The sequence below is a fragment of the Arsenicicoccus sp. UBA7492 genome (assembly GCF_002479615.1).
In the GTDB taxonomy this organism is placed as follows: Bacteria; Actinomycetota; Actinomycetes; order Actinomycetales; family Dermatophilaceae; genus Arsenicicoccus; species Arsenicicoccus bolidensis.
In genome coordinates this window covers 1-51,644 of record NZ_DLOE01000054.1, presented here as the reverse complement: position 1 = coordinate 51,644, position 51,644 = coordinate 1, and the positions used below count along the sequence as shown (strand labels likewise).

The window sequence follows — 51,644 nt, the reverse complement described above, 5'->3', positions numbered from 1 at the left end:
CACACTCAGGTCGGAAGAGCCCTGAAAGCAGTGTTCGACGAAGTGCCCGCACGTCGCCGTAGGACGCTTCTGCAAGCGGCGCAACGGGTTGCCGAGCATGGCTGGTTGAAGCAGCGGCCTGTTCAGGTCCCGACACGTGACGTGGAGTTGGACCAGTTGAACAAGCTCCGAGACGATGCCCCGATTTCGACTCGGAACGCGGACGCGCAACAGCAGCGCGACACGTCGGCCCAAGTGCCATCACTTCTGAAGGTCACTCGGGAGAAGACGTGGCTGAAAGTGGATTCCATCGCGGCATACCGCTAGGTGGCCGCGCGCCCGGCGCGGGCAAGACCATGCTGGCCGAGCGGTTGCCGGGTCTGCTCCCTCCTCTGCCGGACGACCAGGCTCTCGAGGTCACCTCCATCGCCTCGGTCATGAGCAGCGAGGCGGCGCCCCTGGGTCTGCTGCGGCGACCCCCGTACGTCGCCATGCACCACGGCGTGACGATGGCGGCCATGGTGGGTGGCGGGTCCGGCCGTCCGTCGCCCGGTGCGGTCACGGCTCCGCACCGTGGTGTGCTCTTCCTCGACGAGGGCGCGAAATGACAACCACACACCACTGGCGTGGGCGTCCGTGCGGTGCCACGTGAGGCAACGACCGCTAAACCGTTTCAGATTGGACACCTCAGTGGCGCGAACTTGCATACATTGGACGCAGTGAAACGCACACTTGCTTCTCACCCCGCGCTCGCCTCGATCAAACTCAGGCTCCAGCGCGCTCGCGCCAGCACCTCGTCATAGGTCAATATCTCCGGGTAAGAGAGGTGACGGCGAAACAGCTCGAACGACCGCACCTTGTCGGAATGTAATCGGTCGTCCCGCATCAAGGACGACAACCGCCCGATGATCACGTACGAACGAGGGGCGCCTGCGTAGACCTGCTCACCCGTGTCATAGCCGTCTTCGTCGCGAGCGGAGAGCCAACTTCCGAGGTCGTCCCGTGCCCGGTCGGCAGTAATGTGGGCCTGCGCAACGCCGCCCGATACTTCGCGGGAGGGGGCCCAGCATCCCGACCTGTAGGGGTCCTTCTCGAGCAGTGGATCGTCGTGCAGCTTGATCTCAGCCAGGACGAGCGATCGGACAGCACCGCTTGTTGTTAGCATCGCGTCAACGCGCTTTCCGACGTCGGCAACGGTCGCTCCGCCAACCACCCGCTCCAGCTTGGTTTCATCCCACGACGTGAAGAGATGACCCGACAAACCCACGCCGAGGATCCACGGGTTCTCCTCGAAGAAGCGCTGCCAGACGGCCTCCTTGCCGCCCCCTTCTCGAGCGCGCCCGAACTCGTCGGGGTCGTCTAGAAGGATTTCGAACCGCTTGACAGCTTCCTTTCGGGCGGCAATGGCAATGACGTCCGTGGCGGTCACGTCGGACTTGATTATCTCCGCAAAGCCCTCTGGGTCGCGGTCATAGGCGGCGGTCAGGGCCTTCGGATCGGCCATGACAGCGGCGAGAAGGTCGTCATCGAGTTTCAAGGTATCCTCACCCGTAGGATCGATGCCCTTGAGGGCATAGCACAACTTGATCAGCCGCCCCGCAGCCTCTGCGTCGAGACTCAAGAGGGTTTCGAGTTTCGCGTCGTCGTTGGCCCGCCCAGTGACTTTCTCGAAGCGCAGTTCGGCGACACGGCCGCGGTCGCGGATGACCCTCGCCTTAACCTGAACACGACCCTTCGGGCTCTGGTGGAGAGTCACTTCTTCCTCTTCTCCGCGCCCGTTGGGGGCGCAGTCCGCGTCTTCGCTGATTATCTGCCATATGGTCCTAGTCGGCGCGCCAATGTCGCTCCGCGATCCGAACTGCAGCGGGAACGACTTACCGATGGTCGTCCGGCCGAGAGTCCGTAGCGCTGCGAAGTCGGCCTCGGTCTTCGGGCTGGGCAACACCAGCCTGCCCCAATCGACCACCGAGCCTCCTTTGCCGGAAGGTGCTTGACGTTGTCCAGTTTGCCCGCCACGGCCGATGGATCTGGGAGGTCTGAGGGTGTGTCCCAAGCGCAGGCCTGATCCCACGATCGCGGCGTTGCCAGGTCGGCGCATGATTGCTCTGCCGCTCTTGGGACACGCGGGCCAGCCTCCACGGCAATGCTATCCGCTCGCGTCCTTTCGCGACCATGGCCCGGCATCTGTCCCGGGCTGAAGTACGCACTATCGATGCGCGACACCGGATCCACACCAAACAACACCAGGAGTACCTGCTCATAACCCTTCCATTCCTGCGGAGCCAACTCTGAAAGCAGCGACGGGACGAGACACGACCCGCGGCATGAGCGCGCGCAAATATCCTGGGGTGCTCAGCGAGGCCTCACCTCGACTGCGCGCGGACACCAACACCCCGGTTGCCCTCCACCACCGACATCCTCCCGCAGGACAGACTTGCCTCATGGGCACGATGATCTCCCTGAGCCTCAATGAGGTCAGCATCGACTACGGCAAGAACCACTACTGGACCGGCCACGCATGGCTGTTCCCACCAGGCAGCGAGAAGGTCGTGCCCTACACGTATGCCGCCTCATGGGACTCGAGCGACCGCAACACCACCGTCACCGAGGAGCATCTCGCTCTGTCGGCGCCGCTGGACCAGGTGCGCCGCCGGATGGACTTGCTCGGGCACACGTTGGAAGAGACTCGCGATGCTTATGATGATCTGCTGAGGCGCTGGAACCGAACTTATGCTCTGCGTCTACCGTTCGACCGGTACCTGGACGTGGTCGCCAGCATCGACTTCGCGAACATCACTAGGGCTGATCAGGAGTCTTTTAGCTACGACATTCACGAGTTGCTCGTGGCTCGGTTCGCGGTGAGCGACCCTCAGAACGAAGATGAGGACGGCTATTGGGACCGCCTCATCAAGGACGAAAACAACGGCGAGAACCGGCTAGGAGGGCTCGAGGACTTCATCCGTGAACGCGTGCCTCTGGCGATCATGCTGCGCTGCATGGCCGAGCGCGGGAGCAACCTGCCTCTCCCACTCTCGTGGGAGTACCACGACCTTGTCGATAACGGCTGGGAAGACAAAGCCACCCTGATGGAGATCGACCGCACCCGCGAGACCCTAAACTTGGTCCGGCTGTACGGACGACTACAGGAGCACTCAGGGAAGCCCTCGATAAGGAGCTTCGATAACTGGCTGGCCAGACGCGGATGCCCGCAGACGACGAACTACCAGAAGGTAGCGTCGACGGCGACAAAGAACGAGGTTCTGACGCTACCCAGCGCGGTCCGGAACATGATTCACCACCCCGAGAACCGTCTCCAAACCTACACCAACACTGACCTCCAGCAAGCGATGGAAGAACTGATCGCCATCTCCCTCGCAGAAGGCCTCGCATGAGCGAGACACGAGTCACCTCGGACGCGGCATGAGAGGATGTCTTCCTCCCGCTGGATCGACGTGTCTTTGAACGCCTTCCGTCGCTCGCGTCCCGCGAAGAGCTGAGAGGTGACGTAAGGCGTTCAAAGTGCCCTAGTACCCCATTCGCGACCGCCTATCGCCATTACCGGGCGCATACGAACCCACGTGGCTGGGCGAAACTTGCCGCGTCGGGACGTTCGTAGCTCCGTTAGGATGGACCCGTCCGTAGGGGTGTGCTTTCTATCTGGCGACGAGGCCCCCGAGTTCGCCTCCCACGTCCTCAACTCCCTGCGCCAGCCGCTCGAGTCGGGGACGGTGACGATCGGTCGGACCGATCGGATGCTGACCTTCCCCGCCCGCTTCCAGCTGGTCCTCGCCGCCAACCCGTGCCCGTGCGGCCGGGCCGTGGGCAAGGGCCTCGGCTGCACCTGCACCGTCAACCAGCGTCGTGGCTACCTCGGTCGGCTGGCGGGCCCGTTGCTCGACCGCATCGACCTGCAGCTGTCGGTGCCGGCGGTCTCCCGGCTCGAGCTCGTCGAGGCCGACCCGGAGCCCACGGCGGTGGTGGCCGCACGCGTGGCGCAGGCGCGCGCCGTCGCGGCGGAACGCTATGCGGGCGAACGCTGGTCGCTCAACGGCGAGGTGCCCCCCGGCCGGTTGCGCCGTGGCCCGCTGCGCCCGTCCCGCCGAGCCACGCAGCTGCTCGACCGCACGCTGGACCGGGGCGGGGTCACACTGCGCGGATACGACCGGGTGACCCGGGTGGCGTGGACGCTGGCGGATCTGGCGGGGCACGCGAGCCCGACGAAGGACGACATCGACCAGGCGCTGACGCTGCGCGGTGCTGCGGAGGTCGCGGCATGAGGCCCGACGAGCTGCCCCGCGACGAGCGATCGGCTCGCGCCCTGTGGAGCCGCATCGCGGAGCCCGCGGACGCGCGCGTGGCGGGGCTGCTCCAGCTGCACGATCCCGTGGCGGCCCTGCACCTGCTGCCCGGCGACGGCATCGCGCGGCACGACGCCCTGCGTGACCGACTCGCGGCGGCAGAGCCGGGCCGCGACCTGGCGCTGGCCCAGCGCTGCGGCGCACGCCTGCTCGTCCCGGCGGACGAGGAGTGGCCTCCCGGTCTGGAGGATCTCGACCCCGCCAAGCGCCCCTACTGCCTGTGGGTGCGTGGACCCGCCCGGCTGGCCGAGGCGATGGAGCGCAGCGTCTCGGTCGTGGGCTCCCGAGCGGCGACGGAGTACGGCCAGCGGGTGGCCGCCGACCTCGGCGCCGGTCTGGCGCAGCGCGGGTTCGCCGTCGTGTCGGGAGCGGCGTTCGGGATCGACGCGGCGGCTCACCGGGGTGCGCTGGCCGAGGACGGGGAGACCGTGGCCGTGCTCGCCGGGGGCGTCGAACGCCCTTATCCCGCGGCGCACGAGCGCCTCATCGCCCGCATCGCCGAGACGGGAGCCGTGGTGAGCGAGGTGGCCCCCGGTTGCGCCCCCACGCGCTCCCGGTTCCTGCTGCGCAACCGTCTCATCGCCGCCCTGAGCCAGGGGACGGTGATCGTCGAGGCCGGCTACCGCAGCGGGGCGCTGAGCACCATGCGGGCCGCAGCCGAGCTCGTCCGGCCGGTCGCGGTGGTGCCTGGACCCGTGACCAGCATGACCAGTGCCGGGTGCCACCAGGCGGTGCGCGACGGCGTGGCCGAGCTCGTGACGGACGCGGCCGAGGTGGCCGAGCTCTGCGGTCGCATGGGGACCCACCTGGCCCCAGAGCGTCGTGCACAGGTCCAGGAGCTCGACCTCCTGGGCGACGCGGACGCCAAGGTCCGGTCTGCCCTCCCGGTCCGCAACCTGGCCAGGTTGGAGTCGATCGCCCTGGCCGCCTCGCTGACGGTGCCCGAGACGCGGGCCGCCCTGGGCCGGCTCGTGACGCTGGGGCTGGCCGAGTCGCGTGACGGCGGCTACCGCCTCGGCCCCGAGGCGCGCCGGCGCCCGGCGCGTCCGTCCGGCGGTCCTTGCTCCTGACCTCGGCGTTTGGGACCGTGACCGGGTGGCCGAGGACTTGATCGAGCAGTTCGCGCAGCACCTGCGGGTGGAGCGCGGACGGTCCGAGCACACGGTCCGGGCCTATGTCGGCGACCTTCGCGCGCTGCGTTCGTACGCGAGCGAGCAGGGCGCCGAGGACCTGACCGACCTCGAGCTGACGGACCTGCGCTCCTGGCTGGCCAGGCAGGGCACCCAGGGTGCGGCCCGCGCGACCGTGGCCCGCAGGTCCGCGGCGGTGCGCTCGTTCTATGCCTGGGCCACCCGACGCGGTCACCTGCCCCGCGACCCGGCGGCCAGGCTCGCGTCTCCGCGGCGCTCCCGGACGCTGCCGGGAGTCCTCGACCACGCTCAGGCGGACGCGCTCCTCCGGGCCGCGGCCGACGGGACCCACCGGACGAGCGGAGGACGGCCCACGAGCGCCGGACGGGCCACGAGCGCCGCCGACGACGAGGCTCGGGGCGAGGTCGATCCGCTGACGTTGCGGGACGCCGCCATGGTGGAGCTGCTCTATGCCAGCGGCATCCGCGTGAGCGAGCTGGTCGGTCTGGACCTCGACGACGTCGACGCATCCACCAGGACGCTGCGGGTGCTTGGCAAGGGCGACAAGGAGCGGACGGTGCCCTACGGCGTGCCGGCGCAGCGGGCCCTCGACACCTGGCTGACGCGCGGACGACCGCAGCTCGTCACGCCGGCGAGCGGACCGGCCCTGCTGCTCGGTCGACGCGGCAGGCGGGTCGACCCCCGCCAGGTGCGCGAGGTCGTCCACCGCCTGCTGGCGCAGGTGCCCGACGCGCCGGACCTCGGACCGCACGGCCTGCGGCACAGCGCCGCGACGCACCTGCTCGACGGGGGCGCGGACCTGCGCGTGGTGCAGGAGCTGCTCGGGCACTCGAGCCTGGCAACGACGCAGATCTACACGCACGTGTCGGTGGACCGCCTGCGCACGGCCTACCGCCAGGCACACCCGCGCGCCTGACGCAGGTCGCCTGGCCTGTCGTGCGGGACTGATGGCTCTCGTGGACGCGGTCAGCGCAGCGGAAGCAGGACGAGCGGGGGACGGTCGATCAGCGAGAGCGGGTCGACATAGACCTGGCCGCGACGGGCTCCCCAGTGCAGGCAGGATGACGAGCAGTGGCCGGGCCCGTCGGCCACCACCGCGATCACCTGCCCCTGCGTGACCTGGTCGCCGACGGACACGCGCGCCACGACGGGTTCGTAGGTGCTGCGCAGGCCGCCCTCATGGTCGACGGACAGGACAGGCCTGCCGGCCACCATGCCGGCGAAGGCGACCACCCCGTCGGCCGGAGCGACGATCGCGGCGCCGGGTCCAGCTGCCAGGTCCACCCCGCGATGACCCCGGGCCCACGGTTGCGGGGGAGCGGTGAACCGCGTGACCACGCGCAGCGGCCGCACGGGTGCGGTCCACCGTCCCGGCGCGCGCGGCGCCGCAGACCGGGGGAGGGCCTGACCCCGTGACGGTGCGGGTGGCGGTGCCGCCGAGGGCGTCGACGTCCTCCCGGCGAGGTGCGCCGTTGGTGCGACGGGCGCGGGTCTGGAGCGCGCGGCGGCCGGCGCCGAGACGTGGGCACGTCCGGTGGTGCGGTTGTCGGGGACGGGAGCGGCAACGAGGGTCGCGGCGGCCACCGAGGCGGTGGACAGCGCCACCAGGGCGGTCGGGAGGGGGCGGGCGATCGGCATACGGCCGAGGCTGGGGTGCGGGTCAGGCGCGGGGCAAGGACCGGCCGTGCACCTGTGGACGAGCACGCGGATCCTCGCGCCGCCGCGCGTGGCTGTGGACGACGGGGAGGCCGGAGCCCCCGACCGGTCAGGGACGGTCGACGGGGGCTCGCCTGGTCAGGCGCCGAGCGGCCTCGCGGAGCACGTCCTCCTGCTTGCAGAACGCGAAGCGCACGAGGGACCGAGCGGCCTCGGTGTCGTCGTGGAACGCGGCGACGGGCACACCGGCGACGCCCAGCTCCTCGGGCATCCGGCGGCAGAACGCCATGGCGTCGGTTCCCCCGAGCGGAGCGACGTCCGCCACGGCGAAGTAGGCGCCGGCCGGGACGCTCACGTCCAGCCCGGCCGAGCGCAGCCCGTCGACGAGCAGGTCGCGCCGGATCTGCAGGGTGGACGCCAGCTCGGCATACCGCTCGGTGGGCAGGGCCAGGGCGGTCGCCACACCGACCTGGAACGGTCCGGAGTGGGCGAAGGTCGTGAACTGCTTGAGCTGCCGCACGGCGGCGACGGCGTGCGCGGGGCCGGTGAGCCAGCCGACCTTCCACCCGGTGGCGGAGAAGGTCTTGCCGGCCGACGAGATCGTGACGGTGCGATCGCGCATCCCCGGGAGGGTGGCCATGGGCACGTGCTCGATCCCGTCGAAGGTCAGGTGCTCGTAGACCTCGTCGCACACGACCCACGCGTCGTGCTCCCGGGCGAGCTCGGCCACGAGCTCCAGGTCGGCCCGCGAGAGGACTCGCCCGGTGGGGTTGTGGGGGCTGTTGAGCAGGACAACGCTGGTACGCTCGGAGAACGCGGCCCGCAGGGAGGCCTCGTCGACGGCGAAGTCGGGGAAGCGCAGGATGCTCGTGCGACGGACCCCGCCCGCCAGCGCGATCGTGGCGGCATAGCTGTCGTAGTAGGGCTCCAGCACGACCACCTCGTCGCAGGGACGCACCAGGGCCAGGATGGTCGACGCGATGGCCTCGGTGGCACCGACCGTGACCTGCACCTCGGAGCCCGGGTCGACCGTCAGCCCGTAGAAGCGGGACTGGTGCTCGGCGATCGCCTCGCGAAGCACCGGCATGCCGGGACCCGGGGGGTACTGGTTGAGGCCGTCGTGGATCGCGCGGCAGGCGGCCTCGAGCATCTCGGGCGGACCGTCCGAGTCCGGGAAGCCCTGCCCGAGGTTGACCGCGTCGTGCTGCTGGGCGAGCGCGGTCATCTCGGCGAAGACGGTGGTGCCGAACGGCGTCAGCGCGGGGTGGCCGGGGGTGCGAGGCATGGGGCGACGGTAGCCGACCCCCCGTGCCGCCGTGACGCCGTGCTGGCGCCCCGGCGGGGCGTGCCGGGTGGGAATTAGGTCGCGGTGAAGCCCTCCACGTAAGATGGCAGGACGGGTGACGTGTGCCTGGCCTCGGCCGGGAGCACCTATCCCGAATTCGCGCGCCTTCTCGCCGGACGAGTCGATCTCGATGCAGTCCGGGGCGCACCACGGCAGTCCGACCCCTGGTCGGCGGGGTGCGTACGCAGGCGCCAGGCACGGCCGTGGCACCCGCCGCGCGACCGTGGGTAACTGACAACGACAGAGAGAAGGACCTCGGCATGGCCGTCGTCACCATGCGCCAGCTCCTCGAGAGCGGCGTCCACTTCGGGCACCAGACCCGTCGCTGGAACCCCAAGATGAAGCGCTTCATCCTCACCGAGCGCAACGGCATCTACATCATCGACCTGCAGCAGTCGCTGACCTACATCAACGACGCCTTCGAGTTCGTCAAGGCCACCGTCGCCCACGGCGGCAGCGTGCTGTTCGTCGGCACCAAGAAGCAGGCGCAGGAGCCCGTCGCCGAGCAGGCGACCCGCGTGGGCATGCCCTACGTCAACCACCGCTGGCTCGGTGGCATGCTCACCAACTTCAACACCGTCTCCAAGCGCCTCTCGCGCCTCAAGGAGCTCGAGGAGATCGACTTCGACGACGTGGCCGGCTCCGGTCGCACCAAGAAGGAGCTCCTCGTCCTCAAGCGCGAGAAGGACAAGCTCGAGAAGACCCTCGGCGGCATCCGCAACATGGCCAAGGTCCCCTCGGCCGTGTGGATCGTCGACACCAAGAAGGAGCACCTCGCGGTGGACGAGGCCCGCAAGCTGGGTCTGCCCGTCATCGCGATCCTCGACACCAACTGCGACCCCGACGAGGTCGACTACAAGATCCCGGGCAACGACGACGCCATCCGCTCGGTCACCCTGCTGACCCGCGTGATCGCCGACGCCGTGGCCGAGGGCCTCGTGTCCCGCTCGTCCGGTCGCTCCACCGAGGGCGCCACCGAGGCCGAGCCGCTGGCCGAGTGGGAGCGCGAGCTCTACGCCGAGGCCGCCAAGTCCGACGCTCCTGCCGAGGCGACCGAGCAGGCCGAGACCCCCGCCGCCGAGGGCACCCAGCCCGCCGACGTCACCGAGCAGGTCGCCTCCGCGCCGGAGGGCGTCGAGCAGGCTGCCCCTGCCGTCGAGGCGACCGAGCCGGCCACGCCCGCCGCCGAGCAGGCCTGAGCCTCCTCAGCGATCGCGTCAACCACCACTTCGAACCCGCGTAGAAAGTAGCTACGACACATGGCTAACTACACCGCAGCCGACATCAAGGCGCTCCGCGAGAAGACCGGCGCCGGCATGCTCGACGTCAAGAAGGCACTCGACGAGGCCGACGGCGACCAGGCCAAGGCCACCGAGATCCTGCGCGTCAAGGGTCTCAAGGGCGTCACCAAGCGCGAGGGCCGCTCCACCTCCAACGGTCTGGTCCGCGCCAAGGTCGACGGTGGCGTCGGCACCCTGGTCGAGGTCCTGTGCGAGACCGACTTCGTCGCCAAGGGGGACAAGTTCGGTCAGCTGGCCGACACCGTGCTCCAGGCCGCGGTCGACTCCCAGGCCGGCGACGCCGAGACGCTCCTCGCCCACGAGGTCGACGGCAAGTCCGTCAAGGAGCTGCTCGACGAGGCCAACGCCACCATCGGCGAGAAGATCGAGGTCAAGCGCGTGGCCCGCCTCGAGGGCGACAAGGTCACGTCCTACCTGCACAAGACCAGCCCCGACCTGCCCGCGCAGATCGGTGTCCTGATCGCCACCGAGGGCGGCGACGAGCAGGTCGCGCACGACGTCGCGCTGCACATCGCGGCGTTCGCGCCGAGCGTCCTCACCCGTGACGACATCGACGAGCAGACGGTCGCCAACGAGCGTCGCATCGCCGAGGAGACGGCCAAGGAGGAGGGCAAGCCCGAGGCTGCGCTCCCCCGGATCGTCGAGGGTCGCGTCAACGGCTTCTTCAAGGAGCAGGTCCTGCTCGAGCAGCCGTTCGCGAAGGACGCCAAGAAGACCGTCGGCAAGGTCCTGGAGGAGGGCGGCGCCAAGGCCACCGCCTTCGCCCGCTTCCGCGTCGGCAGCTGATCCCCGCGCCCCTGGGCGCACCGCACCGGGCCCGGTCCACCTCACGGTGGACCGGGCCCGGTGCGGTGCGCCCACCTCACGGTGGCCTGGGCTCGGTCGTGTCCCAGCCTCCGGACGACGTGGCCGACCGACGGCTGCCGGGTCGCCAGGAGGGTGCCGCCGTGTGACAGACTGTGCGGCGGTCGGCCGACCGATCACCCGCCCACCTGACAAGGAGCCGCACGATGACCGAGACCCCCGACAACCGTGGCTACCAGCGGGTGCTGCTCAAGCTGTCCGGCGAGGTCTTCGGAGGGGGCAAGGTGGGGCTGGACCCGGAGGTCGTGCGGGGGATCGCCCGGCAGATCGCCGAGGCCGTGAAGAGCCAGGTCCAGGTCTGCGTGGTCATCGGCGGCGGCAACTTCTTCCGCGGGGCCCAGCTGCAGGACAAGGGCATGGACCGGGCCCGCGCCGACTACATCGGCATGCTCGGCACCGTGATGAACTGCCTGGCGCTGCAGGACTTCCTGGAGAAGGAAGGGGTTGAGACGCGCGTGCAGTCCGCGATCGAGATGACCCAGGTGGCCGAGCCCTACATCCCGCGCCGCGCCATGCGCCACATGGACAAGGGTCGCGTGGTCATCTTCGGCGCCGGCGCCGGCATGCCCTACTTCTCGACGGACACCGTCAGCGCCCAGCGTGCCCTCGAGACCAAGTGCGACGCCGTGCTGATCGCCAAGAACGGCGTCGACGGGGTCTACGACGCCGACCCCAAGACCAACCCGGCCGCCAAGCGCTACGACAGCCTGACCTACGCCGAGGCCCTCGCGCGGGGGCTCAAGGTCGTCGACGCCGCCGCGTTCAGCCTATGCATGGACAACAAGCTCCCGATGATCGTCTTCGGCATGGAGGGCGACGGCAACGTCGCCGCCGCCGTGCGTGGTGAGAAGATCGGGACGGTGGTCACCGCCTGAGCAGCTCGCCTGCCGACCGCCGCGAGCCCCGGTCGTGCCCTGCAGCACCGGGCTCGTAGCGTCAGACCCCGACGATTTTCGCCATACGGACGATGGAGGCACCCCATGATCGACGACATCCTGCTCGAGGCCGAGGACAAGATGGACAAGGCCGTCGAGGTGGCCAAGGAGGACTTCGCGTCCATCCGCACCGGGCGGGCCAACCCCGCGCTGTTCCACAAGATCATGGTCGACTACTACGGCGCCGCGACGCCGCTGCAGCAGCTCGCGTCCTTCCAGGTGCCCGAGGCGCGGATGATCCTGATCACGCCGTTCGACAAGGGCGCGACCCACGAGATCGAGAAGGCGCTGCGCTCCTCCAACCTGGGAGTCAACCCCAACAACGACGGCGGCGTGCTGCGCATCAACCTGCCGGAGCTGACGCAGGAGCGCCGCAAGGAGTACATCAAGCTGGCCCGGGAGAAGGGCGAGCACGGCAAGGTCTCGATCCGCAACGTCCGACGCAGCGCCAAGGACCAGATCGACAAGCTCGTCAAGGACGGCGACGTCGGCGAGGACGAGGGCACCCGCGCCGAGAAGGAGCTGGACACCCTGACCAAGAAGCTGACCGACCAGATCGACACCCTGCTCAAGGGCAAGGAAGCCGAGCTGCTCGACGTCTGAGCGACCGACGCGAAGGACACCGTGCCCACACCTGACATGCCGCCGGCCCTCGAGGGCTCGCGGGTCCACCGACGGATCCAGCGGGCCCTCGACGTGGCCCGTCGGTCCAAGAGCCCCGGCAAGGCCGGGCGCAACCTCCCCGCCGCCATCGGGGTCGGCGTGGGTCTGGGTGCCCTCATCATCGGGTCGTTGGCGTGGCGGCCGGAGGCCTTCCTGGCGCTCGTGACGGCGGCGATCGTCATCGGGATGTGGGAGGTCGTGCAGGCGGTCCGCCACGGCCGGGTGCAGGTGCCGCTGGTGCCGACGATGGTGGGTGGCGTCGCGATGCTCGCCAGCGCCTACTGGGGTGGACCCCGGCCGCTCACCCTCGCCTTCACGCTGGCGGTCCTGGCCCTGCTCGTATGGCGTTCCCTGCAGGGCGTGGCCGACGCGATGCGGGACGTCTCCGGGGGAGTCCTGACCCTGGCCTACGTGCCGCTGCTCGCCAGCTTCTGCATCCTGCTGCTCGCCCAGACCGACGGCGAGCTGCGGGTGGTGACCTTCATCGCGGTCACGGTGTTCTCCGACATCGGCGGCTACGCGGTCGGCGTGCTCAAGGGCAAGCACCCCATGGCGCCGTCCATCTCGCCCAAGAAGTCCTGGGAGGGGTTCGCCGGCTCGATGGTCACCTGCATGCTGGTGGGGGCCATCTGCACGACCTGGCTGCTCCGCGCCCCCTGGTGGACCGGTGTGCTGCTGGGCGCGGCGGCCTGCGTCACCGCGACGGTCGGGGACCTGTGCGAGTCCGTGATCAAGCGCGACCTCGGCATCAAGGACATGGGCCACATCCTCCCGGGGCACGGCGGCATCATGGACCGGCTGGACTCGTTGCTGCTCACCGCGCCGATGGCCTGGCTGGTCATCACCTATCTCGTGCCCGCGGCGGTCTGAGCTGCCGGCACGGCCGCGCGAAGGGCGTCACCACGCGTGGGGGCCGGCGGGGCGTCATACCTGAGACAATGGTGAGCGATGAGTGCCTCCCAGCCGCAGGACCTGCCCACGCCGACGACCCGTCCGGTGCCGGGCCAGCTGACCTTCTCCGCGCCGCGCCGCGGCAAGCCGCCGGCCCACCTGGCCGACTTCGCGCTCGACGAGCGCAAGGCGTTCGTGACCGAGCTCGGGCAGCAGGGCTTCCGGGCCAAGCAGCTCAGCGTGCACTACTTCGACCGGCTGGTGACGGACCCCGAGGACATGCCGGACCTGCCCAAGGCCCAGCGCGCCGAGCTGGTCGCGCAGGCGTTGCCGCAGCTGCTCACCCCCATCACGACGCGGGTCGCCGACGGGGGAGCGACGCACAAGAAGGTGTGGCGGCTGCACGACGGCGCCCTCGTCGAGTCGGTCGTCATGCGCTATCCCGGCCGGGCGACGATCTGCATCTCGAGCCAGGCCGGCTGCGGCATGAACTGCCCGTTCTGCGCCACCGGCCAGGGTGGGCTGCAGCGCAACATGAGCACCGCCGAGATCGTGGAGCAGGTCGTGAGCGCTGCCCGTGCGCTGCGGGCCAGCGAGCTCGGCCCGATGCCCGAGGGCGACCAGGGGCCGCTGCGCGTGTCCAACGTGGTGTTCATGGGGATGGGCGAGGCACTGGCCAACTACAAGGCCTCGATCGGCGCGATCCGGCGTCTCGTGGAGCCCGCCCCGGCAGGTCTCGGGATGAGCGCGCGCGGGATCACGATGAGCACCGTCGGGCTGGTGCCCGGCATCGACAAGCTCGCGGGCGAGGGCATCCCGGTCACCCTGGCATTGTCGCTGCACGCCCCCGACGACGAGCTGCGGGACGAGCTGGTCCCCATCAACACCCGGTGGAAGGTCGACGAGGCGCTGGACGCCGCGCGCCGCTACTTCGACACCACCGGGCGACGCGTGTCGATCGAGTACGCCCTGATCAAGGACATCAACGACCAGGCCTGGCGCGCCGAGCTGCTCGCCGACAAGCTCAACGCGCGAGGGAACGGGTGGGTGCACGTCAACCCCATCCCGCTCAACCCCACGCCGGGCAGCCGGTGGACGGCCAGCCGCAAGGGCGTCGAGCAGCAGTTCGTGGAGCGGCTGCGCGGTCGCGGCATCTCCACGACCGTGCGTGACACGCGGGGGCAGGACATCGACGGGGCGTGCGGCCAGCTGGCGGCGGCCACGGCCTGACGGTCAGGGGGTCCGGCGCCCCTTGAGCTTCTGCCGCACCCACCGCGCGATCAGGATGACGAAGAACGCGATCACGGCGTACTGGAACCAGCCGGCCCACTCCTCGATGCGCGCCCACTGCGACCCGAGGGCGTAGCCGCCGAGGATGAGGGCCGAGTTCCAGCAGAGCGAGCCGAGCGTCGTGAGCAGGCAGAAGGTCGCCAGCGGCATCCGCTCGACGCCGGCGGGGATGGACACCATCGAGCGCACCATCGGCACCATGCGGCCGAAGAACGTGACGGTGCGCCCGTGCCGGTCGAACCACTCGAAGCCCTTGTCGATGTCGTGCACGTCGACCAGGGGGACCTTGCGGGCGATGGAGTTGACGCGCTCGCGGCCGAGGACGGCGCCGGCCCAGTAGAGGATGAGCGCGCCGATCAGGGATCCGACGGTGCTCCAGATGATCGCGCCCGCCAGCGTCATGCCGCCGCGGTAGGCGGTGAAGCCCGCCAGCGGCAGGATGAGCTCGCTGGGGATCGGCGGGAAGACGCTGTCGAGGATCGTCGCCACCATGGCGCCGGGTCCGCCGAGGGTCTCCATGAGGCTGACGGCCCACCCGGTGATCCCGCTACTGTCGGGGGCCGCCGAGGGGAGCTGGGCGAGGAGCGCGAGGGGGGTCAGGGCGGTGTCCTTTGCAGGGGGCGGCGGTCAGGTCCAGGTCGTCCAACGTCGTTCGTACCCCGAGGAGTTCCGTCCCAGCCCTCCCGAGCGGGCGATGGGTCGCCGCGCAGAGTGGTCACAGATCCCGCACCAGCGACGCGCAGACGTCGAGGATGTGACCACTCTGTCGACGGGCGGGGGTTCTCAGCGCAGGGGGGGTGCTGGATTCGCGGAGCAGCTCGGGGACGTCGGCGATGTCGTCGACCAGGTGGATCCGGTCGCCCATCTCGCGGCCGTGGCCGAGGGCCTGGAGCAACGGCCACACCGGCAGGGTCTGGGTCCAGTGCTCGCGCCCGACCAGCACCAGCGGCACGGTCTCGCCCTCGGCGGCGTAGTAGAGCCGCGTCGTCAGCTGGAACACCTCCTGCACCGTGCCCGCGGCGCCGGGGAGGACGACGACCCCCGCCGTGCAGCGGGCGAGCAGCAGGTCCTCGCGCAGGGCGTTGGAGAAGAACTTGGCGATGGCCTGCGCGAACGCGTTGGGCGGCTCGTGGCCGTAGAACCACGTCGGGATGCCGATGCTCGTCACCGCATCGGGGGCGCCGAACCCGTCGCGTACCTCCAGGGCCACCCGGGCCCAGGGGCTCACCTCCGGCCGGAAGGACGGCACCGTGGCCAGCCGCCGCAGCGCAGCCTCCAGCGTCGCGTCGTCCGGGCACGCGGCGCCGAGGTTGGCGGCCTCCATCGCGCCCGGCCCGCCCCCGGTGGCGACGACCAGGCCGTATGCCGCCAGCGCCCGCCCCAGGCGCGCGGCCTCGGCATAGCGCGCGGTCCCGCGCTCGACGCCGTGCCCGCCCATGATCCCGACGACGCGCCGGTCCGCCAGCAGGTCGTCGAGGGCGTCCTCCATGGAGTCGTCGTGCAGGGAGCGCAGCACGGCGACATAAGGGTCACCGACGAGGCTCGCGTCCTGCGACCAGGCGTAGGCCAGCGCGTCCGGGGTGTCGTCGTAGCCCCGGGCGATCCCGGCATACAGCTCCTCCGGGGAGTAGAGACGCGAGCGGTAGACGTCGACGGGGGAGTCGTGGACGGTGGGGAAGACGACCGCCCCGGCACCGACCAGGTGACGCACGAGCGGCGGTGCCATGGCGCCGCCGAGGACGACGAGCCCGTGCAGGTCCGAGCGGGCCAGGAGCCGCTCGGCGCACGCGTCGAGGTCGACGCCCTGGACGCGCACGCCGTGCAGGCTGTGGCCGTCGTCGAGCAGGGCCGTGAGGGTGGGCAGGTCCTCGATCTCCATGCCGTCATCATGCGTGACGCGTCTGCGATGAACTCTCGGGGACACGGGCCAACCATCCGGCGCCCTGCGGCGTCTGCATGATGTCGTTGGCGCACCGCGCCAGAGCACTCTCGTCAGAAGGACCCCCGCAGCCATGTCCCGCCGTTCCCTCATCGCCACCACCGCCACCGCCGCCCTCACCCTGACGCTCAGCCTGTCGGCACCCGCCCTGGCTGCGCCCACCTCTGCCCCGGCGGCCAAGCCGGTCGCGGCGACGCACCAGGTCTCGGCGACCCGGGCCCGCTCGGCGGTCGTCACGCGGGCCACCGTGCACCAGATCTACGTCGCCATCGCCAACGACAAGCAGCTGCGGGGCTGGAAGCGCGCCGACTGGCGCGTCCAGCGCATCAGCCTCGCCCCCGGCGCCCCGACCTGGGCGCGGGCGACGGTCCACCCCACGCGCGGCCAGACCGACGACGCCACCGTGCTGCTGCGCAAGGTGGCCGGCCGCTGGCGCGTCGCTGACCTCGGCACCGCGCAGGTCGGGTGCGGCGTCGCCCCGGTCAAGGTCCTGCGCGGCCTGCGCCTCGGCGGCTGCTGACCCGCCGGCCGAGTCCCGCTCGTCCGGCCTAGCCCGGCCAGCCCGGCCTAGCCCGGCCAGCCGGGCTAGCCCGGCCTAGCCCGGCCGCCCGTCATACGGCCCGAGTGGTCGGTCCCTCGCCTCGCGACCGGGACCGACCACTCGCCGCGCTCGACCTACCTGTCGTCCAGGCCACACCGTGTCCCGCTGGCCGTCGCCCGGCCCGGCGGGTTGGATGGAGGCATGAGCAAGGGTGCTTACGCCAGGGCGTACGAGACGAGCAGGCAGGACCCCGAGGCCTTCTGGGCCGAGGCGGCCAAGGACATCGACTGGATCACGAAGCCGAGGCAGGTCCTCGACGAGAGCCGGGCCCCGTTCTACACGTGGTTCCCCGACGGCTGGCTCAACGTCTGCTACAACGCGCTGGACCGCCACGTGGTCCACGGCCGCGCCGACCAGGCCGCCCTGCACTACGACAGCCCGGTCACCGGTGCCCGCGCGAGCTACACCTACGCCGAGCTGCTCGAGCTGGTGTCCCGCTTCGCCGGCGTGCTGCGCGACCTCGGCGTGACCAAGGGCGACCGGGTCGTCATCTACATGCCGATGGTCCCCGAGGCCGTCGTCGCGATGCTGGCGTGCGCCCGCATCGGCGCCATCCACTCGGTCGTGTTCGGTGGCTTCGCCCCCCAGGAGCTGGCCGCCCGCATCGACGACGCAGCCCCCAAGGTCGTCGTCAGCGCGAGCTGCGGCATCGAGCCCAAGCGGGTCGTGGCCTACAAGCCCTACCTCGACGAGGCGATCCGCCGCGCGGAGCACAAGCCCGACCGCTGCGTCATCCTGCAGCGCGAGCAGCAGCCCGCCGAGATGGGGGAGCGTGACCTGGACTGGGCCGAGGTCATGCGCCCCGGGGTCGTGCAGCCCGCCGAGTGCGTGCCGGTCGAGTCGTCCCACCCGCTCTACATCCTCTACACCTCCGGCACGACGGGGAAGCCCAAGGGGATCGTGCGCGACAGCGGCGGCTACGCCGTGGCCCTGCGCTGGTCGATGCCCAACCTCTACGGCATCGAGGCGGGCGACACGATGTTCACCGCCTCCGACGTCGGCTGGGTGGTCGGGCACTCCTACATCGTCTACGCCCCGCTCCTGGTGGGCGCGACCACGATCGTCTACGAGGGCAAGCCGATCGGCACCCCCGACGCCGGCGCCTTCTGGCGGGTCGTGCAGGACTACGGCGTCGCCTCGCTGTTCACGGCGCCCACGGCCTTCCGGGCGATCAAGAAGGAGGACCCGGAGGCGAAGCTCTTCGCCGACTACGACACGTCCAGCCTGCGCACGATCTATCTCGCGGGCGAGCGGCTCGACCCCGACACCTACCACTGGGCGACCGAGCGCACCGGCAAGCCCGTCGTCGACAACTGGTGGCAGACCGAGACCGGCTGGCCGATCGCGTCCAACCCGCGGGGGATCGAGGAGCTGCCGATCAAGCCCGGCTCGCCGTCGACCGCGGTCTGCGGGTATGACGTGCGCGTCCTCGACGACCAGGGCAACGAGGTCCCCGCCAGCACCGAGGGCGCCATCGTCATCAAGCTGCCCATGCCCCCCGGCACCCTGCCGACGCTGTGGCAGGACGACGACCGCTATGTCTCGAGCTACCTGTCGGCCTACCACGGCTACTACCTGACCGGCGACGGTGGCTACATCGACGAGGACGGCTACCTCTATGTCATGGGCCGCACCGACGACGTGCTCAACGTCGCCGGCCACCGCCTGTCGACCGGGTCGATCGAGGCCGCGCTCGCCGGTCACCCCGCCGTGGCGGAGTGCGCGGTCATCGGGGTGGCCGACTCGTTCAAGGGCCAGGTGCCCCGCGCGCTGGTCATGCTCAAGTCCGGCATCGACGCGTCGACCCCGCAGGCCCAGGAGACGCTCCGCAAGGAGCTGGTCCAGCGCGTCCGCGAGGAGGTCGGCGCCGTCGCCGCCCTCAACCAGGTCGACATCGTCGACGGTCTGCCCAAGACGCGCTCCGGCAAGATCCTGCGCAAGACCATGCGCCAGATCGCGGACGGGCAGGAGGCGCAGGTGCCGTCGACGATCGAGGACCGCAGCGTGCTCGACAGTCTGACGGCCGTGCTCCGGCCCCAGGGCTGAGCCTGCACCACGCCCGCCGTATGTCGTGAGGGCCGGTCGCCGCAGGGCGACCGGCCCTCTCACGTCCGTCGTCCGCGCGCCGGGCCCCGGCATACCGCTGGTAGCGTTGCCCAGGTTTGTCTCCGCCCACCTGGGCCGCCCCCGGAGGTCCGTGCCTGATGCCCGACCGCGCGCTGTCGCGCCGCAGCCTGCTCGGCTCGGCTGCGGCTGCCGGCCTGCTCGCGGCCTGCGCCCCGCCGGAGCCCCCCGCGGCCGCGCGGACGACCAGGGCGCTGCCGGTGGACCGTTCGGCCACCGACCGCCGGGTCGCGTTCGCGAGCTGGACGCAGTACCTCGACCAGGACGAGTCCACCAAGCGGTTCCCGACCCTCGACGCCTTCGTCCGGGCCACCGGGATCCAGGCGAGCTACTCCGAGGAGATCGACGACAACGACCTCTACGTCAACAAGATCGCCCCGCAGCTGCGCGCCGGCCAGGACATCGGGCGTGACCTGGTCGTCCTGTCGGACTGGATGGTCAACCGGGTCATCGACCAGGAGCTGGTCCAGCCGCTCGAGCTGATCCGGATGCCGCACGCCGGCAACGTGCTGCCCGAGCTGATGGACGCGCCGTTCGACCCGGGACGCCAGTACTCGCTGCCGTGGCAGTCCGGCCTGACGGGGATCGGCTACGACGCGAGCAAGGTCAAGGAGATCCGTTCCGTCGAGGACCTGTGGCGTCCCGACCTCGAGGGCCGGGTCGTGGGGCTGAGCGAGTGGCGCGACACGCTCGGCGTGATCCTGCGCAGCCAGGGCGTCGACCCGGCGAGGCCCTTCACCCGCGACCAGCTGGCCGCCGCCGTCGAGGTCGTCGACCGCCGGCTGCGCGACGGCCAGATCCGGCGGATCCGCGGCAACTCCTACGTCCAGGACCTGCAGAGCGGCAACGCGCTGGCCGGCCTGGTGTGGAGCGGCGACATCGCGACGCTGCGCGCCGAGACCGGCAACGAGCGGTGGACCTTCGTCGTCCCCGAGTCCGGCGGGATGCTGTGGAGCGACAACGCCGTCGTTCCGGTCACCTCGCCGCGCCGGCGCAACGCCCAGCGGCTGCTCGACTGGTACTACCAGCCCGAGATCGCCGCGCAGGTCGCCGCGTGGGTGGGCTACATCTGCCCGGTTGCCGGCGCGCAGAAGGCCATGGAGAAGGTCGACCCCGAGCGCGTCGAGGACCCGCTGATCTTTCCCACGGCGGACTTCCTGGCGCGCCGGACGAGCGTGTTCCGGGCCCTGGACCCGCGCGAGGAGCAGGAGTACGCCGCGATGTGGACGCAGGTGGTGGGGCAGTGAGCGCCGGTGACCTGAGGCTCGACGGCCTCACCAAGAGCTTCGGGCGGGACGTGGTCGTGGACGACCTGTCCCTGCACGCGGCGGCGGGCAGCTTCTTCGCGCTCGTGGGGCCCTCGGGGTGCGGCAAGACGACGACCCTGCGGATGGTGGCGGGGCTCGAGCGCCCCGACGCGGGGCGGGTGCTGCTGGGGGAGCGGGACGTCACGCCGCTGCGGCCGCACGAGCGCCCGGTCAACACGGTGTTCCAGTCCTACGCGCTCTTTCCGCACCTCAGCGTCGGCGACAACGTGGCCTTCGGGCCGCGCCGTCGTGGGGTCCCGCGCGCGGCGGCCGCCGAGCAGGCCCGCGAGGCGCTCGCCCTCGTCGAGCTCGACGGTATGGCGAGCCGCCGCCCCTCCCGGCTCAGCGGTGGCCAGCAGCAGCGCGTGGCGCTGGCGCGGGCCCTGGTCAACCGGCCCGAGGTGCTCCTGCTGGACGAGCCGCTGGGCGCCCTCGACCTGCGCCTGCGGCGGCAGATGCAGCTGCAGCTCAAGCGGATCCAGGCCGAGACGGGCCTGACCTTCGTGCACGTCACGCACGACCAGGAGGAGGCCATGAGCATGGCCGACACCGTCGCCGTGATGCGCCAGGGCCGGATCGAGCAGCTCGGGCCCCCGGCCGAGCTCTACGACCTGCCCCGGACCAGGTTCGTCGCCACCTTCCTCGGGCAGTCCAACCTCGCCCCGGTCACGGTGGTCGGGGCGGAGGGCGACCTGCTCGTCGTGGAGCTCGGCGGCCAGCGGGTGCGGGTGCTGCGGTCACGGGCCGCCGCGCCGGACGCCAGGCGCTCGCTGGTCGGGGTGCGACCGGAGAAGGTCCGGATCGTCGCTGACGGGGCCGAGGTCCGCCGGCGGTCCGTCGCGAACGTCCTCGCGGGGGCGCGCGTGCTCGACGTCGCGTTCACGGGCGTGGCGACGCAGTACGTCCTGGACGTCCCCGGCGTCGGCACCTGGACGGCCTACGAGCAGAACCTCGACGTCGACGCCACGGCTCGCCCGGGGGACCTCGTCACCGTCGCCTGGGACCTGCGGCACACGTTCACGCTCCCCAGCGACGAGGGCGACGAGGGCGACGAGGTCGACACGGTCGGCGAGGTCGGCGAGGGCAGCGACGCCGATCTCGGCGCCGACGCCTCGGCAGCGGGGTCCGCGCCCGTGCGGGTGACCTCTCCGTGAGCAGGCGCGCGGCATACCTGCTGCTCCTCCCCGGGCTGCTCTGGCTCGGCGTTCTGTTCGTCGCGCCGCTGGTGCAGCTCGCGAGCGTGAGCCTGCAGTCGGGCTACCCGGGCTTCCCCGGCTACTACTACCGCGACGTCAACGTCGGCAACTACCTCGTGGCCCTGACCGGCTTCGGCGGGCAGCTGGGTCGGTCCTTCCTGTATGCCGGCCTCGCGACGCTGCTGTGCCTGGTGCTGGCGTTCCCGCTGGCCTGGACCATGGCCTTCCGCGCGGGGCGGTGGCGTGGCGTGCTCATGGTGCTGGTCGTCGCGCCGTTCTTCACGCCGTTCATCCTGCGCACGGTCGCGTGGCGCCAGATCCTCGCCGACGACGCGCCGGTCGCGTCCACCCTGCGGGCGCTGCACCTGCTGCCCGGCGGGCACCTGACCGAGACGCCGTTCGCCGTGGTCATGGGCCTGACCTACACCTTCCTGCCCTTCATGCTCCTGCCCGTCCTCGCCTCCCTGGAGCGGGTGGACCGGTCGGTGCTGGCCGCCGGCGCAGACCTCTACGCCGGCCCGTGGCAGACCTTCCGGCTGGTCACCGTGCCGCTGGCGATGCCGGGCATCGTCGCCGGGACGCTGCTGACCTTCATCCCCGCAGCCGGAGACTACGTCAACGCCGACCTGCTCGGCTCGGACCGCGGCACGTCGATGGTCGGCAACGCCATCGACGCCCAGTTCTTCCGCGTGATCGGTGGCTACCCGGTGGCCGCGGCGCTGTCGTTCACGCTGATGCTGGCCATCCTCGTGCTCGTCCTGCTGTACCTCCGGCGCTACGGCACCCGGGAGCTGGTGTGAGCGGGGGCTCGTCGCGCTCGTCGTCGGCCCGGCGGTGGGTCGCCGACCACGTCGTCGTCCTGGTGTCCGTGCTGGTGCTGGCCTACCTGCTCCTGCCGGTGGCCTACGTCGTGGTGTTCTCGTTCAACGGCTACACGAGGTCCAACATCGCCTGGAGCGGCCGCCCCACCCTGGACCACTGGCGCGACCCGTGCGGCGCCCCGGGGGTCTGCGAGGCGCTCGGCACCTCGCTGGAGGTGGGGCTCGCCTCGACGGTGCTGGTCACCACGCTGGGGACCATGATGGCGCTCGCGCTGGCGCGGGGCCGGTTCCGCGGCCGACGGGCGGTCGAGGCACTGGTGCTGCTGCCCATGGCCACCCCCGAGGTCGTCCTCGGCGCGTCCCTGCTGACGATCTTCGTGCAGGGCTTCACCCGCGTGGGGCTCGAGCTGGGGTGGTGGACCGTGGTCCTCTCGCACGTGATGTTCTGCCTGTCCTTCGTCGTCGTGACCGTGCGGGCGCGGCTCGAGTCGCTCGATCCCGGCCTGGAGGAGGCGGCCGCCGACCTGTATGCCGGGCCCGCCGCGACCTTCTGGCGGGTCACGGTGCCGGGGGTGCTGCCCGGCGTGGTCGCCGCAGCCCTGCTGTCCTTCGCCCTCAGCATCGACGACGTCATCATCACGACCTTCGTGTCGGGCGAGGTCGCCACCTTCCCGACCTATGTCTACACGGCCTACCTGCGGGGGATCCCGGCGGAGGCCAACGTCATCGGCGTGCTCATGCTGCTGGCCGCCGTCGCCTGCGCGGTGGCGGCCCGTCTGCTCGGTGGACGCCTCCCGTCCACCGAGCGCTGAGAGGAGCACGCCATGTCCGGTGTCGCCGCGGGGTTCTGGATCATCGGCGCCCTCGCGGGGCTGGGCTTCCTGCTCGCGCACCTCGGGGTCCTCGACGCGAGCGCGCAACGCGTGCTGTCCCGCCTGGCCTTCTTCGTGGCCTCGCCCGCGCTGCTGGTCGACGTGCTGTCCCGCACCCCCTTCGCCCAGGTGGTGGGGCACAACCTGCTCGTGTCCGCCTCGTCCGTCGTGATCACCGTGGCGGTCTACCTCGCCGTCGTGGTGCCGCGCTGGCACCCGGACCTGGGCGAGGCGGTGATCGGCTCGCTGGCCGCGGCCTACGTCAACGCCGGCAACCTCGGGATCCCCATCGCGGCCTACGTCCTCGGCGACGTCGCCCTGATGGCACCCACCCTGCTGCTGCAGCTCGTCTGCCTCACCCCGCTCGCCATGGCGTTGATGGACGTCGATGCCCTCGGCCGTCGCCCGCGCCCGCTCGAGACGCTGCTCGCGGTCGGGCGCAACCCGATGACGGTGTGCGCGCTCGCGGGCGTCGTGATGTCCCTGGTCGGCTGGCGGCCGCCCGACCTGGTGATGCGGCCGGTCGAGATCGTCGGTGGCATGGCCGTGCCCGCGATGCTCCTGGCCTTCGGGGTGTCGCTGCGGCTGGGTCCTCGCCCGGGCGCCTCCGGGTCCACGGGGCAGATCGTCACCATCGTCGTGTGCAAGCTGGGGGTGCAGCCGCTGGCCGCCCTGGCCCTGGCGAGCGCGCTCGGCCTGACCGGCGTCCACCGGCTCGCGGCGGTGGTGACCGCCGCGCTGCCGTGCGCGCAGAACGTCTTCACCCACGCCGTGCGCTACGACCGCAGCGTGCTGCTGGCCCGGGACGCCGTGCTGCTGACGACCCTCGTGTCGCTGCCCGTGATCGCCGTGGTGGCGGTCCTGGTGCACTGAGCCGACGGGCCCGGCATACGGCCCGCTCGCCCCGGAGGGGCTCAGGCCGGGGGAGTCGTCCCGGCCGCGGCGTGGGCGGCGGCGACCTTGCGCCGCCGCTCGCGCAGCAGGTTGTCCTTGGGGTCGTTGTCGGGGTCCAGCTGGGCCGGCCCGAACACGCTCACCCCGACGTAGCGGATCCGCCACATGATGCGGTAGCCGAGGCTGAGCCCGGTGCGGTCCTTGGCCATGATGGTCCTCCCCGTGGATGTCGGTGGCGGTCGCCGCCCTCGACCACCCTAGTCCCGGAGGTGACCCCGCGACCGCCCTCGTGCTGTGACCTCCCCCTCGCCGTGGAGGGTGGGTCGAGACGCCGTCCGGGTGAGCCGTGCGCGGTCCTCGCGCGTCCTGCCCGGTCGCGCGGGAGGATGACCCCATGGGGACGCGTATGACGCCGCGCCGCAGCCTCCTGCAGGTGCTGCTGGCGGGCGGGGGATGGACGCTGACGATAGCGGTGACCGTGACGCTGACCGGTTGTGGGGCGGGCGCAGGGACGGCCGCCCCGACCCGGACGGTCACCGTGACGCCGACGCCCTCTGCAGCCACGACGTCTCCGTCACCCGCCGCGTCCGCGACCGTCACCGTCACGACGACGGCCCAGCCACACGCCGGTTCCGGTGAGGGCGCCTCGCCCGGCGTCGCGGCCCGCGAGGGCCCGACCACCGGCCGTCGCGCGACCGCCTATCCCGAGCAGGCTGCCGGGCGCTGTGGGACGCCCGACCACTACGGGCTGCTGACGATGGGGCAGCGCGGACGCAGCGTCGCGACGCTCCAGTGCTTGCTCGACCAGGCCGGCGAGGACGTCGTGGTGGACGGCGTGTTCGGCGAGCAGACGGCCATCGCGTACGCCCGGGTGGTCGAGCGGGCGCTGGGGGAGTCACCCCAGTCCCCCGACGTGATGACGCGCGAGTGGATCGTCCTCTACGCAGCCGGCCCCACACCCAGGCTCACCCGGGGGTCGCGCGGCGAGGCCGTGCGTCGGGTCCAGCGCGCCATCGGGATCGCGGTTTCGCCCATCCCGGTCGACGGCATCTTCGGCGAGCAGACGGACGCGGCCGTGCGGGAGTACCAGTCCCTCACCGGCCACACGGTCGACGGCGTCGTCGGGCCGGCCACCTGGCGCGCGCTGCAGACCGGTGAGCACGTCGGAGACTGATCCTCAGATCCACCCCCTCCCGTTGGAGGCGGCGGCGCGAGACCATCGTCAGCGACCACGCGGCACCAGGAGGCATCGATGAACCGCTCCACCAGCTCCATCCCACCCGGGAGGGGCAGCGCCGCAGCCGTGGCCACTGCCGCCGTCCTGACGCTCTGCCCGGCGATCGCGGGCTGCTCCTCGGGGGTCGAGGGGACCGAGGTCGTGCAGGTGACCCGGACCGTGACCGCGACGGCTACGGGATCGGCGGCGGGCGAGCCGGTCTCGGCGCCGGTGACCGAACCCGCTGGGACGCCGGCCGCCGGACCGGCTTCGACGCAGGCCGTGAGGACGGGCGCTACCGTGAGCCCGACCAGCGTGGTCGTCGCAGGCGCAGCCCCCGCCGCCCGGGCGTGCTCCCCGACCCTGCGGCGCTATCCCGACCTCGATCCCGGGGCGCGCGGTCCGGCGGTCGAGGCCTTCCAGTGCCTGCTCCGCCAGCAGGGAGCGAGCCTGACGGTCGACGGCGTCTACGGCCCGGTGACCAGGCAGGCCTACGACCAGGTCGCCCGCCGGCTCGGCTGGCAGGCCTGGGTCCCCCACGTCGAGGCGCACGTGTGGACCCTGCTCCTCTCGCAGGGCCCCACGCCCAGGCTGCGCCGGGGCAGCACCGGCGAGGCGGTCTCGCGGGTGCAGCGATCGCTCGCGGCACAGGACATCCCGGTCACCGCGGACGGACGCTTCGGCGCCGACACCGAGCGCGCCGTCCGCACGCTGCAGACCCGGCTGGGCATGACGGTCGACGGCATCGTCGGTCCCGACACCTGGCGGGTGCTGCAGTCCGGCGGCGGGCCCACCGACTGAACCGGCACGCCCCGGGGACGGCCGAGACACGGGTCGATCGGTGCGAGGATGGTCGGGTGAGCCAGAGCCCGTATGCCGACAGCCCGCCGCCCCCCGCGCACACCTATCGCGCCGGCCACCGCACGGTCGCGCTCCTCGGCTCCACCGGCTCCATCGGCACCCAGGCGATCGACGTGATCACCCGCAACCCCGACCGGTTCACGGCGACCGCGCTCAGCGCCGGCGGCCGCAACCTCGCCCTCCTCGCGGAGCAGGCCGTCCGGCTCCAGGTCGAGCTCGTCGGCGTCGCGGACGGCGACGAGACGGCGGTGCGGGGCGCGATCACGGCGACCGCCCGTGAGGCCGGGTTGGCGTCATACGCCCCGCGGGTGGTCGTGGGGGAGGGTGCCTCCGAGGAGGTGGCGGCGCACGGAGCGGACGTCGTGCTCAACGGCATCACCGGGTCGATCGGCCTGCGGCCGACCCTGGCGGCGCTCCAGGCGGGCAGCACGCTCGCGCTCGCCAACAAGGAGAGCCTGATCGTCGGCGGCCCGATCGTCACACGTGCGGCCCGGCCGGGCCAGATCGTGCCGGTCGACTCCGAGCACAGCGCCATCGCCCAGAGCCTGCTGGCGGGTCGCCGGGACGAGGTGCGGCGGCTGGTGATCACCGCCAGCGGCGGGCCCTTCCGCGGTCGCGCCCGCGACGAGCTGCGCGAGGTGACGCCGGAGCAGGCGCTGGCTCACCCCAACTTCGCCATGGGCAAGGTCATCACCACCAACTCCGCGACCCTGGTCAACAAGGGGCTCGAGGTGATCGAGGCGCACCACCTGTTCGACGTGCCCTTCGCCGACATCGAGGTCGTGGTGCACCCGCAGCAGTACATCCACTCCATGGTCGAGTGGTGCGACGGCGCGGTGGTCGCCCAGATCGGGCTGCCCACCATGCTGGTGCCCATCGCGCTCGGGCTCGCCTGGCCCGATCGCCTGCGCGACGTGGAGACGCCGGTCGACTGGACCCGCGCGTCGACGTGGGAGTTCCTCCCGCTGGACCGTGAGGCCTTCCGCTCCGTCCCGCTGGCCTACCGGGTCGGCGAGGCGGGCGGGACCTACCCCGCGGTCTACAACGCCGCCAACGAGGAGTGCGTCGAGGCCTTCCACGCCGGCCGGATCGGCTTCCTCGACATCGTCGACACCGTCGAGCGGGTCGTCGACGAGCACCACGCCGGCGGCGAGCAGGCCGCCAACGTCGGGAACAACGCCTCGGACCTGGACGTTGCCGCTGTGCTGCGTGCCGAGTCCTGGGCGCGTGCCCGGGCCCGCGAGGTGCTCGGCCTGAGTCCCGCCTCCACCCCGACCGAGGAGCCCGCATGACCGAGGAGTCCGCATGACCGTGGTCCTGACGATCCTCGGCATCCTGTTCGTCGTCGTCGGCGTGGGTGTCTCCATCGCGCTGCACGAGATCGGCCACCTGGTCCCGGCCAAGCTGTTCGGGGTCAAGGCGCCGCAGTACATGATCGGCTTCGGCCCCACGCTCTGGTCGCGCCGGTTCGGCGAGACGGAGTACGGCCTCAAGGCGATCCCGCTCGGCGGCTACGTCCGCATGATCGGGATGTTCCCGCCCAAGGGCAGGGGTGAGGACGAGCACCACCTCCGGGCCTCGAGCACCGGCCGCTGGGCCGCCATGGTCGACGACGCCCGCACCCAGTCGATGGAGGAGATCCAGCCCGGCGACGAGGACCGCGTGTTCTACAAGCGCAAGAGCTGGCAGAAGGTCGTCGTCATGCTCGGCGGCCCCACCATGAACCTCGTCATCGCGACGGTCCTCATCGGTGGCGTCCTCATGGGGCACGGGGTCTTCGTCGAGCACGGGGCCAAGGTCGCCTCCGTCGTCGAGTGCGTGCGCCCGGCCGGCGCCGACGCCACGAACGCCTGCACCGAGAACGACCAGCGCACCCCGGCCGCGGTGGCCGGGCTCCTGCCCGGCGACCGCATCGTCTCCATCGGTGGCACGACGGTCGACGGCACCGCCGCCGTGGGACGGGTCGTGCGTCCCAGTGCCGGCAAGGCCCTGCCCGTCGTGGTCGAGCGCGCGGGGCAGCAGCAGACCCTCACCATCACCCCCATCACCAACGCGCTCCCTCGGCTCGACGCCGAGGGCGTGCCCGTGACCGGGGCGGACGGCAAGCCGCTGACCGTGCAGACGGGCTACATCGGGATGCAGTCGGCGCCCGTCGGTGCGATCGAGAAGCAGCCGATCACCGCGGTGCCGGGGGCGGTGGGCAACGCCGTCGCGCAGACCGCGGGCGTCATCGTCAAGATCCCCGAGAAGATGGTGGGGATCGCCAAGGCGGCCTTCGGCTCGGGGGAGCGCGACCCCAACGGCCCGATCTCGGTCGTGGGCGTCGGGCGCATCGGCGGCGAGGTCGCCGCCGGCCAGGTCCAGGGGCTCGAGGGCACCACCTCCAAGCTCATCACGCTGATCATGCTCATCGCGTCGCTCAACGTGGCGCTCTTCGTCTTCAACCTCATCCCGCTGCTGCCGCTGGACGGTGGTCACGTCGTCGGTGCCGTGTGGGAGGCCATCCGTCGCGGGTTCGCCCGCGTGGCCCGGCGCCCCGACCCGGGCTACATAGATGTCGCCAAGGGGTTGCCCATCGCCTATGCCATGTCGGTCGTCCTGGTCGTCATGGGTGGCCTGCTGATCTATGCCGACATCGTGCGGCCCGTCAAGCTCGGATGAGTGAGGGATACTGACACCATGACCGTTTCGCTAGGGATGCCTGCTGCTCCGGCGCCGGTGCTCGCACCGCGTCGCAAGACCCGCAAGATCAAGGTCGGCAAGGTCGATGTCGGTGGTGACGCGCCCGTCTCGGTGCAGTCCATGACGACGACCCTGACCTCGGACGTCAACACCACCCTGCAGCAGATCGCCCAGCTCACGGCGGCTGGCTGCGACATCGTGCGCGTGGCCTGCCCCAGCCAGGACGACGCCGACGCCCTGGCGCAGATCGCCCAGCACAGCCAGCTCCCCGTCATCGCGGACATCCACTTCCAGCCCAAGTACGTCTTCGCCGCCATCGAGGCCGGCTGCGCCGCGGTCCGCGTCAATCCGGGCAACATCCGCAAGTTCGACGACCAGGTCAAGGAGATCGCCGCGGCCGCCCGCGACCACGGCACCTCGATCCGCATCGGCGTCAACGCCGGATCCCTCGACAAGCGCCTCCTCGAGAAGTACGGCAAGGCCACCCCCGAGGCCCTCGTCGAGTCGGCGGTGTGGGAGGCCAGCCTGTTCGAGGAGCACGGCTTCCACGACTTCAAGATCTCGGTCAAGCACAACGACCCCGTCGTGATGGTGCGGGCCTACGAGCTGCTGTCCGAGCGCGGCGACTGGCCGCTGCACCTCGGCGTCACCGAGGCGGGCCCCGCCTTCCAGGGCACCATCAAGTCCGCCACCGCCTTCGGTGCGCTGCTGTCCAAGGGCATCGGTGACACCATCCGGGTCTCCCTGTCCGCCCCTCCCGTCGAGGAGGTCAAGGTCGGCATCCAGATCCTGCAGAGCCTCAACCTGCGGCCCCGCAAGCTCGAGATCGTCTCCTGCCCGTCCTGCGGGCGCGCCCAGGTGGACGTCTACAAGCTGGCGGACGCCGTGACCGCCGGGCTCGAGGGCATGACCGTGCCGCTGCGCGTCGCCGTCATGGGCTGCGTCGTCAACGGCCCGGGCGAGGCTCGCGAGGCCGACCTGGGGGTCGCGTCCGGCAACGGCAAGGGACAGATCTTCGTCAAGGGCGAGGTCATCAAGACCGTCCCCGAGGCCGCGATCGTGGAGACCCTCATCGAGGAGGCCATGCGCCTCGCCGAGGAGATGGGCGAGCCTGCGGACGAGGAGTCCGCCGGCAGCCCCACCATCACCGTCGGCTGAGTCCGCGGCGTCCGTATGACGTGACGCGCGATGACGACCGACGAGAGCGGGCCACCCCACACGAGGGGTGGCCCGCTCTCGTCGAGCCCGTCGGCGGACGCTGTCAGAGCTTGGTGACCTCGACGGCGGCCAGGCTCGGGGTGTCCTTGACGGCGTGGAAGCCCAGGTCGAGCCGCCCGTCGGTGACCGTCACGGTGAAGGTCGGCTCGTAGGCCCGGAAGGCGCCGCCGGTGCGGGCGAAGACGTCCACGTCCTTGAGGACCGTTGAGCCCTCCGCCCGGACGGAGTAGACCCGGCGCCCGGGAGCCGTGAAGTAGTCCTCGGCGGTGTAGAGCTTGACCCGGTAGGTCCCGTTGGCGACCTTGGTCCGGTAGGAGGTCATCCCGTAGACCGTGGAGCGGTACAGCTGGTCGTCACCGGTGCCGGCCACGTCACGGCCCACCATGGCCGTACCCGTCTTGTACGAGTCGAACGCGTCACCGCGCCCGGCCCATCGCCGGCCCTGGGCATCGGTCTGGTCGAGCCAGGCCGCGGTCTGCCGAACGGTGGCGACGCCCGGTCCCGGCACCGGAATGGTCGGCGTCGGGGTGGGCGTGGGGGTCGGGGTCGGGGCCGGGGTCGACTTGGTGGGAGTGGGCGTCGGAGTGGGAGTGGGCGTCGGGGTGGGTGCGGGCGCCGACGAGACGGGCGCCTCGTAGTTCATCGGCAGGACCTCGAGGAGCTCGAGCGGGAAGCCACGCTCGCCGCGTCCGGGGTCGCCCAGCATCTCCTGCCAGTCGGCCCGCCCGCGGAACAGCTCGGGATAGGGGTCGCTGGTCATGCCGATCGGGTTCTCCGCGCGGAAGCTGATCGATCCCGCCGTGTCCCAGACGACCACGCCGTACTCCTGGGCGGCCTTGGCGATGGTCCGCGCCGTCGGCGACAGGCGCAGGGCGTCGAGGTTGACGGAGGCCGGGATGCGCAGCATCTGCCCCTCGGCGGCGGCCGGTCGTCTCGACGGGTTCCAGCCGTCGGTGCGGTTGGCCGGACGGGAGACGTTGGGCCAGGGGGCGTTGTGGGGCAGCGCGATGCCGATGACGTGGTCGATACGACCGCGGCGCAGCTCCTCGGGGCGGATGGTGCCCCCGGCGAGGGAGAGCCCGCTGGCAGTGGTGCCGAAGGGGTGCGGGAAGACGCCGTTGCTCTTGGAGGCGTCCGGGATGCTGCCGCCCCAGCACGCCGACCAGGTACCGTTGTTCTTGCGGGTGACCCAGGTCTCCGTGAGGCGGCGGGAGCTCGCGTCGTACACCAGCATCTCGAGGTCCGTCCCCTCTGCCGGACGGGCGTAGGCCGGGATCCTCAGGTTGCTGAGGTGGTTGGCGATCAGGCCGGTGTCGCCGTACGACTTGCCCTGGCAGTTCTCGAACCTGAACGACGTGGTGGGGTCGCCAGCCTTGGCCATGTACATCGGCGCGGAGTAGCGCACCGTGTTGACCGCGATGGACGGGGCACCGGGGCGGCCGTAGTACGAGACGCCCTGGTCGTAGATGTGCTTGGAGATGTCCGCCGAGCGCGGGTCCTTCGGGGTGTTCGCCGGCAGCCTGCGATACCAGAACGCGTCGGGGGCGAAGATGCGCTCGGGCAGCCGGTCGCGATCTGCGGTCGCCGCAGCGGGCGCCGCCGTCACGGGCGCCGCGGAGGCGGCGGCGAGCTGGGCTGACCCCAGGGCGGTTGACGTGAGCAGGGCGGCGCCGATGACGCCTCCCGTCAGCCGGCGTCGCCGGCGTGCGGACAGGGGGGTGTGCATGAGACCTCGAGAGGGTGAGGGGAGAACTGCAGCCGGGCCGGATGATGGCGCTACGGCCGCGACAACCACTCTGTGCAACCGTTTCTGCACGAATGGCTGTCCATCAGCCAGTGTGATAGTTCAAAGCACTCGAGGGTAGGCCTATTCGGGGAAAAAAAATCACTCTATGTGTTGTATGACGATTCAAGGCCGTGGCGCCCCGAAGGTCACTTCGACATCGAAGTCTTTGATATGGTGAGGGTGTTGCGAGGCGCGGCCGGATGGGGGCCACCTCGGGGGAGCACGGCGAGATGGGCGCCGCCCCCGGCGCCGTTCGCAACCGCGGGGCCTGAGCAGCCCCGCAGCCAGAAAGGGCCTCGTCCGGCAGCTGCCGTGGCGGGGCCTTTTTCTGCTGCGCGAACTCGTCCCGGCGCGTCGCGTGGTGGCGTGACAAGCGACCCACCGCAGTCCACCCTTGGGGGGTGCTCCGCTCCCGATCGCCGATCCAGGCCCTGACGCCGGCCGACGAGGACGCGGCGATCGCTGTCTGTGCACGTCGGCCTGACGCCCACGTCTTCGTGGCGGCGCGCATCCGTGAGGGTGCGCTGCGGACCACCCCCGGCTGCGTGCTCGGCTACGCCGACCGGGGCGACCCCCTCGGCTGGCGATCTCTGGTGTGGACCGGAGCCAACGTCGTTCCGGTCGAGGTCGGACCGGACACGGCCCCGGCCTTCGCCCAGCGACTACGCCGGCGCAGCCGCTGGGCCTCCTCGCTGTTCGGCCCGTCCGACGAGGTGCTCGGGCTCTGGGCGTTGCTCTCGCCGTCGTGGGGGATGCCACGGGCCGTCCGCGGGTCGCAGCCGCTCATGGCGACGACCGTCCCGCCCAGCGAGCTCGGCCTCGCTCTGGACCCTTGCGTGCGGCTGGCCGGGCCCGACGAGCTGGACGCCGTCGTGCCGGCTGCGGCGGCCATGTTCACCGAGGAGATCGGCTACCCGCCGTACGTCGGCTCGGTGGCGTCATACCGCCGATCCGTGGCCTCGCTGATCGAGCAGCGGCGGACCTATGTCGTCACCGAGGGGCCCGACGTGGTGTTCAAGGCCGACGTGGGTTCGGTCGCTCTCGGGACCGCCCAGATCCAGGGGGTCTGGCTGGCGCCGCACCTGCGCGGCCGACGGCGTGCGGGGCCGGCCATGGCAGCCGTCGTCGAGGCAGTGCTGGCGGAGCACGCCGCTCGCGCCTCGCTGTACGTGAATGACTTCAACGTCGCCGCGCGGGCCACCTACGCCCGCATCGGTATGCGGGAGGTCGGGGAGTTCGCCACCGTCCTGCTGTGAGCGCGCCGTTCGTCGGTGGGTGGACATGCGGTCACCGACCGCCCGTCAGGAAGGGGCGACCGTTCGTCGCAGGGCACCGGCGAGACGCATTCCGTTGACGTGGCGTCAAGCAACACCCTCCGTCCAGGAGCCGTCCGACGGAGCACGGCTCACCCGCCCGAGGAGCCTGCATGAGCACCGTTGCACCCACCCCCGAGTCCACCCTCCCCCCGCCGGCGACGCCGACACCCGGGGCCTTCCCGGTCAAGCCCATCGCCGCGGCGACCGTGGGCCACGCGGTCGAGTGGTTCGACTGGACCATCTACGGCCTGTTCGCGACCTACTTCGCGACCCAGATCTTTCCGAAGGAGAACGAGGACCTCGCACTCCTGCTGACCTTCGCGACCTTCGGCGCCGCGTTCTTCTTCCGCCCCCTGGGTGGCTGGATGATGGGCCGGGTCGCGGACCTGACGGGGCGTCGCGGCGCGATGCTCGTGTGCGTCGCGCTCATGGCCGGAGGCTCGTTCGTCATCGGCGCACTGCCGACCTACGACCAGATCGGGATCTGGTCGCCGCTCGTCCTCGTCCTCGCGCGCATCGCCCAGGGGATCGCGGCCGGCGGCGAGCTGTCCAACACCTCGGCCTACCTGTCCGAGGTCGCCCCCGCAGGTCGGCGTGGCCGCTACGTCTCGTTCATGTACATCGGCACGGGCGTCGCCCTGCTGCTGGCGACGACGCTCGGCTTCTGGCTCACCCGCACGCTGGGACCCGCCAAGATGGCGGAGTTCGGCTGGCGCATCCCGTTCATCCTCGGCGGCATCTTCGCCCTCGTCGGTCTGTTCATGCGCAAGGACCTCAAGGAGTCGGCGCACTTCGAGGAGCACAAGGCCAAGGCGGTCGACAAGGTCAAGAACCCCCTGATGACCACCCTGCGGCTCTACCCCAAGTCCGTGCTGCACGTCGTCGGCACCACCATGCTGTTCGCCGTCGCCTACTACACGCTGATCGGCTCCATCAACTCCAGCGTCGTCAAGAAGTTCGCCAAGACCAACCCGGACGTGGGTCAGAACGTGTTCATGGCGCTCACGATCTCGATCGTCATCTTCATCGCCCTGCAGTACCCGTTGGGAGCACTGTCCGACAAGATCGGGCGCAAGCCGATGATGCTGATCTTCACGGTGTTCTATGCCGTGGCGATGGTGCCCTTATCCTCGCTGATCAAGCCGGACCTGCTGAGCCTGACCATCCTCTACGTCCTCGGCATGTCCGCGTTCGCCTTCGCGTCGTGCATCCTGCCGGCGATCATGGCCGAGCTGTTCCCGACCGAGGTCCGGTCCACCGGCATCGGCGCCTGGTACAACATCACGGTGGCGGTCTTCGGCGGGGGAGCGCCCTACCTGATCACCTGGCTCAACCAGAACCAGATGGGCGACCGCTTCTTCTGGGTCGTCTCGGCAGTCGCCGCGGTGGCGACGCTGATCATCCTGACGATGCCGGAGACGCGCGGCAAGAAGCTCGACTGATCGACGATCGACTGATCGACTGATCGAACCGTCACTGCACCGCCTCGCCCGCGTCGCCGGGGTCCGAGGCGCTCGACGAGCCGCCCGTGAGCATCGCCCACGGGCGGCTCGTCAGCTTGATGCGGGGCTGGTCGTCCGCGACCACGGCCGCCAGGTGGAGCAGGCTCGCGGTGCCGCGGTGGTAGTACTGCTCGTGCCCGACCGGCGGCCGCAGCACCGTCCAGGTGCCGTCGGGGTAGACAACGCGTCGGGCCAGCGGGGACAGCTGGTGCACGCCGGGGATCCGCAGCACCTCGCCGCCGAAGATGCCCAGGATGCCGATGAGGTCGCCGGGAGCGACGCAGGCGTACAACGTGCCGGGCGCCAGCCCGAGGTCGGAGAGGCGGGAGGCGAAGATGCCCGGTGCGCCGGCCGTCATCGCGGCGTCCACCACGTGGTGGTGCCGGGCGGCGAGCTGGGCGAGGGCGAGCCCCATGGCGGACGCGCCGTAGGAGTGGCCGCTCGCCACGATGCGTGCCCCCGCCGGAGCGATCTCCCGCACCCCCTCCAGGGTGCGCGCCAGGTGGTCGGCTGCCTCCCGCGCATATCGAGGGTCGGACGCCTCACCGGGCACGAGGACGCGCATCCCCGTGTCTCCCAGGGCCTTTCGCGTGGCGATGTCGTATGGCGCCTGGTAGCCGATCCAGTCGATCACCGCCACGCGTGCGTCGGGGCCGAGCAGGCGGACCGTCTCGTCGCGCAGCCAGGACATCCAGGTGGCTTCGCGATAGAGGCGCAGGTCCACGGTGGTGGTCGTGCCGGGCACGTGCACCACCAGGTGGGTGGCGGTGTCGGGGTCGCCGAGCGCGATGGCCGTCCGCAGGGGATAGCTGCGGGCGTCCAGGAGATAGAGGAAACGACGCGAGGGCGGGGTCGAGACCTGGGCGAGCCCCTCGGGGACCTCGGCCAGCAGCTCGGGGTCGGAGAACAGCGCCCGGAGCTTGAGCAGGCCGCGCAGGTCCCGCTCCTCCTCGACGGTGGCCTCGTCGGCGGGTGCGCCGGTGTCGACGTCGAGCTCGCGGCTGCGGCGGGCGATCTCGGCCTCGAGCACCTGCAGGTTGGCCGTGTGCCGCACGGCGGTGGGGAGCCCGTCCGCCCGCCCCACCCAGGGGGCGTGGCGCCGCAGGACCTCCTCACGGTCGCCGGCGTCCAGGTCCCGCCACCAGGCGGCGACCACGTCGGGCGCCTCGTCGCGGGGGATCGGCAGCACGTCCTCGCCAGCCAGCCCGAGGCGGGGGTAGCGCGAGGCGGCGGTCCGGGCCTCGGTGCGGAGCTGGTCGACGAGCAGGCCTGCGGCATACAGCCCGACGTCGGTGCGCCGCGTCAGGATCTCGTCGAGGACGGCGTCGCCGGGCCGGGCCCACGTCCGCTCGGCCGCCAGTGCCTCGGTGAGGTGCAGGTGGGCGGTCGTCGCCGCCGCCACGGCCTGCTCCAGGGACTGCGCCGCGGCCAGCAGCCCCGCCTCCAGCGTGAGGGGTCCGGTGCCGGCGTCCCCTCCAGGTCGCACGCCCTCGCCCGGCGTCTCGACGCCCTCCTCCACGACCACTCACCTCCGTCTCCGAGGCTACGCCCGAACGTGGTCGAGGCCAGGAGCCAGGGCCGATATCCTGCCGTGGTCCCACCTTCGCCCATCCGAGGAGCCCCACCGTGTCCGGTGAGATCATGCGCATGTCGTCCCTGTTCCTGCGGACCCTGCGCGAGGACCCGGCCGACGCGGAGCTGCCCGGTCACCGGCTGCTGGTGCGCGCCGGCTACGTCCGTCGCGCGGCGCCCGGCGTCTACAGCTGGCTCCCCCTGGGGCTCAAGGTGCTTCGCCGGGTCGAGGGCATCGTCCGCGAGGAGATGGACCAGATCTCGCAGGAGCTGAGCTTCCCCGCGCTGCTGCCGCGCGAGCCCTACGAGTCGACGAACCGGTGGACGGAGTACGGCGACAACCTCTTCCGCCTCACCGACCGCAAGGGCGCCGACATGCTCCTCGGTCCGACGCACGAGGAGATGTTCACCCTCGCGGTCAAGGACCTCTACAGCTCCTACAAGGACCTGCCGCTGTCGCTGTACCAGATCCAGACGAAGTACCGCGACGAGGCGCGTCCCCGCGCCGGCCTGCTGCGCGGCCGCGAGTTCATCATGAAGGACTCCTACTCCTTCGACGTCTCCGACGAGGGGCTGCAGAAGTCCTACGACGCGCACCGCGACGCCTACGTCAAGATCTTCGACCGGCTCGGCTTCGACTACGTCATCGTCCAGGCGACGTCGGGCGCGATGGGTGGATCGGCGAGCGAGGAGTTCCTCGCGATCAGCGAGGTCGGCGAGGACACCTTCGTGCGGGACGACAGCGGGTACGCCGCCAACGTGGAGGCCGTCGTCGTGCCGCAGGCCGAGCCCGTCGACGCCTCGGGCGTGCCGGCGGCGCAGGAGGTGGACACCCCCGACACCCCGACCATCGAGACCCTCGTCGACGTGCTCAACGCGGAGCACCCGCGCCACGACGGCCGTGCGTGGACGGCCGCCGACACGCTCAAGAACGTCGTCGTCATGCTCATGCAGCCCGACGGCACCCGCGAGCCCCTCGTCGTGGGCCTGCCCGGAGACCGCCAGGTCGACCTCAAGCGCCTCGAGGCCCAGGTCGCGCCCGCCGAGGTGGAGGAGTTCACCGAGGCGGACTTCACGGCCTACCCGCAGCTCGTCCGCGGCTACATCGGGCCGGGCGCGCTGGGGGAGACCGTCGAGCGCGACGAGGACGGCAAGGTGGTGTCCCGCACCGGGATCCGCTACCTGCTCGACCCGCGCATCGCGGACGGCTCGTCCTGGGCGACCGGGGCGAACAAGCCCGGCGTGCACGTCGTCAACCTCGTCCACGGCCGCGACTTCACGGCCGACGGGACCGTCCAGGCCGCCGAGGTCAGGGACGGCGACGTCGCGCCCGACGGCGCCGGCACCCTGCGCGCCGCCCGGGGCATCGAGATGGGCCACATCTTCCAGCTCGGCCGCAAGTATGCCGAGGCCCTGGGTCTCAAGGTGCTGGACGAGAACGGCCGGCTCGTCACCGTCACGATGGGCTCCTACGGCATCGGCGTCTCGCGCGCGGTCGCCGCCATCGCCGAGGCCAACCACGACGAGATCGGTCTGGTGTGGCCGCGCAACGTCGCCCCCGCCGACGTGCACGTCGTCGCGACCGGCAAGGACGAGGCGGTCTTCGTCGAGGCCGACCGGATCGTGACCGAGCTCGCCGCGCAGGGGATCACCTCGATCGTGGACGACCGCGCCAAGGTCAGCCCCGGGGTGAAGTTCAAGGACGCCGAGCTCATCGGGGTCCCGACCATCGTGGTCGTGGGCAAGGGCCTGGCCGACGGCACCGTCGAGATCAAGGACCGGCGCACGGGCGACCGCCGCGAGGTCGCCGTGGCCGACGTCGTCGCCGAGATCGCCCGGGAGGTGCGGTCCTGACCGGCCCCGCACGCGCTCCGGACCCGGCGACCTCGCCGGTGGGTGCCGTCGTCTTCGACTGGGGCGGCACCCTGACCCCCTGGCACGACGTCGACCTGCGCCAGCAGTGGGTCGAGTTCTCCCGCGGCTACGGCACGATGGCCTGCTCGCTCCACGAGCTGACGGCGCGCATCCTGCTCGCCGAGGACGAGCTCTGGCAGCGTTCCCGCACCAGCCACGAGTCTGGGCGCCTCGCGGACCTGCTGACGCAGGTGGGACTCGACCCCGAGCACGAGGCAACGCTGGCCGGGCTGGCGGCCTACGAGACCTTCTGGGAGCCGCACACGCTCACCCACCCGCAGGTCGAGCCGTTGTGGACCGGCCTGCGCGAGCGGGGGATCCGCGTCGGGGTGCTGTCCAACACGATCTGGACCCGCGACTATCACCGTGGCGTCTTCGAGCGGGACGGGGTCGCCCACCTCATCGACGCCGACGTCTACTCGAGCGAGATCCCTTGGGCCAAGCCGCATCCCGAGGCCTTCCTCGCTGCGGTGCGCGCCGTCAGCGTCGAGCCGGAGCGGTGCGTCTACGTCGGGGACCGGTCCTTCGAGGACGTCCACGGTCCGCAGCAGGTGGGCATGCGAGCGGTGTGGGTGCCGCACTCGCGGATCCCCGTGTCGCAGCAGGTCTCGCACGCGGCGGAGCCCGACGCAGTGGCCCACGAGCTGCTCGACGTCCTCACGATCGTCGACCGGTGGTGCGGGCGTGGGTGAGCTGTCCCTCCAGGTCGTGCTCTTCCTGGTGGCGTCCGCGTTCTGCGCGGGCTGGGTCGACGCCGTCGTCGGCGGGGGAGGGCTGATCCAGCTGCCCGCGCTGCTCGTCGGTCTGCCCGGCGCCTCGCCCGCGCAGATCCTCGCCACCAACAAGCTGGCCTCGATCTGCGGCACCTCCACGAGCGCCGTGACCTACTACCGCCGGGTGCGTCCCGACCTGCGCACCGCGATCCCGCTCGCGGTGGCGGCGTTCGCCGGGTCGTCGCTCGGCGCGGTCGTGGCCACCAGGATCCCCAAGGAGGCGTTCAACCCGATCATCCTGGTGGCGCTGGTCGTCGTGGGCGCCTACACGGTGGTCAAGCCCAGCCTCGGCGCCTCGACGCAGCTGCGGTTCTCCGGCCGCCACCACCTCGCGGCGGCGCTGGTCATCGGGGTGGTCATCGGTTTCTACGACGGGGCGCTGGGACCCGGCACCGGATCGTTCTTCGTCTTCGCCCTGGTCGGGCTGACCGGCTACGCCTTCCTCGAGGCCAGCGCCAAGGCCAAGATCGCCAACTTCGCGACCAACCTCGCCGCCCTCGCGGTCTTCATCCCGCACGGGGCCGTCATGTGGCCGATCGGGGTCGTCATGGGGCTGGCCAACATCGCCGGCGGCTACATCGGGGCGCGGACGGCGGTGTCGCGAGGCACGGGCTTCGTCCGCATCGTGTTCATCGTGGTGGTGGGCGGCTTCGTCGTCCGCATCGGCGGACAGCTGCTCGGCCTGTGGTGACCCTCGACCGCTGGTGACCCGTGCTGGCCGCCTCGCTCAGCCCCGGCGCGGTCGACGTGGTCGCCGCAAACGGTTCTGGCGGCGCCACACGGCCCTGATCGTCGCCCAGCGGGCGAGGCCGGCGCCGAGGCCCGCCAGCATCCCCGGGACGAGCAGGAAGGTCCCGTCCATGGCGTCCCGGCCCAGGTCCGCGCGTCCACCGGCGAGCCCGGTCAGGACGCCCACGGCCACCCCCAGGAGCAGCCCGGCCAGCGCACCGCCGAGCGTGAGCGGCCAGACGAGCGCGCGCCCGCGCTCTCGGCCCGCCGCACGGGCGGCCAGCTCGCGCGAGCGCGTCCAGGCGACCGCGACCCCGATGGCGGCGACGATCGCCGGGAGCATCAGCAGCAGGACGGCGCGGTTGCGCACGAGCGTCAGCCCCGCACCCGGTCGTAGGTCACGAACGCGAACCCCGGGTGGGCGTCGGTCGCCGCGACCTCCTCGCGCCGGACCTCGCGCCACTGCTCGCGATCGATCTCAGGGAACCACGTGTCGGCCTCCGGGGCGTCGTCCACCTCGGTCAGCTCGAGCCGGTCGGCCAGGGGCAGGGCGAGGGCATAGATCTCGCCGCCTCCGCCGCAGCACACCTCGTCGTCGCCGGCCAGCGCCAACGCCTCCTCGAGGGAGGACGCGGTCTCCGCATCCGGGACGACCCACCTGGCGTCCCGGGTCACCACGATCGTCCGTCGGCCCGGCAGGGCGCGACCGATCGACTCGTAGGTCTTGCGCCCCATGACGAGCGGACGCCCCTGGGTCAGGGCCTTGAAGCGGGGGAGGTCGCCCGGCAGCTGCCACAGCAGGTGCCCGTCCCGCCCGAGGGCGCCGTTGCGACCCAGCGCCGCGACGAGGGTGAGCGTCCGGGACGTCATACGGCGATCGGTGCCTTGATGCTCGGGTCGGCGACGTAGCCCTCGAGGGTGAAGTCCTCGAGCTCGTAGGCGTCGATCGACGGGCGCCGCGCGACGTGCATCGTGGGGAGCGGGTGCGGCGTGCGCGTGAGCTGCAGGCGCGCCTGGTCGAGGTGGTTGGAGTAGAGGTGCGCGTCGCCGAGCGTGTGGACGAGGTCGCCCGGCTCGAGGTCCGTCTGCTGCGCGACCATCATCGTGAGCAGGGCGTAGGACGCGATGTTGAACGGCACACCGAGGAAGATGTCGGCGCTGCGCTGGTAGAGCTGGCAGGACAGCCGCCCCTCGGCGACGTAGAACTGGAACATCGTGTGGCAGGGCGGCAGGGCCATGCGGTCGACGTCCGCGACGTTCCAGGCGGAGACGATGTGGCGCCGCGAGTCGGGGTTGCTGCGCAGCGACGCGATCACCTGACCGATCTGGTCGACCTGGCGGCCGTCCGGGGTGGGCCAGGACCGCCACTGGTGGCCGTAGACGGGTCCGAGCTCGCCGTCCGCATCCGCCCACTCGTCCCAGATGGAGATCCCGCGCTCCTGCAGCCAGCGCACGTTGGTGTCGCCCCGCAGGAACCACAGCAGCTCGCCGATGATCGACCGCAGGTGGAGCTTCTTGGTCGTGAGGACCGGGAAGCCCTGGGCGAGGTCGAAGCGCATCTGGTGCCCGAAGACGCTGCGCGTGCCGGTGCCCGTGCGGTCCGCCTTGTCCACCCCGGTCGTGAGGACGTGGTCGAGGAGGTCGAGGTACTGCTGCATGGCGACCACGGTAGCCGGGCAGGTCCGTCATACGGTCATCGACGGGGCGCGAGGGAGCGGCCAGCCGATGTGAGCCAGGTCACACGAGTTCCCGCGACCCGGCTGTAACGAGATCGCCCCCCTTGCCGATGTAGTCCGTGAATCGCGTAGCCACCCGGACCCCCGAGCGGGTGGCTACGCGATTCACATGTCCGGCGCCGACCCATGCCCGTGGCGGTCACCGCCCCTCGCGCGCACCCCGGGATACATTGACCTCATGACGACCTCACCCGCGTTCGGCCGAGTCCTGTCGGCCATGGTGACCCCGATGCTCCCCGACGGCTCGATCGACCGTGACGGCGTGCGTCAGGTCGCGCGCCACCTCGTCGACCACGGCCACGACGGCATCGTCGTCAACGGCACCACGGGCGAGTCGCCGACCACCACGGACGACGAGAAGGCCGAGCTGGTCCGCCTGGTGCGTGAGACCGTCGGCGATGGCGTGCACGTCGTCGCGGGCGTCGGCACCAACGACACCAGGCACACGATCGAGCTGGCCGGCCAGGCCGCCGACGCGGGCGCCGACGGGCTGCTCGTCGTGACGCCCTACTACAACAAGCCCTCGGTGGCCGGGCTGGAGGCGCACTTCCGCGCCGTGGCCGACGCCACCGAGCTGCCCGTCATGCTCTACGACATCCCCGGTCGGGCGGGCGTCCCGATCCCCACCGACCTGCTGGTCCGGCTCGCGGACCACCCGCGCATCGTGGCGGTCAAGGACGCCAAGGGCGACCTGTGGGCCGCGACCAAGGTCCAGCGCGCCACGGACCTGCAGTGGTACTCCGGCGACGACGTCGCCAACTTCTCCCACCTGGCGCTCGGCGCCGTCGGCATCGTCAGCGTCGTGGCCCACGTGGCCGGCGACGCGTATGCCGAGATGGTGGGGGCCATCCAGGGCGGCGACGTCGAGCGGGGGCGCGAGATCCATCGCCGCCTCGTGCCCGTCGTCGACGCCGTCATGAACGTGACCCAGGGGGCCATCATGACCAAGGCGGCACTCGTCGAGCTGGGCGTCATCGCCCACGCCGACGTGCGCCTGCCGCTGGTCCCGGCCACCGACGACCAGGCCGAGATCGTCCGATCCGGCCTCCGTAGCTCAGGACTGATGTGACTTCTGCTTCCGCTGCACCCGACCTCGTGACCGAGGTCCCCACCACCCCGCCCGCGCTGCCCAAGGGCGGCCTGCGGGTCGTCGCCCTCGGCGGTCTTGGGGAGGTCGGCCGCAACATGACGGTGCTCGAGCACCGCGGCCGGCTGCTGATCATCGACTGCGGGGTCCTCTTCCCCGAGGAGCACCACCCGGGCATCGACCTGATCCTCCCGGACTTCGACTACGTCGAGGACCGCCTGGACGACGTCGACGCCGTGGTCCTCACGCACGGGCACGAGGACCACATCGGGGCTCTGCCCTACCTGCTCAAGCGCAAACCGGACATCCCGCTCATCGGCTCCCAGCTGACCCTGGCGCTGGTCGAGGCCAAGCTCAAGGAGCACCGGATCACGCCCTACACGCTGGGCGTGCGCGAGGGGCAGCGCGAGCAGGCCGGCGTCTTCGACCTGGAGTTCGTTGCGGTCAACCACTCCATCCCCGACGCCCTCGCGGTGTGCGTGCGCACCGCCGCGGGCACGCTGCTGCACACCGGTGACTTCAAGATGGACCAGCTGCCGCTGGACCGCCGCCTCACCGACCTGCGGGCCTTCGCGCGTCTGGGCGAGGAGGGGGTCGACCTCTTCCTGACCGACTCCACCAATGCTGAGGTCCCCGGCTTCACCACGCCCGAGCGCGAGATCGCCCCGGCCATCGACAAGGTCTTCCGCCACACCACCGGTCGCATCATCGTGGCCTGCTTCTCCTCGCACGTGCACCGGGTCCAGCAGGTGCTCGACGCGGCGCACAAGGCCGGGCGACGGGTGGCCATGGTGGGCCGGTCGATGGTCCGCAACATGACCATCGCCGCCGAGCTGGGCTACCTCCACGTCCCGCCCGGCGTGCTCATCGACATCAAGAAGGTCGGGTCCCTGCGCGACGACCAGCTGGTCCTCGTGTGCACCGGCTCGCAGGGCGAGCCGATGGCTGCCCTGAGCCGTATGGCGAACCGCGACCACCGCATCGAGGTCGGTCCCGGCGACACGGTGCTGCTGGCCTCGTCGCTGATCCCCGGCAACGAGAACGCCGTCTACCGCGTGATCAACGGCCTGATGCGGCTCGGCGCCGACGTCGTCCACAAGGGCAACGCCAAGGTCCACGTCAGCGGGCACGCGAGCGCCGGCGAGCTGCTCTACTGCTACAACATCGTCAAGCCCCGCAACGTCATGCCCGTGCACGGCGAGTGGCGCCACCTGGTGGCCAACGGACGCCTGGCCGAGGCGACCGGCGTGCCGGCCGAGCGGGTCCTGCTCTGCCAGGACGGCACCGTCGTCGACCTCGTCGACGGGGTCGCGAGCATCGTGGGCGAGGTTCCGTGCGGCTACGTCTACGTCGACGGCTCCGCCCTCGGGGGAGAGACCAGCGACGAGCTCCTGCGCGACCGGCGGATCCTGCGCGACGAGGGCTTCGTGACCGCCATCGTGGTCGTGGACACCTCGACCGGCGAGGTGGTCAGCGAGCCCGAGATCACCTCGCGCGGCGTGGCCGAGGACCAGGAGGTCTTCGACCGGGTGCGCCCGCAGGTCGAGAAGGCCGTGGTCGAGGCCATGGCCAAGGGCACCACGGACACCTACGCCCTGCAGCAGGTCGTGCGACGCACGCTCGGCTCCTGGGTTGGCACCAAGCTCCGGCGCCGCCCGATGATCATCCCGGTCGTCATCGACGCATGACGGCGGGGTCGACCCGCACGAGGCCCTCGACGACGATCTGGTCACCCTCCTCGCGGGTGCTCCTCGTCGCGGGGGCCGTGCTGACGCTGGCGGGCACCGGGCTGCTCGCGCTGCGCTGGGCCGTGGTCCCCGAGCGCACCGGCTTCCTCGCCCTGCAGGCCGTGTCGCCGCTGGGCGGGGTCCTCGTGGGGCTCGGGGTCGCGGCCCTGCTGCTGGCGCGGGCCTGGGGCCCGCTGGCGGTGGCCCTCGTCCCGGCCCTGGCGTATGCCGTTCTGGCCGCCCCCACGGTCTTGCCCGACACGGTCCCGCCCCGCCCGGACGACCTGGTGGTGCTCTCGACCAACCTGCAGTACGGCCGGGCCGACCCGCGTCGGCTTATCGCCGCCATCGACCGCCTCGACGCCGACGTGGTCGTGCTGGTCGAGGTCACGCCGGGCGCCCTCGAGCGGCTGGACGCGGCGGGGCTGTCCGGGCGCTACGCGCACTCGATGGGTCAGCCCGGGCCGCGGGCGAGCGGCCTCGTGGTGCGCACCCGTGACCCCCTGCGCGTCGTGTCCCCGTCCTACGACCCGCGCACCGGGACGCCATACGGCCTGCTCCGCACGAGCAGGGGAGAGGTCATGATCAGGGGGGTGCACCCGGCCGCCCCGACCAGCCCCGACCGCTGGCGCAGCGACCTCGCGGACCTCGAGTCCTGGATCTCTCGGGTGGCCCGGCTCGACCCGGAGCAGCCGGTCGTCGTCGCGGGGGACCTCAACGCGACCTACAGCCACCCGCCCTTCCGCCAGGCCGTGGCGCCGCTGACCGACGCCGCGCGGTCGGCGGGAAAGGGCTGGGAGCCCACGTGGCCCCAGGGCCGGTGGTACCCACCCTTCGCGCAGATCGACCACGTGCTGGTGCGCAACGTCGGGGTGGTCGACAGTGGGGTCGTCGCGATCCCGGACACGGACCACCGGGCGGTGTGGGCGCGGTTGCGGGTGGGGTGAGCCGCGCGGGTCGGGCCGCTCAGGCCAAGGTGCTCAGGCCGCGCACTCAGGCCGGCGCACTCAGGCCGCGCACTCAGGTCAGGACGGGTCGCTCGTCGGCCGGCCCCTCGGCCGGCCCGTCTGCCACGGCATCGTCCTGCTGGTGCCGGGCGGACAGCCGGCTGAGGGCGAAGACCGAGGCGAGCAGGACCGCGAGCCCGATGCCCTCCAGCAGCAGGTCCTTGGGGGCGGAGTGAAGGCGCTCGCCGTAGACCGCGCCGCCGATGATCAGGCTGAACAGCGGGTCCAGGCTCGCGATGACCGGCAGGCTCGACGACAACGGCCCGGCCTGGAAGGCCATCTGGTTGAGCACCAGGGCCAGCCCGCCGGCGATGATCAGGGTGTAGAGCTGCCAGGAGAGCAGCAGTTCCGGGATGCCGTGCTCGACGATGCGGGTGCAGGTCTTGATGAGGGCGGCCGTGCAGGCGTAGAGCGCGGCGACCGCCGTGCCCAGCAGGGCGGCCTTGCGTCGAGGGCCGACGCGGCGGGCCACCGTCACGCAGACGAGGACGAGCATGGTGGTGCCGACACCCACGAAGATGGCGGGGTTGCGGGCGCCCTTGGCCTCCGGCCCCTTGGGGGCGGCGGCCCCGGAGGCCCACAGGAACAGCACGAGGCCGCCGACCAGCGCGAGCGCCAGGAGCACCTCGCGCCCCGAGGGGCGCTGCTTGAGGAACCACGCGTTGAGGACGAGGGAGAAGACCAGGGCGAGCGTCAGCATCGGCTGCACGACCGAGATCGCACCCTCGCGCAGCGCCAGCACCTGCAGGATGATGCCGCCGGCGTCGCACACGAGGCCGCCGAGCCACAGAGGGTGCGAGACCATGGCCTGGACGAACCGCCGCACGCGGACGAGGCCCGTCCCGGTGATCTCGGGCATGGTCCCGGCGGAGCGGTGCTTGAGCACCGAGCTGAGCGCAAAGACCGCGGTCGCCGCCAGCGACAGCAGCAGGACCGTCGTCACCGGTCCGACCAGCCCTGCTGGCGGGTGCGCGCGGTCTCGTCACCCTGGAGGGGCGTGATGTCGATCTCGGGCAGGAGCGAGACGTCACCGGCGCCCGCGGTCTCGTAGACGTCGGCCAGCAGCGAGAGCGTGTGCGGCCAGATGACCGCGCAGTCCTGGGTGCGGTTGTAGTGCTGGATCCGGCGCAGCAGGGAGCGGTCGCGCGCCAGTCGCTTGAGGGCGTGGGTCATGTCGCCGTCGGTCTCGCAGATGAGGCCCTCGCGCTCGTGCCGGACGAACTCCGGCAGGCCGCCGGACGCCTTGGCGACGATGGGGAGCCCGGCGCACCGCGCCTCCAGCGCGGCCAGCCCGAAGGACTCGAGGTTGGCGGGCGCGATGAACGCGTCGCTGGACTCGAGCATGAGGCGGACGTGGTCGCGGTCCAGGCGCCCGTGCAGCGTGACCTGGTCGGCGAGCCCGTGGCGGCGCAGGTAGCGCTCCATGGCTGCCTGCCGGGGCCCGCAGCCGGCGATCTGCAGCCTGATCGTGGCCGTGGATCCCAGTCGGTTCTGCGCCTCCCGCAGCATCCGCAGCAGGGGCATCGGGCGCTTGCGGGCGCTGAGCCGCATCACGGCCGCGACGGTCAGCTCGCCCTCGCGGTCGGGGTAGCCGCCGCGTCTGGTCCACCGGGCCGGATCGACCCCGTTGGGGATCACGTGCACCTGGGCACCGTCGGGCAGGACCCGCCGGACGTGGCGGGCCGCCATGTCGCTCACCGCGGTCCAGGTGATGGGGAGCCTGGTCCACCCCCACACCAGGTTGCACAGGCGCAAGATGCCGATGGCCCAGGCCCACAGCGAGTGGACGGTGACGACGGTGGGGATGCCGGCGCGGGCGGCGGCGCGGGCGACGAAGAACCCGAGCGGCGAGCCGACCCCGACGTGGCAGTGGACGAGGTCGTAGCCGCCCTCGCGGACCTCGCGGCAGCCGTCGCGCCAGGCGGCGGGGTGGATGGCGTGCTGGATCCGGAAGCCGTCGGTCAGCCGGACGACGGCGTCGGGGCCGAACGGCACCCCGGCGCTGGTGTGGCTGGGGGCGTAGGGGTCGCCGGAGGCAGGGGCGTCACGCGTGCTCGGCGAGCTGGTGACGACCACGACCTCGTGACCGGCCGCCCGCTGGCGGCCGGTGAGCTCTGCGACCTGCATCTCGATCCCGCCGAGGCGGGGGAGGTAAAAGTCGGTGACGTGCGCGATCTTCATCAGTCGTGGTGGTCCTTCGTCGTGCCCGCGCCTCACGGCGACGGTGTCGTCGCGCAGCACGGCCCCCGTGCGGGCGCGCCATGGGCACGCCCACCAGCGATCATGCCGGAACGGACAGATCCTCGCAGATGCCGTCGTCGGCGTGTCGGCTCCCGGTCGTGGGGGACGTCCAGGTCCCCCGTGCTGGCGCGGGCTGCCCCTGGTCACATTGTGATCACCGGCGCGCGTGTGCCTCGGGGGCCGGGAGGGGCGGTCCCGTAGCCTGCGGAGCATGGCGACCCGTGGCTCCACCAGCACCACACGCTCCACCTCGACGAGTCGTGGCGGATCGACGCGCCCCGGCTCGAGCAAGGGCGGCGCGACCCGCAAGCCTGCCCCGGGACGCACGCGCGACGGGGGTCTGCCGCTGCCCGTCAGGGCTCTGAGGGGCACCTGGATGGGGCTGGCCCATGTCGTCGGAGGGGGCGTGCGCAGCGTGGGACACGGAGCCGCAGACCTGGAGCCGGAGCACCGCCGCGACGGTGTCGGGTTCGCCCTGGTCGCCCTCGCGATCGTCGTCGCCGCGCGAGAGTGGTGGAACATGCCCGGCTGGCCCGGCGCGGTCGTCCACACGGTCGTCGCGGGCACCATCGGGTGCGTCGCGCTCGTCCTGCCCCTGGTCCTGCTGGGGTTCGGGCTGCGCGTGCTGCGCGCCCCGGACGACGGCCACGCCACCAACCGCATCGCCATCGGCTCGTTCGCCCTCCTGCTCGCCACCTGCGGGATCGTGCACATCGCCAAGGGCCTGCCCACGCCGAGCGGCAGCGCGGAGGAGATGCAGGCCGCCGGCGGCATCATCGGCTTCCTCGCCTCCAGCCCGCTGGCCGCAGCCGTGAGCATCTACGGCGCCGTCCCCATCCTCGTGCTGCTGGGGATCTTCGGCCTGCTCGTCGTGACGGCGACGCCCGTCCACCAGGTGGGTCCGCGGCTGCGGGGCGCCTACCTGCGGCTCTTCCACGGTGAGGGCGCCGAGAGCGACGGTGGTCACGACGGGACGCCCGGCCACGGCCAGGACCTGATGGCGCAGCGCGCCGGTGGGGCGACCCGGCGCCGCCGCGGCCGGACCGACGCCGACCTCGACGAGCGTGCCGGTGACGAGGCCTACGAGCAGGCCGCCGTGGTCGAGCCGACCGGCCGGTCCGCCCGTCCCGGCCTGCGGCCCGGGCAGAAGCGCCCCGTCGGCGCCGAGGCCGAGGCCCTGCGTCGCGCCCGCGACAACGCCGCGGCCCAGGGGCACGCGCCCACCGCGGATGGCTCTCAGGGTCCAGCGGATTCCACCGATCCCAGCGACCCCAGCGATCCCACCGGGCTCCACGACGCCGCCAGTGTCCCTGGAGCGCGGCGCACCGAGGGCGCCCGCCCCGCCGCCTCTGCGCCGGTCCCGAGCAAGCCGCAGCTGGAGGCGCCGCCGACCGAGCCGCTGCCGCAGCGGGTCGAGCAGCTGGCCCTCGCCGGCGACATCACCTATCACCTGCCCGAGGACTCGATCCTCAAGCCCGGCCCTCCCCACAAGGAGCGCAGCGCCGCCAACGACCGCGTCGTCGACGCCCTCACCGGCGTGCTCGACCAGTTCGACATCGACGCCCAGGTCACGGGGTTCACCCGCGGCCCCACGGTCACGCGGTACATCGTGGAGCTGGGGCCCGGGGTCAAGGTCGAGCGCATCACGGCGCTGTCCAAGAACATCGCCTACGCGGTGGCGAGCGCGGACGTGCGCATCCTGTCGCCCATCCCCGGCAAGTCCGCCATCGGCGTGGAGATCCCCAACACCGACCGCGAGAACGTCTGCCTCGGCGACGTCCTGCGCTCCCAGGTGGCGCGCAACAACACCCACCCGATGGTCATGGGCGTCGGCAAGGACGTCGAGGGCGGCTATGTCATCGCCAACCTCGCCAAGATGCCGCACATGCTCGTGGCCGGAGCGACCGGCGCGGGCAAGTCGAGCTTCGTGAACTCGCTGATCACCTCGATCCTCATGCGGTCGACCCCGGACGAGGTCCGGATGATCCTGGTGGACCCCAAGCGCGTCGAGCTGACGGCATACGACGGCATCCCGCACCTGATCACCCCGATCATCACCAACCCCAAGAAGGCCGCCGAGGCGCTGCAGTGGGTCGTGCGCGAGATGGACCAGCGCTACGACGACCTCGCGAACTTCGGCTTCAAGCACGTCGACGACTTCAACAAGGCGGTGCGCGCCGGTCAGGTCAAGCCGCCGGCCGGGTCGGAGCGGGAGATCCACCCCTACCCCTACCTCCTGGTCATCGTCGACGAGCTCGCCGACCTGATGATGGTCGCCCCGCGCGACGTGGAGGAGTCGATCGTCCGGATCACCCAGCTGGCGCGCGCCGCGGGCATCCACCTCGTGCTGGCGACCCAGCGTCCCTCCGTGGACGTCGTCACCGGCCTGATCAAGGCCAACGTCCCCAGCCGGATGGCGTTCGCCACCTCCTCGCTCGCCGACTCCCGCGTCGTCCTCGACCAGCCGGGCGCCGAGAAGCTCATCGGTCAGGGCGACGCGCTCTTCCTGCCGATGGGCGCCTCCAAGCCGATGCGCGTCCAGGGCGCCTGGGTCACCGAGTCCGAGATCAGCGAGGTGGTCAAGCGCGTCACTGAGCAGCTCAAGCCGAGCTATCGCGAGGACGTCGCGGTCGTGGCGCCCACCAAGCAGATCGACGACGACATCGGCGACGACCTCGACCTGCTGCTGCAGGCCACCGAGCTGGTCGTGACGACGCAGTTCGGCTCGACCTCGATGCTGCAGCGCAAGCTGCGCGTCGGCTTCGCCAAGGCGGGCCGGCTCATGGACCTGCTCGAGTCCCGCGGCGTCGTGGGCCCCTCCGAGGGCTCCAAGGCGCGCGACGTGCTCATCAAGCCGGACGACCTGCCCACGACGCTCGCCGTCATGCGCGGGGACGAACCCCCGGCAGCCCCCGTGGCAGCCGCGCCCGTGGCCGGTCCTGCGGCCGGCGGTGACCGGTATGCCGGAGCGAGCGACGACATGGCGACCGGCCGCGTCGTCGAGGGTGAGGGCGACGAGGAGTCCGAGGACGCCTGGGCGCTGACCGATCGCGGCTCCGAGCGCTACTGACGCCGCGTGACCGCGTCGAGGACGCGCAGGACGTTGCGGTGGGTCAGGGCTTCCAGGTCGGTCCGGCTCCACCCCCGCGCCTCGAGGACGGCGAGCAGGGCGGGATAGGTGCTGACGTCACCGAGCCCCGCGGCGACCAGCGGCGTCCCGTCGTAGTCCGCCCCGATGCCGATGTGCTCCACGCCGACGAGCTCGCGGACGTGCTCGACGTGGGCGGCCACGTCGTCGATCCCGGCGGCCCGCTCGTCCGCGGCGACGAACTTCGGCACGAACGGGATGCAGCACACCCCACCGGTCGCGGCCGCCGCCACCAGGACGTCGTCCGGGACGTTGCGGACGTGATCGGTGACGGCGCGCGCCCCCGAGTGGGTGAACAGCACCGGGTTGGCGGTGGTGGCGAGCGCATCGCGCATGGTGTCGGCCGAGACGTGGGACAGGTCGACGATCATCCCTAGCCGGTCCAGCTCGCGGACGACCTCGTGGCCGTATGCCGACAACCCGTGGTGCACGGGCACGTCCGTGGCGCTGTCGGCCCAGGGGGTGTTGTCGTTGTGCGTGAGCGTGAGGTAGCGCGCCCCCATGGCGTGCAGGACCCGCAGGACGCCGAGGGAGGACCCGATCGAGTGGCCGCCCTCGACGCCGATCAGTGACGCGAGACGCCCGTCCGCCCAGGCCGCCTCGACGCCCGGGACGTCGACGGCGAGGGCGAGGCGGTCGGCATACGAGGCGATCATGCGGCGCACCAGGTCGAGCTGGTCGAGGGTGGCGACCACGGCCTCGGGCTCGGGCAGGGCGCAGGAGACGTAGACGGACCAGAACTGACCACGCAGGCCGCCACGCGACGCCCTGGCCCAGTCGGTGTGGAGCGTGGGCTGGTCGGCGCGCAGGTCCACCGCCGTCGAGTCGCCCGCCCACCGCTCGCGCAGCTGCCACGGCAGGTCGTTGTGGGTGTCGAGCACGGGCAGAGGGTTCGTCGCCAGGTCGGGCATGCCGCCATTCAACCTCGATCCACCGATGGAC

47 protein-coding genes are annotated in these 51,644 nt (G+C 71.6%); 33 read left to right on the top strand and 14 right to left on the bottom strand.

Annotated features, from left to right (window positions below; all coding sequences use genetic code 11):
• Positions 1-306 (top strand): hypothetical protein (locus tag B4E97_RS16495; protein ID WP_286960799.1); only part of this gene is annotated, 306 nt, incomplete at its 5' end.
• A complete protein-coding gene (locus tag B4E97_RS16490) occupies positions 270-587 on the top strand; it encodes an ATP-binding protein (protein ID WP_338021330.1) in 318 nt (105 codons plus the stop codon). The genes B4E97_RS16495 and B4E97_RS16490, both read left to right, overlap by 37 nt.
• A gap of 131 nt (positions 588-718) precedes the next feature.
• On the opposite strand, the gene B4E97_RS16485 is transcribed toward B4E97_RS16490, so the two are convergent.
• A complete protein-coding gene (locus tag B4E97_RS16485; protein ID WP_029211817.1) occupies positions 719-1,945 on the bottom strand; it encodes a Shedu immune nuclease family protein in 1,227 nt (408 codons plus the stop codon).
• A gap of 475 nt (positions 1,946-2,420) precedes the next feature.
• Between B4E97_RS16485 and B4E97_RS16480 the strand changes: the two genes are divergently transcribed.
• The 4 genes from B4E97_RS16480 (at position 2,421) to B4E97_RS16465 (ending at position 6,404) form a co-directional block, all read left to right on the top strand.
• Entirely contained in the window at positions 2,421-3,371 is a 951-nt protein-coding gene (locus tag B4E97_RS16480; RefSeq protein ID WP_286960798.1) for a HEPN/Toprim-associated domain-containing protein, read from the top strand.
• Positions 3,372-3,605: 234 nt separating this feature from the next.
• Complete coding sequence (locus B4E97_RS16475) at positions 3,606-4,256, top strand: ATP-binding protein (RefSeq protein WP_029211816.1); 651 nt, start codon at positions 3,606-3,608, stop codon at positions 4,254-4,256.
• Complete coding sequence (gene dprA, locus B4E97_RS16470) at positions 4,253-5,407, top strand: DNA-processing protein DprA (RefSeq protein ID WP_286955601.1); 1,155 nt, start codon at positions 4,253-4,255, stop codon at positions 5,405-5,407. The genes B4E97_RS16475 and dprA overlap by 4 nt, the downstream gene beginning before the upstream one ends.
• Before the next feature lie 25 nt (positions 5,408-5,432).
• A complete protein-coding gene (locus B4E97_RS16465) occupies positions 5,433-6,404 on the top strand; it encodes a tyrosine recombinase XerC (RefSeq protein ID WP_029211814.1) in 972 nt (323 codons plus the stop codon).
• Positions 6,405-6,454: 50 nt separating this feature from the next.
• Here the strand turns inward: B4E97_RS16465 and B4E97_RS16460 are convergent, their stop codons facing one another.
• Positions 6,455-7,126, bottom strand: a complete 672-nt coding sequence (locus tag B4E97_RS16460; protein WP_286960796.1) for a murein hydrolase activator EnvC family protein — start codon at positions 7,124-7,126, stop codon at positions 6,455-6,457.
• Between the two features lie 127 nt (positions 7,127-7,253).
• Positions 7,254-8,429, bottom strand: a complete 1,176-nt coding sequence (locus B4E97_RS16455; protein ID WP_286960795.1) for a pyridoxal phosphate-dependent aminotransferase — start codon at positions 8,427-8,429, stop codon at positions 7,254-7,256.
• 320 nt (positions 8,430-8,749) lie between these two features.
• Between B4E97_RS16455 and rpsB the strand changes: the two genes are divergently transcribed.
• From rpsB to rlmN, 6 genes are all read left to right on the top strand, one after another.
• Entirely contained in the window at positions 8,750-9,688 is a 939-nt protein-coding gene (gene rpsB, locus B4E97_RS16450; RefSeq protein ID WP_029211813.1) for a 30S ribosomal protein S2, read from the top strand.
• 60 nt (positions 9,689-9,748) lie between these two features.
• Positions 9,749-10,576 carry a translation elongation factor Ts gene (gene tsf, locus B4E97_RS16445; RefSeq protein WP_239262653.1) on the top strand — a complete coding sequence of 276 codons (828 nt, stop codon included), beginning with the start codon at positions 9,749-9,751 and terminating at the stop codon, positions 10,574-10,576.
• 224 nt (positions 10,577-10,800) lie between these two features.
• Positions 10,801-11,529 carry a UMP kinase gene (gene pyrH, locus B4E97_RS16440; protein WP_239262651.1) on the top strand — a complete coding sequence of 243 codons (729 nt, stop codon included), beginning with the start codon at positions 10,801-10,803 and terminating at the stop codon, positions 11,527-11,529.
• Positions 11,530-11,634: 105 nt separating this feature from the next.
• Positions 11,635-12,192, top strand: a complete 558-nt coding sequence (gene frr / locus B4E97_RS16435; protein ID WP_239262649.1) for a ribosome recycling factor — start codon at positions 11,635-11,637, stop codon at positions 12,190-12,192.
• Between the two features lie 21 nt (positions 12,193-12,213).
• On the top strand, positions 12,214-13,122 hold the full coding sequence (locus tag B4E97_RS16430) for a phosphatidate cytidylyltransferase (protein WP_286960793.1): 909 nt from the start codon (positions 12,214-12,216) through the stop codon (positions 13,120-13,122).
• Between the two features lie 78 nt (positions 13,123-13,200).
• Positions 13,201-14,373, top strand: coding sequence for a 23S rRNA (adenine(2503)-C(2))-methyltransferase RlmN (gene rlmN, locus B4E97_RS16425; protein WP_286960791.1), 1,173 nt, complete (start codon positions 13,201-13,203; stop codon positions 14,371-14,373).
• 3 nt (positions 14,374-14,376) lie between these two features.
• Here rlmN and B4E97_RS16420 read toward each other — a convergent pair whose 3' ends face one another.
• A complete protein-coding gene (locus B4E97_RS16420) occupies positions 14,377-14,952 on the bottom strand; it encodes a DedA family protein (RefSeq protein WP_286960790.1) in 576 nt (191 codons plus the stop codon).
• A 196-nt stretch (positions 14,953-15,148) separates the two neighbouring features.
• A complete protein-coding gene (locus B4E97_RS16415) occupies positions 15,149-16,312 on the bottom strand; it encodes an LOG family protein (protein WP_286960789.1) in 1,164 nt (387 codons plus the stop codon).
• Between the two features lie 133 nt (positions 16,313-16,445).
• Between B4E97_RS16415 and B4E97_RS16410 the strand changes: the two genes are divergently transcribed.
• The 7 genes from B4E97_RS16410 (at position 16,446) to B4E97_RS16380 (ending at position 24,166) form a co-directional block, all read left to right on the top strand.
• Positions 16,446-16,892: a hypothetical protein gene (locus B4E97_RS16410; protein WP_286960788.1), complete on the top strand. Its 447-nt coding sequence runs from the start codon at positions 16,446-16,448 to the stop codon at positions 16,890-16,892.
• Between the two features lie 222 nt (positions 16,893-17,114).
• A complete protein-coding gene (locus B4E97_RS16405; protein WP_286960787.1) occupies positions 17,115-19,019 on the top strand; it encodes a propionyl-CoA synthetase in 1,905 nt (634 codons plus the stop codon).
• A gap of 158 nt (positions 19,020-19,177) precedes the next feature.
• Positions 19,178-20,344 carry a polyamine ABC transporter substrate-binding protein gene (locus B4E97_RS16400; protein WP_286960786.1) on the top strand — a complete coding sequence of 389 codons (1,167 nt, stop codon included), beginning with the start codon at positions 19,178-19,180 and terminating at the stop codon, positions 20,342-20,344.
• Entirely contained in the window at positions 20,341-21,558 is a 1,218-nt protein-coding gene (locus B4E97_RS16395) for an ABC transporter ATP-binding protein (protein WP_286960784.1), read from the top strand. The genes B4E97_RS16400 and B4E97_RS16395 overlap by 4 nt, the downstream gene beginning before the upstream one ends.
• On the top strand, positions 21,555-22,400 hold the full coding sequence (locus B4E97_RS16390) for an ABC transporter permease (protein WP_019284525.1): 846 nt from the start codon (positions 21,555-21,557) through the stop codon (positions 22,398-22,400). The genes B4E97_RS16395 and B4E97_RS16390 overlap by 4 nt, the downstream gene beginning before the upstream one ends.
• Positions 22,397-23,233 (top strand): ABC transporter permease, encoded by an 837-nt coding sequence (locus B4E97_RS16385; protein WP_286955610.1) that lies wholly within the window; start codon positions 22,397-22,399, stop codon positions 23,231-23,233. Before B4E97_RS16390 ends, B4E97_RS16385 begins: the two co-directional genes overlap by 4 nt.
• Positions 23,234-23,245: 12 nt before the next feature.
• Positions 23,246-24,166 carry an AEC family transporter gene (locus tag B4E97_RS16380; RefSeq protein WP_286955611.1) on the top strand — a complete coding sequence of 307 codons (921 nt, stop codon included), beginning with the start codon at positions 23,246-23,248 and terminating at the stop codon, positions 24,164-24,166.
• Positions 24,167-24,207: 41 nt separating this feature from the next.
• Here the strand turns inward: B4E97_RS16380 and B4E97_RS16375 are convergent, their stop codons facing one another.
• Positions 24,208-24,396 carry a hypothetical protein gene (locus B4E97_RS16375; RefSeq protein WP_019284528.1) on the bottom strand — a complete coding sequence of 63 codons (189 nt, stop codon included), beginning with the start codon at positions 24,394-24,396 and terminating at the stop codon, positions 24,208-24,210.
• A 185-nt stretch (positions 24,397-24,581) separates the two neighbouring features.
• On the opposite strand from B4E97_RS16375, the gene B4E97_RS16370 reads away from it, so the two are divergent.
• From B4E97_RS16370 to ispG, 5 genes are all read left to right on the top strand, one after another.
• On the top strand, positions 24,582-25,361 hold the full coding sequence (locus B4E97_RS16370; RefSeq protein WP_084412776.1) for a peptidoglycan-binding domain-containing protein: 780 nt from the start codon (positions 24,582-24,584) through the stop codon (positions 25,359-25,361).
• Between the two features lie 78 nt (positions 25,362-25,439).
• Positions 25,440-26,204, top strand: a complete 765-nt coding sequence (locus B4E97_RS16365; protein WP_286960782.1) for a peptidoglycan-binding domain-containing protein — start codon at positions 25,440-25,442, stop codon at positions 26,202-26,204.
• A 152-nt stretch (positions 26,205-26,356) separates the two neighbouring features.
• Complete coding sequence (gene dxr, locus B4E97_RS16360) at positions 26,357-27,556, top strand: 1-deoxy-D-xylulose-5-phosphate reductoisomerase (protein WP_414632801.1); 1,200 nt, start codon at positions 26,357-26,359, stop codon at positions 27,554-27,556.
• A gap of 13 nt (positions 27,557-27,569) precedes the next feature.
• Entirely contained in the window at positions 27,570-28,925 is a 1,356-nt protein-coding gene (locus B4E97_RS16355) for a M50 family metallopeptidase (RefSeq protein ID WP_029211804.1), read from the top strand.
• Positions 28,926-28,943: 18 nt separating this feature from the next.
• Positions 28,944-30,104: a flavodoxin-dependent (E)-4-hydroxy-3-methylbut-2-enyl-diphosphate synthase gene (ispG, locus tag B4E97_RS16350; protein ID WP_029211803.1), complete on the top strand. Its 1,161-nt coding sequence runs from the start codon at positions 28,944-28,946 to the stop codon at positions 30,102-30,104.
• Positions 30,105-30,207: 103 nt separating this feature from the next.
• Here the strand turns inward: ispG and B4E97_RS16345 are convergent, their stop codons facing one another.
• Positions 30,208-31,890 carry a malectin domain-containing carbohydrate-binding protein gene (locus B4E97_RS16345; RefSeq protein WP_029211802.1) on the bottom strand — a complete coding sequence of 561 codons (1,683 nt, stop codon included), beginning with the start codon at positions 31,888-31,890 and terminating at the stop codon, positions 30,208-30,210.
• A 461-nt stretch (positions 31,891-32,351) separates the two neighbouring features.
• On the opposite strand from B4E97_RS16345, the gene B4E97_RS16340 reads away from it, so the two are divergent.
• Together B4E97_RS16340 and B4E97_RS16335 are read left to right on the top strand one after the other, a co-directional pair.
• Positions 32,352-33,206 carry a DUF4081 domain-containing GNAT family N-acetyltransferase gene (locus B4E97_RS16340; RefSeq protein ID WP_286960779.1) on the top strand — a complete coding sequence of 285 codons (855 nt, stop codon included), beginning with the start codon at positions 32,352-32,354 and terminating at the stop codon, positions 33,204-33,206.
• Between the two features lie 170 nt (positions 33,207-33,376).
• Positions 33,377-34,708, top strand: a complete 1,332-nt coding sequence (locus B4E97_RS16335) for an MFS transporter (RefSeq protein ID WP_286960778.1) — start codon at positions 33,377-33,379, stop codon at positions 34,706-34,708.
• A gap of 31 nt (positions 34,709-34,739) precedes the next feature.
• Here B4E97_RS16335 and B4E97_RS16330 read toward each other — a convergent pair whose 3' ends face one another.
• Positions 34,740-36,287: an alpha/beta hydrolase gene (locus B4E97_RS16330; RefSeq protein WP_286960777.1), complete on the bottom strand. Its 1,548-nt coding sequence runs from the start codon at positions 36,285-36,287 to the stop codon at positions 34,740-34,742.
• Between the two features lie 122 nt (positions 36,288-36,409).
• On the opposite strand from B4E97_RS16330, the gene B4E97_RS16325 reads away from it, so the two are divergent.
• The 3 genes from B4E97_RS16325 to B4E97_RS16315 are packed head-to-tail and all read left to right on the top strand — an operon-like array spanning position 36,410 to position 39,718.
• Positions 36,410-38,194: a proline--tRNA ligase gene (locus tag B4E97_RS16325; protein ID WP_286960805.1), complete on the top strand. Its 1,785-nt coding sequence runs from the start codon at positions 36,410-36,412 to the stop codon at positions 38,192-38,194.
• Between the two features lie 38 nt (positions 38,195-38,232).
• On the top strand, positions 38,233-38,946 hold the full coding sequence (locus tag B4E97_RS16320) for an HAD family hydrolase (RefSeq protein ID WP_286960775.1): 714 nt from the start codon (positions 38,233-38,235) through the stop codon (positions 38,944-38,946).
• Complete coding sequence (locus B4E97_RS16315) at positions 38,939-39,718, top strand: TSUP family transporter (protein ID WP_019284541.1); 780 nt, start codon at positions 38,939-38,941, stop codon at positions 39,716-39,718. Before B4E97_RS16320 ends, B4E97_RS16315 begins: the two co-directional genes overlap by 8 nt.
• Before the next feature lie 36 nt (positions 39,719-39,754).
• On the opposite strand, the gene B4E97_RS16310 is transcribed toward B4E97_RS16315, so the two are convergent.
• Genes B4E97_RS16310 through B4E97_RS16300 form a run of 3 tightly spaced genes read right to left on the bottom strand, consistent with a single transcriptional unit; the run spans position 39,755 to position 41,414 of the window.
• Entirely contained in the window at positions 39,755-40,126 is a 372-nt protein-coding gene (locus tag B4E97_RS16310) for a hypothetical protein (protein ID WP_019284542.1), read from the bottom strand.
• Between the two features lie 5 nt (positions 40,127-40,131).
• Positions 40,132-40,626, bottom strand: a complete 495-nt coding sequence (locus tag B4E97_RS16305; protein WP_019284543.1) for a dihydrofolate reductase — start codon at positions 40,624-40,626, stop codon at positions 40,132-40,134.
• Positions 40,623-41,414, bottom strand: a complete 792-nt coding sequence (locus B4E97_RS16300; RefSeq protein WP_037211322.1) for a thymidylate synthase — start codon at positions 41,412-41,414, stop codon at positions 40,623-40,625. The genes B4E97_RS16305 and B4E97_RS16300 overlap by 4 nt, the downstream gene beginning before the upstream one ends.
• 256 nt (positions 41,415-41,670) lie before the next feature.
• Between B4E97_RS16300 and dapA the strand changes: the two genes are divergently transcribed.
• Genes dapA through B4E97_RS16285 form a run of 3 tightly spaced genes read left to right on the top strand, consistent with a single transcriptional unit; the run spans position 41,671 to position 45,253 of the window.
• Positions 41,671-42,561 (top strand): 4-hydroxy-tetrahydrodipicolinate synthase, encoded by an 891-nt coding sequence (gene dapA / locus B4E97_RS16295; protein WP_019284545.1) that lies wholly within the window; start codon positions 41,671-41,673, stop codon positions 42,559-42,561.
• Entirely contained in the window at positions 42,558-44,267 is a 1,710-nt protein-coding gene (locus B4E97_RS16290) for a ribonuclease J (protein ID WP_376783710.1), read from the top strand. Before dapA ends, B4E97_RS16290 begins: the two co-directional genes overlap by 4 nt.
• Entirely contained in the window at positions 44,264-45,253 is a 990-nt protein-coding gene (locus tag B4E97_RS16285; RefSeq protein ID WP_286960770.1) for an endonuclease/exonuclease/phosphatase family protein, read from the top strand. The genes B4E97_RS16290 and B4E97_RS16285 overlap by 4 nt, the downstream gene beginning before the upstream one ends.
• Positions 45,254-45,326: 73 nt before the next feature.
• Here the strand turns inward: B4E97_RS16285 and B4E97_RS16280 are convergent, their stop codons facing one another.
• Both B4E97_RS16280 and B4E97_RS16275 read right to left on the bottom strand, forming a co-directional pair.
• The gene (locus tag B4E97_RS16280; protein ID WP_286960768.1) at positions 45,327-46,256 is read right to left on the bottom strand and encodes a DMT family transporter; all 930 of its coding nucleotides are present in this window, start codon (positions 46,254-46,256) and stop codon (positions 45,327-45,329) included.
• Entirely contained in the window at positions 46,253-47,494 is a 1,242-nt protein-coding gene (locus B4E97_RS16275; protein WP_286960767.1) for a glycosyltransferase family 4 protein, read from the bottom strand. The genes B4E97_RS16280 and B4E97_RS16275 overlap by 4 nt, the downstream gene beginning before the upstream one ends.
• Positions 47,495-47,765: 271 nt before the next feature.
• On the opposite strand from B4E97_RS16275, the gene B4E97_RS16270 reads away from it, so the two are divergent.
• A complete protein-coding gene (locus tag B4E97_RS16270) occupies positions 47,766-50,624 on the top strand; it encodes a DNA translocase FtsK (protein WP_286960765.1) in 2,859 nt (952 codons plus the stop codon).
• On the opposite strand, the gene B4E97_RS16265 is transcribed toward B4E97_RS16270, so the two are convergent.
• Positions 50,618-51,613 (bottom strand): dipeptidase, encoded by a 996-nt coding sequence (locus B4E97_RS16265; RefSeq protein WP_286960801.1) that lies wholly within the window; start codon positions 51,611-51,613, stop codon positions 50,618-50,620. The two genes, B4E97_RS16270 and B4E97_RS16265, sit on opposite strands and share 7 nt — an antisense overlap.
• Between the last annotated feature and the right edge of the window lie 31 nt (positions 51,614-51,644).

Coding starts and splice junctions, on each gene's coding strand:
- B4E97_RS16415 (WP_286960789.1), bottom strand. CDS start 16,312: ATGGAGATCGAGGACCTGCCCACCCTCACGGCCCTGCTCGACGACGGC.
- rpsB (WP_029211813.1), top strand. CDS start 8,750: ATGGCCGTCGTCACCATGCGCCAGCTCCTCGAGAGCGGCGTCCACTTC.
- B4E97_RS16355 (WP_029211804.1), top strand. CDS start 27,570: ATGACCGTGGTCCTGACGATCCTCGGCATCCTGTTCGTCGTCGTCGGC.
- B4E97_RS16455 (WP_286960795.1), bottom strand. CDS start 8,429: ATGCCTCGCACCCCCGGCCACCCCGCGCTGACGCCGTTCGGCACCACC.
- B4E97_RS16365 (WP_286960782.1), top strand. CDS start 25,440: ATGAACCGCTCCACCAGCTCCATCCCACCCGGGAGGGGCAGCGCCGCA.
- B4E97_RS16370 (WP_084412776.1), top strand. CDS start 24,582: ATGGGGACGCGTATGACGCCGCGCCGCAGCCTCCTGCAGGTGCTGCTG.
- B4E97_RS16270 (WP_286960765.1), top strand. CDS start 47,766: ATGGCGACCCGTGGCTCCACCAGCACCACACGCTCCACCTCGACGAGT.
- B4E97_RS16305 (WP_019284543.1), bottom strand. CDS start 40,626: ATGACGTCCCGGACGCTCACCCTCGTCGCGGCGCTGGGTCGCAACGGC.
- B4E97_RS16375 (WP_019284528.1), bottom strand. CDS start 24,396: ATGGCCAAGGACCGCACCGGGCTCAGCCTCGGCTACCGCATCATGTGG.
- tsf (WP_239262653.1), top strand. CDS start 9,749: ATGGCTAACTACACCGCAGCCGACATCAAGGCGCTCCGCGAGAAGACC.
- rlmN (WP_286960791.1), top strand. CDS start 13,201: ATGAGTGCCTCCCAGCCGCAGGACCTGCCCACGCCGACGACCCGTCCG.
- B4E97_RS16480 (WP_286960798.1), top strand. CDS start 2,421: ATGGGCACGATGATCTCCCTGAGCCTCAATGAGGTCAGCATCGACTAC.
- dapA (WP_019284545.1), top strand. CDS start 41,671: ATGACGACCTCACCCGCGTTCGGCCGAGTCCTGTCGGCCATGGTGACC.
- B4E97_RS16265 (WP_286960801.1), bottom strand. CDS start 51,613: ATGCCCGACCTGGCGACGAACCCTCTGCCCGTGCTCGACACCCACAAC.
- frr (WP_239262649.1), top strand. CDS start 11,635: ATGATCGACGACATCCTGCTCGAGGCCGAGGACAAGATGGACAAGGCC.
- B4E97_RS16300 (WP_037211322.1), bottom strand. CDS start 41,414: ATGCAGCAGTACCTCGACCTCCTCGACCACGTCCTCACGACCGGGGTG.
- B4E97_RS16285 (WP_286960770.1), top strand. CDS start 44,264: ATGACGGCGGGGTCGACCCGCACGAGGCCCTCGACGACGATCTGGTCA.
- B4E97_RS16410 (WP_286960788.1), top strand. CDS start 16,446: ATGTCCCGCCGTTCCCTCATCGCCACCACCGCCACCGCCGCCCTCACC.
- B4E97_RS16380 (WP_286955611.1), top strand. CDS start 23,246: ATGTCCGGTGTCGCCGCGGGGTTCTGGATCATCGGCGCCCTCGCGGGG.
- B4E97_RS16400 (WP_286960786.1), top strand. CDS start 19,178: ATGCCCGACCGCGCGCTGTCGCGCCGCAGCCTGCTCGGCTCGGCTGCG.
- B4E97_RS16405 (WP_286960787.1), top strand. CDS start 17,115: ATGAGCAAGGGTGCTTACGCCAGGGCGTACGAGACGAGCAGGCAGGAC.
- B4E97_RS16460 (WP_286960796.1), bottom strand. CDS start 7,126: ATGCCGATCGCCCGCCCCCTCCCGACCGCCCTGGTGGCGCTGTCCACC.
- B4E97_RS16475 (WP_029211816.1), top strand. CDS start 3,606: ATGGACCCGTCCGTAGGGGTGTGCTTTCTATCTGGCGACGAGGCCCCC.
- B4E97_RS16345 (WP_029211802.1), bottom strand. CDS start 31,890: ATGCACACCCCCCTGTCCGCACGCCGGCGACGCCGGCTGACGGGAGGC.
- B4E97_RS16335 (WP_286960778.1), top strand. CDS start 33,377: ATGAGCACCGTTGCACCCACCCCCGAGTCCACCCTCCCCCCGCCGGCG.
- B4E97_RS16420 (WP_286960790.1), bottom strand. CDS start 14,952: ATGGAGACCCTCGGCGGACCCGGCGCCATGGTGGCGACGATCCTCGAC.
- B4E97_RS16275 (WP_286960767.1), bottom strand. CDS start 47,494: ATGAAGATCGCGCACGTCACCGACTTTTACCTCCCCCGCCTCGGCGGG.
- B4E97_RS16325 (WP_286960805.1), top strand. CDS start 36,410: ATGCGCATGTCGTCCCTGTTCCTGCGGACCCTGCGCGAGGACCCGGCC.
- dprA (WP_286955601.1), top strand. CDS start 4,253: ATGAGGCCCGACGAGCTGCCCCGCGACGAGCGATCGGCTCGCGCCCTG.
- pyrH (WP_239262651.1), top strand. CDS start 10,801: ATGACCGAGACCCCCGACAACCGTGGCTACCAGCGGGTGCTGCTCAAG.
- ispG (WP_029211803.1), top strand. CDS start 28,944: ATGACCGTTTCGCTAGGGATGCCTGCTGCTCCGGCGCCGGTGCTCGCA.